A 53,168-nucleotide genomic window follows, 5' to 3' on the forward strand; every position below is an offset into this window, starting at 1 on the left:
GTTGGGGGCATCCTGTGCCCCCAACGCCGCTTTGGGGTAATGGTCCCGTCCTCGGCGTCCCGGCGTTGCCTGCCCGGTCCCGTCCTGGCTTTCCCGTGGCATTAATGGACCTTTCATCTCAAAAATCGAGATGAAAGGTCCATTAATGCCACTTTGGGGCCGGGGCGTGGGCGCCTTGGGCGGGCACAGCTCGCGATGGCTCGTCCGGCTCAGCCGTGCAATGAACGGACCGTTCCTTGTGTTTTTCGGTAGGAAGGGTCCGTTCATAGCGGTCGTGCGGGGTCTAGGAGAGGCGTTCCAGGACCAGTGCCATGCCTTGGCCGCCGCCGACGCACATGGTCTCGAGGCCGAACTGCTTGTCGTGGTGCTGCATCGAGTTGATCAGCGTCGAGGAGATGCGCGCGCCGGTCATGCCGAACGGGTGGCCGACGGCGATCGCGCCGCCGTTGACGTTCAGCCGGTCGAGGTCGACGCCGAGGTCCTGGTAGGACGGGATGACCTGCGCGGCGAACGCTTCGTTGATCTCGACGAGGTCGATGTCGCCGATGCTCATGCCTGCCCGCGCGAGTGCCTGCTTCGACGCCTCGACCGGGCCGTAGCCCATGATCTCCGGCGAAAGGCCGGTGACGCCGGTGGACACCACGCGCGCGAGCGGGGTGATGCCGAGTTCCTTGGCCTTGGTGTCGGACATGATGATCAGCGCGGCGGCGCCGTCGTTGAGCGCGCAGCAGTTACCGGCGGTGATGCGGCCGTCGGGGCGGAAAACCGGCTTCAGCCCGGAAACGCCTTCGATGGTGACGCCGGCGCGCGGGCCGTCGTCCTTCTCCACCACGGTGCCGTCGGGCAGGGTGACCGGGGTGATGTCCTTGGCCCAGAACCCGTCCGCGATCGCCTTCTCCGCGAGGTTCTGCGAGCGGACGCCGAATTCGTCCATCTCTTCCCGTGAGACGTTCTTGATGCGGGCGAGGTTTTCCGCGGTCTGGCCCATCGCGATGTAGACGTCCGGCACGTCGCCGGTCTCGCGCGGGTCGGTCCAGGTGTCGGTGCCCGAGCCCGCGGTGGCGACCGTGCGGGCTTCGGCGTCGGCGAAGAGCGGGTTGTGCGTGTCCGGCCAGGAGTCGGAGCTGCCCTTGGCGAAGCGCGACACGGTCTCGACACCGGCGGAGATGAACACGTCACCCTCGCCTGCCTTGATCGCGTGCAGCGCCATGCGGGTGGTCTGCAGGCTCGACGAGCAGTAGCGCGTGATCGTGCAACCGGGGAGGTGGTCATAGCCGAGTTCGACGGCGACGGCGCGTCCCATGTTGAAACCGGACTCGCCACCGGGCAGGCCGACCCCGAGCATCAGGTCTTCGATGTCGGCCGGGTTCAGCTCGGGCACCTTGTCCAGCGCCGCCCGGACCATCTGCACGGCGAGGTCGTCGGGGCGCATGCTCACCAGCGATCCCTTGCCGGCGCGGCCGATCGGGGAACGGGCGGTGGAGACGATCACGGCTTCGGGCATAGCGGACACTCCCTTGTATCTCACGCACTGTACTAAGCGGTCGTTCACCTCATCTTGCCGCTTCCGGCGCGCGCGGCAAACCCGAACGCGACCCGAAACACGCTGCGCGTTCGATTACCCTCCAAGTGTGGAATATGTCGAGCACATCTCCGACCTCGTGGGCAACACCCCGCTGGTCAAACTGAACGCGCTGGCCGAGGGGCTACAGCCGCTCGTGCTGGCCAAGGTCGAGTACGTCAACCCCGGCGGCAGCGTCAAGGACCGCATCGCGCTGCGCATGATCGAAGCGGCCGAGCGCTCCGGCGAGCTGCGGCCCGGCGGCACGATCGTCGAGCCGACCTCCGGCAACACCGGTGTCGGCCTCGCCATGATCGCCCAGCGCAAGGGCTACAAGTGCGTTTTCGTCTGCCCGGACAAGGTCAGCGAGGACAAGCGCAACGTGCTCAAGGCGTACGGCGCCCGCGTCGTCGTCTGCCCGACGGCGGTCGCACCGGAGCACCCGGACTCCTATTACAACGTCTCCGACCGCCTGGTCCGTGAGATCGAGGGTGCTTGGAAGCCGAACCAGTACTCGAACCCGGAGAACCCCGAGAGCCACTACCGCTCCACCGGCCCGGAGATCTGGAAGCAGACCGAAGGCCGCATCACGCATTTCGTCGCGGGCGTCGGCACCGGCGGCACCATCTCCGGCACCGGCCGCTACCTCAAGGAGGTCAGCGACGGACGGGTCCAGGTCGTCGGCGCGGACCCGGAGGGCTCGGTGTACTCCGGCGGCACCGGCAGGCCGTACCTGGTCGAGGGCGTCGGCGAGGACTTCTGGCCCGCCACCTACGACCGTGAGATCGCCAACGAGATCATCGCGATCTCCGACGCGCACTCGTTCGACATCACGCGCCGCCTCGCGCTCGAAGAGGGCCTGCTCGTCGGCGGCTCGTGCGGCATGGCCGTCGCCGCCGCGCTGAAGCTCGCCGAACGCTGCGGCCCCGAAGACGTCATCGTCGTGCTGCTGCCCGACGGCGGCCGCGGTTACCTCACCAAGGTTTTCAACGACGACTGGATGTCCTCCTACGGCTTCCTGCCGCCGGACTCCAGCGGCGCCACGGTCGGCGACGTGCTGCTCAAGAAGAGCGGCTCCCTGCCGAACCTCGTGCACACGCACCCGAACGAAACCGTCGCCGAGGCGGTCGCGATCCTCAGCGAGTTCGGCGTCAGCCAGATGCCTGTGGTCAGCGCCGAACCACCGGTGATGGCGGCCGAGGTCGTCGGCGCGGTGAACGAGCGCGATCTGCTGGACGCGTTATTCACCGGGAAGGCACAGCTGGCGGACCGGCTGGACAAGCACATGTCCCCGCCGCTGCCGACGATCGGCGCCGGTGAGCAGGTCAGTTCGGCGATGAAAGCGTTGTCGGAGGCCGATGGCGCGCTGGTTCTGTTCGACGGCAAGCCCGCGGGCGTCGTCACGCGGCACGACCTGCTGGGCTTCCTCGCCGGTCGTTAGTCCTCGATCCATCGTGTGACCGGTCGGGGCGTTCTGAGCGCCCTGACCGGCTATCCGATAGCGTGTGACGCGAGTCGTACTTTCATGTCCGCGTCAAGGGGGTTCAGTACCCAAATGAGTGCTCCGCAGCCACCGAACCAGCCGTGGGGTGGCGGGCAGCCACCGCAGGGCCCCCAAAGTGGTTCACAACCACAGGATGACAACCCGTTCGGTTCCCCGGAACCGACGCAGGTCGTTCAGCCGGGTCAGCCGCAGCCGCCGCAGTACGGGCAGCCCCCGTTCGGCGATTCGCAGTTCGGCGACACCCCCGAGCCGACCCAGGTCGTGCAGCCGGGCCGCCCGCAGAACGAGACCGACCCCAACGCCACGCAGATGGTGAACCACCCCGGTAGCGGCGAAACGCCTCCCGGCGAGTCGACGCAGCTGGTGCCCCCGGGTTCCCAGCCGCAGGGTGCCATTCCTTACGCCCCGCCGCCCAGCGCGGCGGACAACCCGGGCGCGTTCGGCGGGCCCGGATACGGCCAGCCGGGACAGTTCGGCCAGCCGCAGCAGGGTGGCTTCGGCCAGCCCGGGCAGTTCGGCCAGCCCGGCGGGTTCGACCCGTCGCAGGGCCAGCAGCCCGGTGGCTTCGGTCCGCCCCCGCAGGGCTTCGGCGGTCCGCCGCAGTTCGGCGGCCCTCCGGTCGGCGCTTCCGGTGGCAACGCGCTGTTCGGCTACCTCGCCGGCGGCCTGGTGGCGCTGCTCGGTCTCGTCGCCCTGATCTTCTCGTTCGTCGACATGGGCGACATCAGCACCTACTCGACTGCGCTGGACAAAGCACCTAATGCCGCGGCGCTGCAGGACTTCCTCGACCGGTCGGGCCTGGCTTCGCCGGGGTCGCTGTGGTTCTACATCATCCTGGTCGCACTGGGCGCCCTCGCCGGTCTCGCCGGTGGTGTCGCGCTCGCGCTGTCCGGCAAGCTCGGCGGCACGATCAAGAAGCTCGCTCCGATCGTGACCGCGGCCGGTGGCGTTTTGCTCTTGGTCGGCGCCATCCTGGTCATCTCCGGCACGACGGCCTCTGCGGAGTTCAAGGCCCAGGCCGCCGGTTCCAGCGAGACCAGCATCGGCACCGGCACGATCTACCTGATCTTCGGTGTTCTGATCCTCGTCGTGGGCGTGCTGGGCCTCATCCCGGCGACGGCGCAGTTCGTCGGCCTCGGTGGCGGCGGTTCCGCGCTCGGTGGCGGTCCTGGTGGCCCCGGTGGTTTCGGTGGCCCGCCGAGCGGCGGCTTCCCGCCTCCCGGCCAGCCCGGCCCGTACGGCCAGCCCCCGCAGGGCTTCGGCCAGCCGGGTCAGCCGGGTCAGCCTGGTCCGTACGGCCAGCCCGGTGGCCCGAACCCGTCGAGCGGTGGTTTCCCGCAGCCGGGTCAGCCGCAGCAGGGCTTCGGCCAGCCGGGTCAGCCCGGTCCGTACGGCCAGCCCCCGCAGGGCCAGCCGGGTCAGTTCGGCCAGCCCGGTGGGCAGGACCCGTCCAGTGGCGGATTCGCGCAGCCGGGTCAGCCACAGCCGGGTCAGCCACAGCCGGGTCAGTACGGCCAGCCCAACCCCTACGGCCAGCCGCCGCAGGGCCAGCCCGGCCAGCCGGGGCAACCCGGTCAGCCTGGTCAGTACGGCCAGCCGCCGCAGCAGGGATACGGTCAGCCGCCCCAGCAGCAGTGGTGAATTGATCACTTGAAGTGATGCCCCCGGCCTTTCCGGCCGGGGGCATCACTTTTTTCTGCCCGTCTGTTCCGAACACGCTCCATTGCACCGTTCAGCGGGATAAGGTGACCCGGGAATTCCGCATTCGGTTGATAGGGGCGTCGTGACAGGTCCTTACGGGTATCAGGCCCAGCAACCGGGTGCCGCCTACGGGTACGGCCAGCCGCACGAGCCGCGGCCCAGCGGCGTGACGGCCGTCCTCGCCGCGATCCTCGGTCTCGTCCTCGCGGCCATGACCGGTTACGTGCCGATCCACACCTTCATCAGCATCCCGTCGGGCTACAGCATCGGCGACCTCCCGGGCGAGGTCCTCGTCCTCCTCGGCGTCTACCTCGTGACGGCCCTGCTGCTCTTGATCGGTGCGCTGGCGACGTTTTTCCGGTCCTTCGCCGGGGGAATCCTGTTGCTGATCGGCTCGCTGCTGACCATCGCGGTGATCCTCGCCGAGCCGCTGGTCGCCCTCGACGGGAAATACGACGTCTACTTCAAATACCTCTTCGGGTTCGAAGACCTCGGCGCGATCATCGGGGTCGCATCGCTCGTGGTCAGCCCGGTGCTGTTCCTCCTCGCGGTCATCCCGCCGACCTTCCGCTACCTCCGGTATCGGCGGCCCATTCCGGAGGCTTACGGCGCACAAGCGCAGGTTTATCCGCCGCGCAGTTGGTGACGCGCAATTCTTCACGTGCTTTTTCACGATTCTTTCCCGTGCGTTTGTCGACGTCTCGGGTCTTTCCTTGGGGGAAAGTAGTCATGACATATCAGCAATTTCCGGGGGCGTCCCCGCGGCCTGGCGGCGGTACGGCGATCACGGCCGGGGTACTCGCGATCCTCGGCGGTCTTTGGTACCTGGTCAGCCTGGGCGCGGCGATCGTCGGCATGGCCGTCGGCGCTACCGGTATCTTCGTCATCATCTTCGCTGGATTGTGCGCGGCAGCCGCGACCTGCCTTGTCACCGGCGGGATCGGGCTGTTCCTGAAGAAGCCGGCCGGCCGGCTGTCGACGATCCTCGGCTGCGCGTTCGCGCTCTTACTGTGCGCCATGTCGGGCGCGCTGGTGCTGATCGCCGACGGGGTCACCTTCGTCGAAACCTCGGAGGTTGCCGGCATCAGCGGCTGGGCGGCGCTCGTGATCACAGCCATCCCGGCGATCGTGACGCCGGTGCTGGCGCTCGCGAAGTCGACAGCGCGCTGGGTCGGCCAAGCCGAGCCCGCTTCGCCGCTGCCGCAGCCGTAGTGGTGATCTCCATCCCACCTGGCGGGACGGCTGGGATGGGACCGTACGCTGGATGGCATGGTTGACGACTACTCCGCTCTGGGCTTCGAGACACGCGCTATCCATGCTGGTCAGGCGCCTGACCCGAGGACCGGCGCGGTGATCGTGCCGATCTACCAGACCTCGACGTACGCGCAGGACGGCGTCGGCGGGACGCGTGAAGGCGACTACGAATATTCCCGCACCGCGAACCCCACCCGCACCGCGCTCGAGCAGGCGCTCGCGGCGCTCGAAGGCGGACGGCACACGGTCGCGTTCTCGTCCGGCATGGCGGCCAGTGACGTCATCCTCCGCAGCCTGCTGAAGCCCGGCGACCACCTCGTGCTCGGCAACGACGCGTACGGCGGTACGTTCCGGCTGATCGACAAGGTCCTGAGCCTCTGGGGTGTCGAGCACACCGTCGCCGACCTGGCCAACGTCGACGAGGTCCGCGCCGCGATCCGGCCCGAGACGAAGCTGATCTGGTGCGAGTCACCGACCAACCCGATGCTGGGCATCGCCGACATCGCGGCTCTCGCCGGTGTCGCGCACGAAGCCGGCGCCCGGCTGGTCGTCGACAACACCTTCGCCACGCCGTACCTGCAGACCCCGCTCGCGCTGGGCGCGGACATCGTCGTGCACTCGACCACCAAGTACCTCGGCGGACACTCCGACGTGGTCGGCGGCGCGGTCGTCACCAACGAGGACGAGGTGCGGGACCAGCTCTTCTACCTGCGCAACGCCGCGGGCGCGGTCCCGGGCCCGTTCGACGCGTGGCTGACCCTGCGCGGCATCAAGACCCTCGCGCTGCGCATGGAACGGCACTCCGACAACGCCGAGCTCATTGTCCAGATGCTCAAGTCGCACCCGAAGGTCTCGAAGGTCTACTACCCGGGCCTGGCCGAGCACCCCGGCCACGAGATCGCCGCGAAGCAGATGCGCCGCTTCGGTGGAATGGTCTCCTTCAGCCACGTCGACGGCGAGCAGGCCGCACTGGACGTCGCCGCGCGCACCAAGCTGTTCATCCTCGCCGAGTCGCTGGGCGGCATCGAATCGCTCATCGAGCACCCCGGCCGGATGACCCACGCCAGCACCGCGGGCTCCACCCTGCAGGTCCCCGAGGACCTGCTGCGGCTCTCGGTCGGCATCGAGGACTCGACCGACCTGATCAACGACCTCCGCACCGCCCTGGGCTAGGTCCCGCGGCAGTCCCGAAGTGACATGAACGGACCGTTCCTCTCAAAAACTGAGAGGAACGGTCCGTTCATAGCGTTTTGCGGTGGTGAGCGAGTCCTACGGGCGGTAGTTGCCGTGCTGGACTTCGCCGGGCGCCGGGAACGAACGGAGCTCGTCGGGCGCGGTCACGGCGGGCAGGTCCGCGGTGTTCACGCAGCCGCCGACGAGTTCGACGTGGTTGTCGTGCCGGATGTACTGGGCCGGATCCCCGCAGCTCGCCCTGTCCACGGTGTACACGGCGGCGCCGGTGAGCGCGGCGGCGGACGTCAGAGCGGCGACCAGCGGCAGCAACCCGGCCGCGCGGGCGGCGCGAACCCGCCGCAAGACGCGCGTTTCGTGCCCCCGTGCCATGGTTTCTCCCTGAGCCTCGGACGTTGCCCGGTTCAAGCGTACCTGGCTTACCTGCGCGTTACATGGCTCGGTCGCGGGTGGCATCATCCGGGGCATGCGACTGGTCAACATCGAGCAGATCGAGCAGGCACGCAAGCTGCTCGAAGGAGTGGTCCGCAAGACCCCGATGGAGCACGCCAGGGACCTGGAGACGCTCCACGGCGGCGCGGTGTACCTCAAGTGCGAGAACCTCCAGCGGACCGGCTCGTTCAAGATCAGGGGCGCGTACACCCGCATCCACGGCCTGACCGACGAAGAGCGGTCGCGCGGGGTCGTCGCGGCGAGCGCCGGCAACCACGCGCAGGGCGTCGCGCTGGCTTCGTCGCTGCTCGGCACCAAGGCGACGGTGTTCATGCCACAGCGCGCGCCACTGCCGAAGCTGGCCGCGACCAGGGGCTACGGCGCCGAGGTCCACCTGCACGGCGCGCTGCTGGAGGAGACCCTCGCGGAGGCGATCGCGTTCAGCGAGCGCACCGGGGCGGTGTTCATCCACCCGTTCGACCACGCGGACATCATCGCCGGGCAGGGCACTGTCGGGCTGGAGATCCTCGAACAGGTGCCCGAGGTGGCCACGATCCTCGTCGCCACCGGCGGCGGAGGCCTGGTCAGCGGGGTCGCGGCGGCGGTCAAGGCGTGGCGGCCGGACGTCCGCGTGGTCGGCGTCCAGGCCGAGCAGGCGGCCGCGTTCCCGGCGTCGCTGGCGGCGGGCGAACCGGTGCGGCTGAGCGAAACCCCCACCATGGCCGACGGGATCGCCGTCGGCTCGCCCGGTCCGGTCAGCTACGCCCACGTCGCCGAACTGGTCGACGAAATCGTGACGGTCACCGAGGAATCGCTGTCGCAGGCCGTGCTGCTCTGCCTGGAACGCCGGAAACTCGTCGTCGAACCCGCCGGGGCGGCCGCCGTCGCCGCGATGATCGAACACCCGGGCGCGTTCCGGACCCCGATCGTCGCGATCCTGTCCGGCGGCAACGTCGACCCGCTGCTCCTGCTGCAGATCATCCAGCGCGGGATGTCCGCCGGCGGCCGCTACTTCAAGCTGCGGCTGCGCGTGCCCGACCGGCCGGGTTCGCTGGTGTCCGTGCTTTCGAACGTGAGCGCGCTCGGCGCGAACGTGCTCGACGTCCAGCACTCCCGCATCTCCGGCACGCTCGCCATCGGCGAAGTGGAAGTGGCGCTGGCACTGGAAACCCGCGGTCCCGAGCACTGCGCCAACGTCACCACCGCGCTCCAGAAAGCGGGCTTCGAAGTCGTTTAGGACGCAGTGTCACCGGTGATGGCGGCCAGTGCGAGTTCCCTGGCGGGCTCGTCCACCTCGGGCATGGTGAAGCGCAGCGCGCGGATATGCGTGAGCAGCTCCGGATCCGGGGCGACTTCGTGCTCGCGCAGGTAGTACGCCACAGCGCCGGGCCAGAGCCAGCTGCCGTCGGTGCGGAAGTTCAGCGGCACCACGTCGGTCCGCTCCGGGTCGAACGCGTCGGTGTCGTAGGTCCTGGAGGCGAGCACCACCGGCGCGCCGTCGAGGTACTCGAGCACACGCTCCTTTTCGGCCGCCTGCAACGGTTCCCGGTTGACGACCGGACGGCCGGACTCGTCGAGTCCGTCGTAGACCCGCGGCGTGCGCAGGTCCTCGGCGGCTTCGGCGGGCGGCGTGGCGGTCAGTACCGGGGCCGGCGCGGCTCGCTGCCGCAGCCACGGCGGGACGAACTGCTCGGCCCGGGGGAAGAACCGCAGCTCGTCCTGGAAACCGATCGGCGGTGGCGGCCGGCGCCAGCGCGGCTCGACGTCGGGCTGGTAGTCGGCGCTGAGCACGTTGGCCGGGCCGAACACCAGCACCGCGCCGAGCCAGGTACCGCGCCCGGGCTGGTACATCCCCGTCCGCAGGACGCCCAGCAGCCGCAGGACCTCCGGCGGAGGCGGCACCGGACGCGGAGTCCCGTCCGGGCCCGTGACGACGACGTCGGCCTCCACATGGCGGCCGACCGCGCGGTACTCGACCCGGATCTGACGCCAGCCCGGCGGCAGGGCGACGACGAGCGCCTGCCCCGCCTGCCCGACGAGCTGCCGCTGCTGATCGGCGTTCAGCGGTACAGGGGGCTGGCTCATCTCCTCGATCCTTTCAGAGTCCTGCGCGATTCCAGGTCCTAGCGATGCAGCGGGTCAGGAACCGCCGTCGCGCAACCAGTCCGGGATGTTCTCCGGCGTGCGCGGGAAGAGCCGCAGCTCCTCGGCGAAGGCGTCGGCGGGCACCGGGTTCCGGAAGTCGGGCCGCTCCACGCCGTTGAAGGTGGCCTTGAACGCCTCGGGATGCTTCATCTCGAAAACCGCGGTCAGCCAGGTGCCGGTGACGGGATTCGCCGAAACGGCGCGAAGCTCGCGGAACAGCTCGGAGATGACCTCGGGCGGCCGCCACGCCGACATCGCGCCCGTCACCGAATGCACCAGTCCCGCGATCTCCTCGTGGTTCCCCAGCGCGCTGTATTTGAGCTGGGCGTATTCCCAGCCGGGTGGCAGGAGATGCTTCAACTGACCGGCGATCTCGTTCAGGATCTTGTCCTGCCCCGCGTCACCGGAGCTCGACGGACTCGTCACGCGTTTTCAGCCCCTTCTTGCATCCGTGCCAGGTACCAGGCGGGCAGGTGTTCCGTGTCGCGCGGGAAGGCCTCGAGGTCCCGCTGGTAGACGACGGGTGGCACCGGCGGGTCCCACAGCGGGTCGTAGTCGAAGTTGTAGTGCGCGACGTAGGAACCCGGCGGGTCGAGGATGAGCCGCAGCGAAAGCCAGGTGCCGCGGCCGGGCTGGTACATGCCTTGGCGGAGCGCGACCAGCTCGGCCTTGATGTCCGGCGGCGGCTCGGGCGGCGGGCTGCTGCCGTCTTCCATGATCACGGTCAGCGCGATGTCGTCGACCATCGTGGCCATCGTGACCTTGACGTCGATCCGCCGCCAGCCCGGCGGCGCGCCCTGCAGCACCCGCGCGCCGATCTGCTGGATCAGCTGGTCTTCCTGCGCCGCGTCAAGGGGTGGCGGGGGCGGCGGGGGGTGGTGGGGTGACGGGGGCTGGGTTGGGGACATCTACGAAGCTCCTGTAACTGTGCGTGCGGGTGCCGTCCGGGGCGATTCTCTCCGACATGGAATGTTTCCGGTCCGGGGTCTCCGTATTCGGTGCCGACGGCGGGTCGTAGTAGATCCGCTCCTGCCCCAAGGTCGCGCCTTGGCGGTCGATCGTGTGACGGTTGGTCTCGTGCTGCGCCCAGTTGTCCGGGTTGCCCGAGTGATTGTTCTGGCTGAACGGCTCCGGCGCGACCGCGACCCGCCCACGGGCGGCCTGGGTCGCGTGATCGGCGCTGTGCCCGCCACGGTAGGTGCCGCCGTGTTCGAGCTGGCCGATCGCCCCGGTCCGCGTCTGCGCCCGCGTGTCACCCCGGGGTTCGGTGGGGCTGCTGTAGTCCGGCTCGTACGAAACGGCCGAGTTGCCGTGCGCGTCCGTGTGATAGGTGTGGTCACCGATCTTGTATTTCGCTCCCGGCAAGGGAAGTCCCTCGGGACGGCCGGCGTGGGTGTCGCGCATGGTGTGGATGTCGCCGGTCTCCGGGTTCACCACCCGGCCGTGCGAGTTGTCGGGCCAGGTCTCGATATGGGTGAACCGCGGCGGCGGGTCCTGGGCGGTGTAGAACGTGCCGTGCCAGACGTCGTTGCCTTGCGCGTCCGTGGAGTACACGTGGTAGACGCTGTTGGGCTCGAGGCTTTCCGGTGGCCTGTTGCTGAACGGGCCGTCGCCGTTGCGCGAGGGATCCCAGTCGCGCACGACCGGCTGCGGGGTCGGGTTCGGCGGCGGATCGAAACTGTCGATGTCCAGCACCGGCGAGCCGGCGTCGTCGGTGTGGAATTCGAAACGGCCATCGCCGGTGTCGACCCGGTAGTCGGTTTCGGGCAGCAGGTGGTTCGCGTCCGGGTTGCCGACCGGCGTGAAGGGATCGTTGCCGAGGTTGGTGTTGGGTGCCGTGGCGTCGACATGGGTGATCCGGGTGTCGGGCGGCGGTGTTCCGTCGGTGTAGAACGTCGACTTCCGGCCGGTGGAGTCGGTGATCTCGTACTTCGTGTCCGGCTCGAGCGGACGCGGGTTCGACGGGTCGTAGAACCGTTCGCCCGGCTCCAGATGCAGCGGGTTCGGTTCGTGCACCCGCGTGTGGGGCGGTTCCTGCCAGCCGCCCTCGATGTCGTGCGGTGACGGGAAGTCCTTGCCGCGGTCCCGCGCGCTGTCCACGTCGACGTCCTGCTTGTCGGCGTGGTGCGTGTCCGGCGTGAAGCCGTCGTCGCTCGCCCGGCGCGCGGTGCCGTCGGGGGAATGCACGTCCCATTCGCCGTTCGGCGGGATCTTGGGCCGCATCTTGCCGTCCGGGCCGACTTCGTAGTCCGACGAGAAGACCCGGCCGTTCGAGTCGGTCCACGCGGGCTTGCTCGGTGCCATGACTTCGGTGTCGAGCTCGCGTGAGAGCCGCTTCGCGAAGTCGTTGGACCCCGCGTCACAGCCGATCAACCGGATGGGACGGCCGTCGTAATCCCCGTTGCGCCGCAGGATGTCCGCGAACTCTTCGGGGGTGTAGTGCTGGTTCCCGATCCGTGCGTGGCCGTCCGGGGTGACGTGCACGTCGACGGTGTAGCGGCCGTCCGGGTCCGGCTGGACGCGGTGCGGCAGATCGCCCATGTCGGGGTCGGCGCGGTGGTACGAGCTGCCCGCCGGGGTGCCCTCCGAATGACGCTGGTTGACCTCGTCCGGCGTCAGTCGCTCGGGCTGGTGGTGGTGCGGGGAACCGTCTGGGTCACCGGGTGAGCCGCCGTCGGGGGTGTCGCGGTGCGGGCCGCCGGGGCCGTTCCCGTCGGGACCGGTGTGGCCAGGCCCGGTGTGGCCGGGTCCGGTACCGCCGGGGCGGTTGCCGGGGCCGTGCGTTCCTGAAGCGGTGTGGGCCGGGGCCTGCGGGCCGCGCGCGACGGGATCCGGGGTGCGCGGGGCGTGGGTGTCCGGGGTGCGTGGACCAGGTGTGTCCGGGGTGCGAGGCGTTGGCGCGCCAGGACTTCCGGGCGTGCCCGTCCAGCCGCTCGCGGGTGCGCGGCCGCCTGGTGTGCCACCGGGAGCGCCGCCTGGTGCGCCACCGGGTGGCATGCCACCGGCCATGGGCTGACCCTGAGGCGGGATACCGGACGGCGAACCGTCGCCGCCACCACCGCGCTGTGACGGCATCGGCGAGCCGGGATCACCGGTCCGCGGTGTCGGCGACGGGGCCAGGCCGCTGGCGGACGTCGTGCTGTCGGCGGGCCGGGAAGGTGCGCCGCTGTCGGACCTGGGAGCGGGTGAACCGTCGCCCGCGTGCGACGGCGAACCGCTGTGACTCGGCGCGTCGCCCGCTCGTGCCGGACCGGGTGAGCTGTCCCCGGCGTGGCTGGGCGAATCGGCGCCGCGGCTCGGTGAGTTGTCGCCCGCGTGGCTCGGTGAGCCGCCGCTGTCGCGAGCGGGACTCGGGGAGCTGTCGCCTGCGTGGCTTGGGGAATCCGCGCTGCGCGCCGGGCTGGGTGAGTTATCGCGCGCGTGGCTTGGAGAGCCATCGCCTGCGTGGCTTGGAGAATCCGCGCTGCGCGCCGGGCTTGGGGAACCACCGCCATCGCGGGCCGGGCTGGGTGAGCTGTCGCCCGCGTGACTGGGCGAGTCACTACCCGCGCGGGTCGGCGTCGGCGAACCGCTATCGCCTGCGTGGCTTGGAGAATCGCCGCGCGCCGGGCTCGGTGAGCTGTCGCCCGCCGGGCTCGGCGAACCGCCATCGCCTGCGGGAGAAGAGGAATCGCCGCCACGGGCCGGGGAACCGTTGCCGTCACGGACATTGCTGGGTGAGCCGTCACCGCTACGGGTGCCCGATGGGCTGTCTCCGCTGCCGGTATCCGTGCGAGTACTGGAAGGTGTGTCCGGACCGCCGCTGCCGGCGGACGAACCATCACCGGCGCCGTTCTGCCCGGAACCGTTGCCGCCACCGGAATCCCCGCCACCGGAACCGCTATCGCCCGTGCCGGAACCGCTGTCCCCGCTACCCGAACCACCGTCCCCAGTACCGGAACCGCCGTCGCCACTGCCGGAACCGCCGTCGCCGTCCGGCCCGTCGGTGCCGCCGCCATGACTGCCGCCGCCGCTGCCCCCACCGCCGCGCGTCGCGAAACCGCTGCCCTTGATGCTCTTCGTGCTGACCACGTCGAGCCCGGTGACCTTGCCCGCGATCTTGCCCAGGATCTTGATGATCTTCGCGAACACGTCGCCCAGCTTGCCGAGCAGCGGCGAAACCCGCCGGATCGTCTCCAGCAGGTCCTTCAGCTTGTCCGCGATCCGCACCGCCCACGCCGAGATCGCGGTGACAGCCTGCGCCACCACCACGGGCGTGCCGAAACCGAGGGAGAACACCGTCTCCATGACCCACGAGATCAGCTTGCCGATCAGATCCGCGATCAGCTGCCGGACGAACTCGCGGACGAACGCGACGACCTCGCCCATGATCATCACGACGGTGCTGATCGTGCTGGCGGCCGTTGCGGCGCCGGCGATCGCGTCGGCCTGTTCGGTGGCCTGCTTGCGATACGCGTCCGCCGCGGAGCCCGTCCAGCCCGCTGTCCCGTTCTTCACCGCGTTGGCATAGGTGACCTGCGATTCCTCCAGCGACTTGGCGACGTTCGCCCAGGTCTCGGAGTACGACTGGATCACCGGCGGGTCACCCGCGAGCGAGTCGAGCATGTCCTTCAGCGGCTGGATGTGCTCCATCAGGAACGACGCCACCGAGGACATCAGGTAGCCGAACGGGTCGATCGCCGCGCTCGCGGCTTCCCCGGCCAGGCTCAGCACGCCGAGGCCGCCGCCGACCCAGTCGCCGTCCTTGATGCCGTTGAACGAGTCCATCGCCGATTCGGCGATCCCGATCCCGCCCGCGTAGCCGTAGTCGCCGTTGCCCGCCGTCAGCGGGCCGGGGCCGTTTCCGTCCTGAGGTGCCGCCGCGACAAGGGGATTCCCGTCAGGCATCACTGACCACCCGACTTCAACGTGCCGGCGATGTCGTCCTCAACCGCCTGGTAGCCCTTCGCGGCCGTCCTGGCGCTTTCCGCGACCGACTCCATGGCTTCCACCGCTTTGGTCAGCGCGTCGACGCCGAACTGCTCGACCGGATCGAGCAGCATCCGGAACGGCTGGCAGAGGATGCCGTACGCGTCGGTGGGCATGCTGACCTGGTTGGCCGCGTCCACGGCCTGGCGCAGGGAGTCGGTGACCCCGTCGAGCTGGCTGGCGTGCGCGTTGAGGTCGGCGCCGATCTCGAAGCCGCCTGCGGTCATGGTGTCTCCCCCTCGGAAGGTGCGAAAGGTCAGGAAAGGATGGGTCCGCCGAAGTCGTCGTCATCGTCATCCCTCACGGGACGCCGTCGTGGCGGTGGCGCGTTCTGCGACTGGGGCCGGGGCGGGAACCCCGGCGGAGGCGTCGGCGGGACCGGCGGCCTCGGCGGCGGTGGTTCCTCGTCCTCGGGAACGAACCGCAGGTCACGCTGGAGTGCTGGCGGCTCGGTGTCCGGCGGTGGCGCGGGGAACGTGCTGGACGCTTCCGCGAGCATGGTGTTCGCCGTCTGGTCCTGGGTGCCGATGGTCTCCGCCATCGCCTGTTCGAGCAGCGCCGGGATCCGGGACTGGGCGAGCTGCACCAGTTTCATGATCTCACCGGAGACTTCGGCCATCCGTTTGCCGCCGGCGCCCTCGGCGATGGCGAGATTGGTCAACAGTCCCTTCGAGTTGACCGTCACCAGTACCGAGCCGTCCTTGGAACGCTCGGTGACGGATTGCCCCTGGACGCGTTCGGCCATGGCCTGGTAGCGAGCGGCGCTCTCCTGGATCTGTTTCGTCCAGTTGTCCACCAGCTGCTCGCTGGCGTCGACGCTGTCGGGCATCAGGACCCTTCCCCCATCTTGTCGCTGACTCTTCACAGTGACGGATCGGGCTCGCCACCGGTTCCAGGGCGACCGAAGTTTCCCCGATTGGCCCAAGATGGCACGAAGGGCCCGTCAGGACAATATTTGTCCGACGGGCCCTTCGGGTGGTGATCAGAGGTTGCCGCGGCGCTCCTGTTCGCGCTCGATCGCCTGGAAGAGGGCCTTGAAGTTGCCCTTGCCGAAACCGAGCGAGCCGTGCCGTTCGATGAGCTCGTAGAACACCGTCGGGCGGTCGCCGATGGGCTTGGTGAAGATCTGCAGCAGGTAACCGTCCTCGTCCCGGTCGACCAGGATCCGGTGCGCCTTGAGCGTCTCGATCGACACCCGGACCTCACCGATCCGCTCACGCAGCTCGGGGTCGTCGTAGTAGGAGTCCGGGGTGTCCAGGAACTCGACACCGGCCTCGCGCATCGCGGTTACCGTGCCGATGATGTCGTTGGTGGCCAGCGCGATGTGCTGGCAGCCCGCGCCGCCGTAGAACTCGAGGTACTCGTCGATCTGCGACTTCTTCTTGGCGATCGCCGGCTCGTTGAGGGGGAACTTCACCCGGTGGTTGCCGTTCGAGACGACCTTGCTCATCAGTGCCGAGTAGTCGGTCGCGATGTCGTCGCCGATGAACTCCGCCATGTTCACAAAGCCCATGACCCGGTGGTACCAGTCGACCCAGTAGTCCATCTTGCCGAGCTCGACGTTGCCGACGCAGTGGTCGACAGCCTGGAAAAGCCGCTTGGGCGCGCCTTCGGGCCGCTTGATCGTGCTTTCGCGTGCTTCGAAGCCGGGGAGATACGGGCCGGTGTACTTCGACCGGTCGACCAGCGAGTGGCGGGTCTCGCCGTAGGTCGCGATCGCGGCCCGGCGCACGGTGCCGTGCGCGTCGGAAACGTCGTGCGGCTCTTCGAGGATCGTCGCGCCCTGCGAACGCGCGTGCTCGACGCACTTGTCCACATCGGGCACTTCCAGCGCCAGGTCGATGACGCCGTCGCCGTGCCGGCGGTGGTGGTCGAGGAGCTCGGAGCCGGGACGCACACCGCCGGTGATGACGAACCGCGCCGACCCGGACTTGAGGACGAACGACTTACGGTCGAAGTCGCCGGTCTCGGGGCCGGAGTAGGCGACGAGCTGCATGCCGAACGCGACTTGGTAGAACCAAGCCGTCTGCGTGGCGTTGCCCGCGATGAAAACGACCGCGTCCATGGCCTTGACCGGGAACGGGTCCGTCGAAGCGTCGTGATCGACGAGCCCGACCAGCTGACGCAGCTGGTCATAGCTGACGTCGTCCAGGGCACCCTTGGGATCCAGTGTGTGCGTCATAGCCGAAGAATGCGCGCGTAGGGCAAGATGGGCAACAGGCCCTGATTTTGCTGGTCAAGTTGCGTAGCCCAACCCGGCTGCCGCCGGTCAAACTGGACATTCTGCGTAGGGAGTCGCATGGCTGACGAGACCTTCGACGAGCTGGACGCGCGATTGCTGCTCCTGCTGACGGACTCACCACGGCTCGGAGTGCTGGAGTGCGCGCGGCGATTGGGTGTGGCACGGGGAACCGTGCAGGCTCGGCTGGACAAGCTGAGCGCTCGTGGCGTGCTGGGCGGGTTTCCGCCGGAGTTGGATCTGGCGGCGATGGGGTACGGGTTGACGGCGTTCGCGGTGTTGGAGATCGCGCAGGGGCAGCGGGCCGGCGTTGCGGAGGCGCTGGCGGCGATCGATGAGGTCTGTGAGGTGCATGCGACTACCGGGCAAGGGGATTTGTTCGTGCGGATGGTGGCGCGGGACAACGACGATTTGCAGCGGGTTATCGATGACGTGGTTAGTGTGCCGAACGTTTTGAGGACTTCGACTTCTATCGCGTTGTCGACGCCGGTGCCGCCGCGGGTTCGGCCTTTGTTGGAGCGGACCGCTTTGGGTGGGTGATGGGGTTGGCTGGGCGCGTCGTGGGATGCCCTGAACGACGCGTGCTTTGGGTGGTTATGGCTGGTTATGGCTGGGTTAGCCGTGCAATGAACGGACCTTTCCTTGCGGTTTTTGGTAGGAACGGTCCGTTCATTGCGGTCTCGAGGTTGGCGCGGCATCACTGTGTTTCGGCGGCCCCGCGCGCTGACGGTTTCGCGTCGCCAGGGCGTGACCAGGTGCGGAACTCGCGGTTTTGTTGTATGCGCCCTGCCGCCGCGAAACCGTGGGCCTTCGGCCAAAAGAGGGCGCGCGCTATGGTTTTTTCGCCTGCCGCCCAACGGGATTACTGCGGTAGCCCGGGACTTAGCGTGCTCTCGTCTTATTTGAAAGCTGACTGGGTTTGTGGTTGGCCACGCAAGTCTCGACTCGAGGTGGCGTGACTGGGTTGGCTGTTGGGATTAAGGGGGTTAGGCCGGCAGCGGCAAGGTGTGGGAGAGGTAGCGGTGGGCGGAGCGTTGGACTGTTTCGTGACCGTCTGATTTGACAATGGCGTCCCACCAGGCGCCGTAGATGGCGTCGAATTGGTAGGGCTCCAGGAGTTCCGCGGCGCGCCGGACGATTTCCGGGCGTTCGGGGATGAGGTTCGGGTAGCTGTACATGAAACCCACGAAACGGCGGTCGGGGATCACCTGCAGGATGTCGCCGCTGAGCAGCGCGCCTTTGCCTTGTTCGCCGTCCCGCCAGTGGAGGACGGTGCCTCCGGCGAAGTGGACGCCGAGGTTGATGAGCGTCAGGTCCGGGGCGACTTCCTGGGTGAGGCCACTCCAGAGCTTGATCGACGGGTCCGGTCTGCCGATCCACTGCTCGTCGTTTTCGTGCAGGTAGACGGGGGCGTCGAAGGCGCGGGCCCACTCGACCATCGTCGTGTAGTAGTGCGGGTGGCTGATCGCGATGCCGGTGATGCCGCCCAGTGCCTCGACCTGCTTGACGAGCTCATCGTCCAGGTACGCGGCGCAGTCCCAGAGGAAGTTGCCGGATTCGGCCTTGACCAGCAGCGCTCGCTGGCCGATGGCGAAGCCCGGCTGGCTGCCGACGCCGATGATGCCGTCGCCCTGTTCTTCGATGCGCGGGGTGTAGTCGCCGGCGCGCAGGGTGTCGAGGTCGGTCCAGCGCTGGCCAGCTGCGGGTATGTACTGACGCTCGTCCTGGCAAACGGGACAGTTGTCCCGAGGCTCGGCGTACTGCATACCGCACGCGAGGCAGATCGGTTCGCTACTCATACGTCCTCCCAGGGTGTTCGTGCTCACCAGCAAACCAAAAGAGTGCTTGTCAAACCAAAAAGAGCGCCCGGCCGGAGTGTGGACCGGCCGGGCGCTCTTCAAGGGTGTGGAGGTCAGGTCGTGTAAGGCACTGCCTTCACGAGGGTGACCTTCTGGATGCTGCCGTTGGGCAGGGAGTACTCGCGGGTCTCGCCCTCTTTGGCGCCGAGCAGCGCCCGGCCGAGCGGCGAATCCGGTGAGTACACGTCCAGCTTTCCTTCGGCGCCCTCTTCGCGGGTCGCGAGCAGGAACTTCTCGTCCTGGTCGTCGCCCTCGTAACGGACCGTCAGGATCTTGCCCGGCTCTGCGAGACCGTCGTTCTTGGGCGCTTCGCCGACCTTGGCCGCGCGAAGCAGCTCCTGCAGGTGCCGGATCCGGGCTTCCTGCTGACCTTGCTCTTCGCGTGCCGCGTGGTAGCCACCGTTTTCCTTGAGGTCGCCCTCTTCGCGGCTGTCGTTGATCTTCGCAGCAATGACCGGACGATTCTCGATCATCTCGTCGAGCTCGTGCTTGAGCCTGTCGTAGGCATCCTGGGTCAGCCAGGTCACCTGTGTGTCGCTCACGGTCACCATCTCCTCGTTGGGCCTGCCAGGCTTGGGTATACAAGCCGGCTGCCACGCGGGCATGGCGCGCCAGCGCGGCTGAGATAAAGGAAAAACACGGCCCGTCTTGGGCCGTGCCGGTAGATCAGAGTAACACGACGCGACTAGTCGACGCCGCTCATTTCGCCGTCAGACAGGCGTTGAGCGCGCGGTTCACCCCGTTGGCCGCTATGGGCTTGACAGGTACCGTGGTACATCGTATGAGCAGCCGAAGACGTCTGCCGTCACGGGCTGGCCACTACTCCGGATGACGCTACTCACTCTCCTGGTGTCTCCGCCAGCTGGAATCAGAATCTCTTTGCGGCCGCTCTCGGCGCCCGTGACATCTCGCACACGCACGACACACACGGCGGGGCTGGCCGGATCGTCCCTGGTCACGTCCAGGGTGATCTGCATCGAGTCGCCGGGGCGCGGTTCGAAGCCGACCCGCTGCGCGTCGATGGGGGTGCTGCCGAGGTTGATGTAGGCGACGTACGCCAGGCCGGCACTGATGACCAGCGCGACGCCGGTGAACACCCAGCGTCGCCAGCGTGGGGCCCGTTCGGCGCGCACCGAGCCGTAGCGGCCTTCGGGCAGCGCCGGGGCGGCCTGCTGGGTGCTCAAACCGGCCTCCCGATCGTTCTTGTCGTACCTACGGGGACAATGGTGTCCGAGTCGACTTCCCGAGTATCCGCGCGGCCGTGTCGCGCCGGTTAACGGGGTCCGGAATATCGAGCAAGAGAGGGTCGTTAGCCGCATGGTGGGATCTGACGATCGAATGGAATCCGACCTGAGGCCGCGCCTGCGTTTGATGGCGGTGCACGCCCATCCCGACGACGAGTCGAGCAAGGGCGCCGCGACCATGGCCAAATACGTCGCCGAAGGGCACGAGGTCATGGTGGTGAGCTGCACCGGCGGCGAGGCCGGCAGCATCCTCAACCCGGCCATGGACCGGCCCGAGGTGCTGGAGAACATGACCGCGATCCGGCGCGAGGAGATGGCGCGCGCCGCGAAGATCCTGGGCGTGCAGCATCACTGGCTGGGCTTCATCGACTCGGGCCTGCCCGAGGGCGATCCGCTGCCCCCGGTCCCGGAGGGCTCCTTCGCGGTCGTCCCGCTCGAGGAGCCGACGGAAGCGCTGGTCAAGGTCATCCGCGAGTTCCGGCCGCACGTCATCCTGACCTATGACGAAAACGGCGGCTACCCGCATCCGGACCACATCCGCACCCACGAGGTGTCGATGGCCGCGTTCGACGCCGCGCCCGAGCCGGACGCGTTCCCCGAGGCCGGTGAGCCGTGGCAGCCGTTGAAGCTCTACTACATGCACGGCTTCTCCCGCGCTCGCATGGTCGCCTTCGACGAGCTGCTGACCGGTCTCGGCATGGAGTCGCCGTACAAGGAGTGGCTCGAAAAGTGGGACCCGAACAAGTCCGACGTGATGGACAGGGTCACCACCCGCGTCGAGTGCGCCGACTACTTCGAGCTGCGTGACGATGCCCTCAAGGCCCACGCCACGCAGATCGACCCGACGAGCCGCTGGTTCGTCGTCCCGCTGGACCTCCAGCGCAAGGCGTGGCCGACAGAGGAGTACGAGCTGGTCCGCTCACTTGTGGACAGCACTCTCCCGGAGGACGATCTGTTCGCCGGAATCAGGGAGAAGGTGGGCACATGAGTTTGCCGGTTTTCGCGGTACTGCCCTTGACGTCCGCAGCGCTGGTGCTGACGCAGCAGCCGGGCAACGGGGACAACGGCGGCCAGGGTGAGGACTTCGGCAAGTCCTCGCCGGTGGGCCTGCTGATCCTGCTGCTGTTCCTCATCGCGGTCGCGTTCCTGGTCCGCTCGATGACGAAGCACCTCAAGCGTGTCCCGGAGAGCTTCGACAAGCCCGACGAGACCGAAGCCCCCGCCGAAGAGCCTTCGGCAACTGCCAAGACCCCTTCGGCAACAACAACCAAGGCTCCGTCGGCAACAACAACCAAGGCTCCGTCGGAGAAATAACGTCCGCCATCTGTCGACAGGTGGCTGTCTCTTACTTACTAAGAGATCGCCATCTGTCGACAGATGGCAGCTTCAGAGCCTTGGGTCCACGGGTTCCGATTCCATCGCCAGCACGGCGAACACGCATTCGTGCACCCGCCAGAGTGCCTCACCCTGCGCCACGCGCTCCAACGCCTCGAGCCCGAGCGCGTACTCACGCAACGCCAGCGACCGCTTCCGTCCGAGGTTCCGACCCCGGAGCCGCGTGAGGTTCTCCTCCAGCGTGTAGTCGGGCCCGTAGATGATCCGCAGGTACTCACGCCCGCGCACCTTCACCCCCGGCTGGACCAGCCCGCGAGCCCCGAGCGTCAGGTTCCCGGCGGGTTTGACGACCATGCCCTCGCCCCCGGCACCGGTCATCTCCTCCCACCACCGCGTCGCCGCCTCCACCGAAGTGGCATCCGTGGTGTCGACGGTCCGCGTCTCGGTGACCTTGAACAGCGCCGGATCCGCGACGGCGAGCCGTTCCGCCAGCGCCAGGTGCCAGGAGTGCGGCCGCTCGTGGTGCGTCGCGCCCTCCGACGCCAGCAGCTGGAACGGCGCGAGCCGCACCCCGTCGAGCCCGTCGGTCGGCCAGCAGTACTGCCGGTACGCGGTGCGGTAGGCGTCCACCGCGGTTTCCCGCTGTCGCGTCCGTGCCAGCAGCGCCGACACGTCGATGCCGCGTTCACTCGCCGCGGTCAGCTCGGCCACCGCCGACGGCAGCGCGGCCTGAGCCGCCGCGCCGACAGCCGCGTACTGATCCATGATCAGCGCGCCCGCCTTGACGCTCCACGGCAGGAGTTCGGCGTCGAGCAGCAGCCAGTCGGATCTGAGCTCGTCCCACAATCCCGCTGTCGACACCGCCGCGCGCACCTTGTCGAGCAGCTCCCCGTTGCGCCCGGAGTCGAAGAACGCGCGGCCCGTTCGCGTGTAAACCGCACCCGATCCGGCGATGCCGAAGCGTTTCGGCGCGACCGTCTCGTCACGGCAGACGAGCACCACAGCCCGCGAACCCATGTGCTTTTCCTCGCACACCAACGATTCCACGCCCGCCGCGCGATAATCCTCGAACGCCTGCTCCGGGTGTTCCAGATAGCCGTCGCGCTGCGAAGTCGAACTCGGAGACATCGTCGGCGGCAGATAGAGGAGCCAGCGCGGGTCGAGCGCGAACCGGCTCATGACCTCCAGCGCCGCCGCCGACTGCTCGGCGGAAACCCCGATCCGGCCGTGGTGCTTCGTCTGCACGATCCGCTTGCCGGTGACGTCGGCGAGCTCCAGGATCGCGGGCTCGCGGCGCTGCGGAACCTCGGCGACCAACGGCCGCGTCGGCTCGTACCAGACCTGCTTCGCCTTGACCTCGACGACTTCCCGTTCCGGATACCGCAGCGCGGTCAGCTTCCCGCCGAACACACACCCGGTGTCGAGGCACAGCGTTCCGTTGACCCACTCGACCTCCGGCATCGGCGTGTGTCCATAGAGGACGGTCGCCGAACCGCGGTAGTCTCGCGCCCACGGATACCGCACGGGCAGGCCGTACTCGTCCGTCTCGCCGGTCGTGTCGCCGTAGAGCGCGACGCTGCGCACCCGTCCCGACGCGCGGCCGTGGTACTGCTGCGGCAACCCGGCGTGTGCGACGACGAGTTTGCCGCCGTCGAGTACGTAGTGCGCGATGAGGCCGTCGCAGAACGCCTCCACTTTGGCGCGGAACTCGTCGCTCTGCGCCGCCAGTTGCTCCAGCGACTCGGCCAAACCGTGCGACAGCTGGACTTTCTTGCCGCGCAGCGCGCGCACCAGCTTCTGTTCGTGGTTCCCGCAGACGACCAGCGCGTCGCCCTGCTCGGCCATCGCCATGACGAGCCGCAGCACCCCGGGCGTGTCCGGGCCGCGGTCGACGAGGTCGCCGACGAACACCGCCGTCCGTCCTTCCGGGTGCCGCAAACTCTCGCCCGCTGCGTGATAGCCCAGCTCGGCGAGCAGTTCTTCGAGTTCTTCGCGGCAGCCGTGCACGTCACCGATGACGTCGAACGGCCCGGTCAGCTCGCGCTTGTCGTTCATCAGCGGCTCGACGACGATCTCCGCCGCGGCCACCTCTTCCTCGCCGCGCAGCACGTGGACGCGCCGGAAACCTTCCTTCTGCAACGTCTTCAGCGAGCGGCGCAGGTCGTCACGCTGACGCCGGATCACGTGCGCGCCGAAGTCGCGATCGGTCCGGCTTTCGTTGCGTGCCAGGCAAACGCGCTCGGGCACGTCCAGCACGATGGCCGTCGCGAGCACGTTGTGGTCCTTGGCCAGGCGGATGAGCGCCGCCCGCGGGGCGCGCTGCACGTTGGTCGCGTCGATGACCGTCACCAGTCCGGCGGTGAGCCGTTTGGCCGCGATGTAGTGCAGCGCGTCGAAGGCTTCCGCGGACGCCGACTGGTCGTTCTCGTCGTCGGAGACGAGCCCGCGGAAGAAGTCGCTCGAAAGCACCTGCGTCGCGGGGAAGTGCTCACGGGCGAACGTCGATTTGCCTGAACCGGAAGCACCGATCAGCACGACGAGCGACATATCAGGGATGGTCAGTTTCATGCGGAGACCTCCTCTCGGCTGGTGAAGACGGCCATCTGGGTCGGCGCGCCCATGTCGTCGTCCACCGGCCCGACGGCCAGTTGACGCACCTGGTAGCCGTGCTCTCCGGCGACACGATCGGCCCACTCGCCGAACTGCGACCTGGTCCACTCGAACCGGTGGTCGCTGTGGCGATAGGTCCCCTCGGGCAGGAACTCGAAACGCACGTTGTACTCCGAGTTCGGTGTCGTCACGACGACCGTGTGCGGCCGCGCCACCGAGAACACGGCGTGCTCGAGCGCGGGAAGGCGCTCTTCGTCGACGTGCTCGATGACCTCCATGAGCACGGCGGCGTCGTACCCGGCCAGCGACGGATCCGCGTACGTCAGCGCCGACTGGCGCAGCGTGATGCGGGTCCGTGCCTGCTCAGGTAGCCGATCGAGCTTCAGCCGGCGCTCCGCGGTGTCCAACGCCCGCGCCGACACGTCGAGCCCGACGATCTCGGTGAACGACGGGTCTTTCAGGAGCACGCGAAGCAGCGCGCCGCCACCGCAGCCGAGGTCCAGCACCCGCCGCGCGTTCGCCGACCGCAACACCGCGAGCACGCCGTTCGCGCGCTGTACGGCCAGCGGTTCCGGCCGTTCGGGCACCTCGGTGACCAGCGGCTCGGACTCGTCAGGCAGCTCGCCCGATTCGGCCAGCTGTGCCAGCGCGTAGTTGACGTAGGACTTCTGGCGCGCCAGATAGCGCCTGGTGATCAGCTCGTGCTCCGGGTGCCCGGCGAGCCAGCCTTCGCCGGCGCGCAGCAGCTTGTCGGCTTCGTCCTGGCTGATCCAGTAGTGCTTCGCGCCGTCGAGCGCGGGAAGCAGGACGTACAGGTGGTTCAACGCGTCCGCCAGCCGAATTTCGCCGGTGAGCGTCAAGTCGACATACCGGGAATCACCCCAGTCAGGGAACTCCGGGTCCAGCTGCACGGCGACGGCGTCGACCGTCCACCCCAGCGGCTCGAACAACCGGCGCACCAGCTCGGGGCCGCCGCTCGCGGCGAGCGAAGGCACGTGGATCCGCAGCGGGATCGCCTGCGCGGCGAGCTCGGGCAGCGCGTCGCAGCGGCCGGTCATGGCCGTGCCGAAAACCGTCCGCAGCGCGACAGCCAGATGCGAGCCCGCGGCGTACGGCCGGTCGTTGACGTACTGCGTGAGCGCGGTCCCGCCGCCGCGCACGAGCGCGATCGGGTCGATCTCGACGAGCAGCGCCGCGGTGCATTCGCCGTCGTCCGCGCGCGGGTAGAACACGTGCGCGGTCCCGGCGGAGATGGGGAACGCCTGCGCCTTGCCGGGGTGTTTGAACAGCAGGAATCCGAGGTCGGTCGCCGGTCGGCGAGTGGTGGTGATCGTCAGTAGCACCGGCTCAGTGTGCAGGATCGATGCGCTCATTACGCGCGGTTTTCCCGCATGGCACCCTTGAGTCATGTCGAATCGACTCGCGTCCGCCACCAGCCCTTATCTCCAGCAGCACGCGGAGAACCCCGTCGACTGGTGGCAGTGGGGCGAGGAGGCGCTCGCGGAGGCCAAGCGCCGCAACGTCCCGATCCTGCTGTCCGTCGGTTACGCGGCCTGCCACTGGTGTCACGTGATGGCGCACGAGTCGTTCGAGGACAAGGGCACCGCGACCCTGATGAACGCGAATTTCGTGAACATCAAGGTGGACCGCGAGGAACGGCCGGACATCGACTCCGTCTACATGGCGGCGACGCAGGCGATGACCGGGCAGGGCGGCTGGCCGATGACGTGTTTCCTGACCCCGGAAGGCGAGCCGTTCCATTGCGGCACCTACTACCCGCCGACGCCGCGCCAGGGCATGCCGTCGTTCTCGCAGCTGCTGGTGGCGGTTTCCGAGGCCTGGACGTCCCGCCCGGACGAACTTCGTGAGGGTGCGGCCCAGATCATCGCGCACCTGAACGAGAAGACCGGACCGCTCGCCCAGTCCGTTGTGGACGACGAAGTGCTTGAGGATCTCGTCGTAAAGCTTCACGACGAATTCGACTCGGTGAACGGCGGTTTCGGCCGCGCGCCGAAGTTCCCGCCGTCCATGGTGCTGGAGTTCCTGCTCCGCCACCACGAGCGGACGTTCTCCACGGAGGCACTGTCCCTTGTGGAATCTTCGGCCGAGGCGATGGCCCGCGGCGGGATCGCGGATCAGCTCGCCGGGGGTTTCGCCCGGTACTCCGTCGACGCGCGCTGGGTGGTGCCGCATTTCGAGAAGATGTTGTACGACAACGCTTTGCTGCTTCGGTTGTACGCGCACCTCGCCCGTGTGACGAGCTCGTCGCTGGCGTTGGAGACGGCGATCCGTACCGGTGATTTCCTGCTCAGGGACCTGGGCACGGCCGAGGGTGGCTTCGCGGCGTCGCTCGACGCGGACACGGACGGCGTCGAAGGCCTGACCTACGTCTGGACGCCCGCCCAGCTCGTCGACGCGCTCGGCGAAGAGGACGGCGCTTGGGCGGCGCAGCTCTTCGAGGTGACCGAAAAGGGCACGTTCGAGGATGGCGCCTCGACGTTGCAGCTGCTCCACGATCCTGAGGATTTCGCGCGCTACCAAAGGGTTTGTGCGGCCCTGCTGGCCGTCCGCGACACGCGCCCGCAGCCCGCTCGTGACGACAAGGTGATCGTGGCCTGGAACGGCTTGGCCATCACCGCGCTGGCCGAAGCCGGAGTTGCGCTGAATCGTCCACAGTGGATCGACGCCGCTGCTGCCGCCGCTGATTTCCTGCTGCGCGAGCACATCGTGGACGGACGTCTTCGCCGCAGCTCACGCGACGGCGTCGTCGGGGCGGCCGCGGGCGTGCTGGAGGACTACGCGTGCCTCGCGGACGGCCTGCTCGCGCTGCACCAGGCGACCGGTGAGCCGCGGTGGCTGACCGAAGCCTCGGCACTGCTCGACGTCGCGCTGGCTCGGTTCGCCGTCGACGGCGCCATCGGCGCGTACCACGACACCGCCGACGACGCGGAAACGTTGGTACAGCGGCCTTCCGACCCGACCGACAACGCGAGCCCGTCGGGTGCGTCGGCGTTGGCGGGCGCACTGCTTACCGCGTCGGTGCTGGTCGGAGCGGACAAGGCGGCGCGCTACCGGGAGGCGGCCGAGCAGGCGCTGACCCGCGTCGGGCTGCTCGCCGCGAAGGCGCCGCGGTTCGCCGGGCACTGGCTGACCGTGGCGGAGGCGGCACAGATGGGGCCGATCCAGGCCGCCATCGTCGGACCGGAGGACCCCGCGCGGAACAAGCTGAAGGCGCTGGCTGTGTGGCACATGCACGGCGGCGGTGTTGTCGTCGCCGGTGAGCCCGACGCGGCAGGTGTCCCGCTGCTCGCGGACCGCCCGCTCGTCGACGGCATTTCGACGGCTTACGTGTGTCGCGGCTATGTCTGCGAGCGGCCCACCACCGTCCCCGAAGGCCTCATCGTGCAGCTCACGCCCCGCTGAGCCGGTTCCGCTGGGGGAGAACAGGCCACTGAAACGGTCGCTACCGGCGTAGCGTTCGTAGTGTTGTAATCAAGTAAGCAACACTCTTGGGCGGTGGGTCAAATGGGACGTGGATGGAAAGGCCGAGGCGGCTGGCAGCAGAGCGAGGCCCCCGCAGCGGACGACGCTCCGGCGTGGCTGGGCGGCAGGCTGCCCGACGAGTGGTTCGTCGGGGCGCCTGACGTCACGATCGACCGCGAAGAGATCGTGATCGTCGGCGAACTGCCGGCGCTCACCGACGAGTACGCCGACGACGCCGCGCGCGCCGCGGCCGAAACGGGCCGGATCAGCCGGTTCCGTGAGGACACCCGCGACGCGCGCATCGAAATCGCGCGCCAGGCGGAACACCGCTACCAGCGCAAAGTCGCCTGGGGCGCGAAAATCGGCGGCACCGAGGAGCTCTTCACGACGTTGTCGGCGCCGGTCATGACCAGGCTCCGCCAGCCGGAACGCCTGGTGCTCGACACCCTTGTCGACTCCGGCGTCGCGCGCTCACGCTCGGAAGCGCTCGCGTGGGCCGTACGCCTGGTCGGCGAGCACGCCGAGGAGTGGCTGGGTGAGCTGCGGGAGGCCATGAGCAAGGTCGACGACCTGCGCGCCAAGGGCCCCGACCTGGGTTAAAAACATCACTCGGGCTCACGCTGCAAGGTGTTTGGGCGTGGTGCAGGCTGGCTACTAACGAGTAGCCAGCCTGTTTGGAGGAGCCGTGGATCTGCCGTCGATGCCAGCCAAGGTGGACCCGGACGAGGTCACCGCCGTCCTCGACGGACGCTGGGCCGAGTTGCGCCGCGGCGTGCGCGAGCAGATGGCGACCGAAAAGTTCCGTGACCACACGGATTTGGATATCGAAGCGCATCGCGCGCAGGTCCTTGAGCAGCTCGGCGAGTTGGCCGCGACGGGCCGCCCGGCGCTGGGTTTCGCGAGCGAGTACGGCGGCTCGGACGACGTCGGCGGCTCGATCACGTCGTTCGAAATGCTCGGGTACGGCGATCTTTCGCTGATGGTCAAGGCCGGTGTCCAATGGGGACTGTTCGGCGGTGCCGTGCAACTGCTCGGCACGGAACGGCATCACACCAAGTACTTGCGCCGGATCATGGACCTCGATTTGCTCGGCTGCTTCGCGATGACCGAACACGGCCACGGCTCGGACGTGCAGCACTTGCACACCACCGCGACTTACGATCCGGCGACGCGGGAATTCGTCGTCGACACCCCGGATCCGGGCGCCACCAAGGAATACATCGGCAACGCGGCGCGTGACGGGCACATGGCCGTCGTGTTCGCCCAGCTCATCACCGACGGCGAAGGCCGCGGCGTCCACGCCTTCATGGTCCCGATCCGTTCCGCGGATGGCGCTCCTGCGCCGGGCGTCACCATTGAAGACTGCGGCCGGAAAGCAGGCCTGAACGGCGTCGACAACGGCCGCATCTCGTTCTCCCAGGTCCGCATCCCGCGCGAAGCGTTGTTGAACCGCTTCGGCGACGTCGCGCCCGACGGCTCGTACTCGAGCCCGATCGAAAGCGACGGCCGGCGGTTCTTCACCATGCTCGGCACCCTGATCCGCGGCCGCGTGAGTGTCGCCGGAAGCGCGGGCAGCGCCACGAAACGCGCGCTGGTCATCGCCGTCCGCTACGCCGAAGTCCGCCGCCAGTTCGCGAGGCCGGACGGCGACGAGGTCGTCCTGCTGGATTACCTGGCGCACCAACGCAAACTGCTCCCCGCGCTGGCGACGTCGTACGCGCTGCACTTCGCCCAAGAAGGCCTGGTCAGCACCCTGAACGACATCGGCGAAGGCCCAGAAGAAGCCCAGCGCGAACTCGAATCCCGGGCCGCGGGCATCAAAGCCGTCGCCACCTGGCACGCCACCGCGACAATCCAGACTGCTCGCGAAGCCTGCGGCGGCTCGGGCTACCTGTCGGAAAACATCCTGGCCGGGCTGAAGGCCGACACCGACGTCTTCACGACGTTCGAAGGCGACAACACGGTCTTGCTGCAACTGGTCGCGAAGAGCCTGCTGACCAGCTACAAGGAACACTTCGAAGACCTGAGCCCGCTCGCGACGGCCCGTTTCGTCGCGGAGCAGCTCGTCGGCAACGTCATCGAAAAGACCGCCGCCCGCAAGGTGATCGACCGCTTCAGCGACGACGAACGCGCCATCTACGACCGCGCGTGGCAGCTGAGCCTCTTCCAGGACCGCGAAGAACACCTGCTCGAAGGCGTCGCCAGCCGTCTACGTCGAGCCACCTCGCCGCACGTAGACGCCTTCGACGTGTTCAACGACGCCCAAGACCACGTCCTGCAAGCCGGCCGCGCCCACATCCACCGCGTTGTCCTGGAAGCCTTCGTCGAAGCCATCTCCCGCTGCGAGGACGCCGACGCCAAGGCCCTGCTTGAACGCGTCTGCGACCTCTACGTCCTCTCGAACGTCGAAGCCGAGCGCGCGTGGTTCCTGGAACACGGCCGCCTGACGTCGAATCGCTCCAAAGCCGTCATCGCCGCCGTCAACGACCTGTGCAAACTCCTGCGCCCCCACGCGCGAACCCTCGTCGACGCCTTCGCCATCCCCGACCAGTTCCTAGCCGCCCCCATGCTCCGTTGAGCGGCCTTTGGGCGCCTGGCGTCGTGAGGTGCGGTTGGGTGGGTGGCTCGTGAGTGGCTACGAGTGTTCTAACACGTGTTGCCACTCACGACCCCTGACCACCGGAAACGCCCGGCAGGATCGCCCCCGCACGCCGTGAAGGCCACCTTCGCAGCGTCAGACGCCGTGAAGGAGGCCTTCACTACCTCCACCACTAACCGAGGGGCACTTTCCCACCACAGTGCGACACGTCGCTCCCGAGCGACGACACCTTTTGACCTTCCCATTAATAACACTGTTACGAACTCGCGACTCCTCGACTGGCACGGGGTGCATGAGACGATGGCGACCATGACCGTTACGTCGGCAAGCGTTGTCGCCCAGCTTCCGGAAACGCTTGTCCTGTGGGATGTCGACCACACGCTCATTGAGAACGGCGGCGTGAGCAAGGCGATGTATGCGACCGCGTTCGAGCTGTTGATCGGGCGTCCGCCTGTTGTTCGCCCGGCTACGGACGGGCGTACGGACTTCCAGATCATGCGCGAACTGTTGGCGGCGAACTCGGTCAACGTCAATCGGTATGTCGATATTTCGCAGTTTCAGGACTTTCTTGTTCAAGCGATGCGACAGAACGCTCCTGACCTTCCTCGTCTCGGCTACGTGCTTCCGGGAATTCTCGACGCGCTTGCTGTTTTGTTCTCGGCTCCACAGGTCGTCCAGTCCGTCCTTACCGGGAACATCGCGCCGAATGCGAAGGCAAAATTGGCGCCTTTCGATCTGGATAAGTGGGTTGACCTGAACGTTGGCGGATTCGGTTCGGATGACGCGATACGGTCGAACCTTGTCGCGGCATCTCAGAAGAAGGTCGAGCGGAAGTACGGGAAGTCGTTCGACGCGCAGTCCACGGTACTGATCGGCGATACCTTGCTGGATGTCAAAGCTGCGCACGACGGTGGCGCGAAGATCATCGCTGTGGCCACAGGCGTCTATAGCACGGACCAGCTCGCCGAGGCTGGAGCGGACGTCGTCTTGGATGACGTGGCCGACCTCGACCACTTCCTCGATGTACTACTGAAGCTCCGTCTTGCTGGAGGAGTGGGCTAGTCGTCCTTGGTCCGACCCACTGTCTTGAATGTCATGGGACTCTTCTTTCCAGACGAGATCGAGACTTCGCATGTATGTGTCGAACAGGTCGCAGTTGGGCTGCTTTCGCAGATGCAAGATCGGTGCGATGTATCCGTACATGCCATAGATGTGCTGATTCACGAGCATCTGATTGTCGTAGCGGAATATCGAGTTGTACAGCGAGGTGCCATGTAGGCGGAATTCTATTCCGTCCAGGCCGACCAGGGGGCGGTAGTACGCCAAGGCCATCCGGATGCGTCCTGGGATTTGCTCGAATAGGCGCTCCTCGCGGCCTCGGAGGCTTATGGCGGGATCTTCGGGATCGCCCAGCAAAATCCGTATCTTCACGCCGTTGCGAGCTTTTTCCTTGAGGATTCGTATTGCCTCGGGGTTCTCTTCCGGTAGGAAAAGACTCGCGTTGGCGAATAGGTCAATGCGTTCCGTGGCTCCCGCCAGTAGATTCATCCATAGTTTTTTCGGTGTGTCTGCCCGATGGCTGTAGAGCGCGACCATCTCATGCGGCGTCACGCTTGAAGTCGCGACGGATGGGCTGGTGATACGCATTGCCGATTCTGGCGGGTCCGGTGCGACCTCGGTGCCACCGGTATGGAACTCGAATAGCTGCTCGACCTTCCAGTCCGGGAACATCGCTTCCAGGATGAGGCAGTGGTCGGAGTAGGGGAGTCCGACGAGTTCTCCGGACAGCCACCGGTAGTACTGGGCCTTGCTTGGGCCGTGCCCCTTGAACGCTTTGTCGACGCGCCCTGCGACTCGGTTGTACTCGCGTATGAACGAGCTGTAGCTCTGAAGGTGCCGCTGCCGCAGTAGCGCCTTCAAGACGATCTGTTTGGCGGCGCCGCTAGCGGGACCTTTGTCGATCATGGGACCAATCTAGCAATCGCGATGAGACAAGACGAGACAATCTGAGTGCTGGAAGTCGCAGACGAGACGATCATGGCGTCGTGGGGGGACAGTCATCTGGCCGATTCTCGTGGAGTGGTCGCCAAATGCGCTCGCACTACGAAGAGAGGCGAGAATGACATTCACCGCAACATGTGTGCCAGGCAGGAGCGCGGTCGCGGCCGTGCAGTTCCTGGGCCGTATCCAGCATCATCCGACCGTGGTGATCTACCTCGATCCTGACCGGGTGGAGATCGGCCCGCCGCACAACAGGGCGGAGTGGCCACACTTCCTGGGGTTTCTGCGCGAGCTGCGCGACTCGCTGGACAACATGGCCGACATCCTCGACCCGCAAGCCGAGTCTGAGTACTACCGGCACTTCGTTGTGGTCTCCGACCTCCCCGACCAAGAGCCATCACCGCAATGACCGGCATGGGGAGCGTGCAGACGTTGAGGCAGGCGCACAGCGATGTGTTGCGGCGACGGCCGCCGGTGGAGTCGACGTTGGTGGTGCAGCGCAAGTTCCATCAGGACAACAAGCGCCTGTACGAGAGCGTGGCGGACATCGACCGGGCGCACCATCACGAGATCTTGTACTGGGTCGAGTACGAGCGCCGCAAAGTCGAGGCCTTGACCGAACAGATCAGGTCGGGGCAAGCCAGCTAGGAGTACATGGCCAGCCAGATGGCGACGTAGTGGCTGGTCGCGGCTAGGATGGTGAAGGCGTGGAAGACCTCGTGGTAGCCGAAGGTGTCCGGCCAGAAGTTGGGCCAGCGCGTGGCGTAGAAAATGGCGCCGACGGTGTAGAAGAGGCCGCCGACGCCGAGGAGGACGACGGTGGCGATGCCCGCGTGGGCGGCCATCTCGGGCAGGACGAAGACGGCGACCCAGCCCAGTGCGATGTAGATCGGGACGCCGAGCCAGCGTGGGGCGTGCGGCCAGAGCATCTTCAGCGCGACCCCGGCGATGGCGCCGCCCCAGACGACGGCCAGCACGATGTAGCCGGTCGGCTGGGACATCGCGAGCAGCGTGAACGGGGTGTACGTGCCGGCGATGAACAGGAAGATCATCGAGTGGTCGGCGCGCTTCATCCACTTGTAGGCCTTGGGGCTCCAGATACGCCGGTGGTACAGCGCGCTGACGCCGAACAGCCCGAGCACGGTCAGGCCGTAGACCGACGTCGCGAGGGCGGCCGTGGCCGAAACCGTCGATGCGGCCAGGCTGATCAGAGCGGCCGCGCCGGCGAGTGCGCCGAAGAACGACCAGAAGTGCAGGTGGCCTCGGAGCCGGGGGCGTGTGTCCACCGCCGCGGGCGTGGGGCCGGAGGGGGGTTCGGTCTCTACGCTCACTTTTCCAGGTTACGGGACCGTAGGTTTTCCGCCACTGCTCGTGGCGAGTCACACGTCTCGGAGCGAGTGCGTACGCTCCCTGGACGTGAGTGTTCGCTCCTTCCTCTCCGACGTTGTCTACAGCGCCTATGGCCGGCGGTTGATCCAGCAGGCCAAGGGCCGACATCCGCGCCACATCGCGATCATGCTCGACGGCAATCGTCGTTGGGCGCGCGAAGTCGGCTTCATCGACGTAAGTGACGGGCACCGTGTGGGTGCCAAGAAGATCGCCGACTTCCTCAGCTGGTGCCGCGAGGCCGAGGTCGAGGTGGTCACTATGTGGCTTTTGTCCACTGACAACCTCAATCGCGCCAGCGAGGAGGTCGAAGCGCTCCTCGAAATCATCGTCGGCGTCGTCGACGAGCTGGCGCGGCCGGAGACCGGCTGGCAGCTGCGGATCGTCGGCGCGCTCGATCTCCTACCTGGTGAGATCGCCACCCAGCTGACGGCGGCCGAAAAACGGACAGAAGGCCGCATCGGGATGGAGGTCAACGTAGCTGTCGGCTACGGCGGCCGTCAGGAAATTGCCGACGCGGTGAAAAAACTGCTTCAGCAACAGGCCGATGAGGGAACTTCGATCCAGGAACTGGCGAAAATCCTGGACGTCGACCACATTTCAGAGCATTTGTACACCTCGGGCCAGCCGGATCCGGATCTGATTATCCGTACTTCGGGCGAGCAGCGGCTTTCCGGATTCCTGCTGTGGCAGTCCGCGCATTCGGAATTCTGGTTCACCGAGGCTTATTGGCCGGCTTTCCGCCGGGTCGACTTCCTGCGGGCCATGCGTGACTACGCCGTGCGGCATCGCCGCCTGGGACGCTGAGGAAAAGACGCTGACATGCCGAAGGGCCCGGAGCGGAAGCTCCGGGCCCTTCGGCGGTACTGCTCTAGTGGTGCAGCGAGTGAAGGATCAGCGCCGGGGTCGTGGCGATACCGGCGTAGGCACCGGAAACCAGCGATGCGGCACCATAGCCGAGCGCGCCGCCACCCTCGTTGAACTGGTTGAAAGCGTCGATGAACGAGAAGTCATCACCGCGCGGGGCGGGTGCACTCGTGGCCGCCGGGGCGGCGAAAGCGGTGCCGCCGACCATCATGAGGCCAACGGCGGTAGCGGCGACAAATCCAGCCTTCTTCAGCACTGTGTACTCTCCTTGTTCGAGCTTCGGGGGTCCCGGGCCACCGAGGTTCCGGTGGTGTGTCCCGCACCACGAAAATTACTCTCATTTGTGCTTCTGTGATCGTCCTGTGACCCCATTGTGTGAGTCGACAATGGCCTTCTTCACTCGGACAGGTTCATTGTCCCGGCGCTATCCTGCATACTCCAATAGCCCGTGGTACAACGCGTTTTTGGCGATCTTTGTCGCAATTAGTGGTCGGAAACAATGACGTGGATCGAACGGGTGTTCCCGGGTCGGGTGACCTCTCAGGGAAGGTCACTCTGAGTGATCACTCCCCTCAAAGTTATGTATGGCGACTAACCGTGAGGTGACGAATTGGGGAATCACCTGAGTGGCAGCAGGCACGATCGGCCATCCGCAGGTAACTTCCGAAGTGAGGGTGCGCGATCCCATGCGGGCCCTCACGGGAGGCCCTGGTCGTGGCTGCAGTTGAACGGACGTTGAATCGTCCACGAGACTCACGAGTGGGCCGGCACCCGGCCCTAATGGCCGCGTGAGTTGACGCACCAGCGTCAGCCAGAGCGGACCAGCCAGGGAGGATGCCCGGCCCAGCGAGTGCGGGCGTGTGGTGCCACGCCCACGAGGGAGATGCCGTCGTGACTGCGCAGCGTTCACCCCGTCAGGCCTCTGGCCACTCTTCGACCGGTGCCTCTGGCACTGAGAAAGCCTCGATCTCGCCCGAATCCCAGCGGCTCACCTATGTGCTCGACACATCGGTGTTGCTTTCGGACCCGTGGTCGGTGACTCGTTTCGCCGAACACGCCGTCATCCTTCCGCTGGTCGTGATCAGTGAACTGGAGGCGAAACGCCATCACCCCGAACTGGGCTGGTTTGCCCGTGAAGCCCTTCGTATGCTCGATGACCTGCGCCGGCAGCACGGCAGGCTCGACGCGCCGATCCCCATCGGCGACAGCGGCGGGACCATCCAGGTCGAGTTGAACCATTCGGACCCGACGGTGTTGCCAGCCGGGTTCCGGACGGATTCGAACGACCACCGGATCCTCGCCTGTGCGCTGAACCTCGCGGTGGAACGCCCCGGGGTCACGCTGGTCACGAAGGACATCCCGCTGCGGGTCAAGGCCGGTGCCGTCGGGTTGGACGCCGACGAATACCGCGCCCAGGAGGTCACGCCGTCCGGCTGGACCGGCATGGCCGACGTGGACGTTCCCCAGCCCGTCATCGACGCGCTGTTCCAGGCCAGTTCCATCGATCCGCTCGACTACGGGCTCGACCACGTCAGCGAGATGCCGTGCCACACCGGGCTGCGGCTGCTCGCGGGCAGTTCCAGCGCGTTGGGGCGGGTCACGGCCGACAAGCGCATCCGGCTGGTCCGGGGCGACAAGGAGGCCTTCGGGCTGCACGGGCGTTCGGCCGAACAGCGGGTCGCTCTCGACCTGCTGCTCGACTCCGACGTCGGCATCGTGTCGCTCGGCGGACGGGCGGGCACCGGGAAGTCGGCGCTGGCGCTGTGCGCGGGCCTCGAATCGGTGATGGAGAAGCGGGCGCACCGCAAGGTCGTCGTGTTCCGGCCGGTGTACGCGGTCGGCGGGCAGGACATCGGCTATCTCCCCGGCTCCGAGAGCGAGAAGATGGCGCCCTGGGCGCAGGCCGTGTTCGACACGCTCGGCGCGATGGTCAGCCAGGACGTGCTCGACGAGGTGTTCGACCGGGGCATGCTCGAGGTGCTGCCCCTGACGCACATCCGAGGACGCTCGCTCCACGACACCTTCGTGATCGTGGACGAGGCGCAGTCACTGGAACGCAACGTCCTGCTCACCGTGTTGTCGCGGCTCGGCACGGCGTCACGGGTGGTCCTCACCCACGACGTCGCGCAACGGGACAACCTGCGGGTCGGCAGGCATGACGGCGTTTCCGCCGTCATCGAGAAGTTGAAGGGGCATCCGCTCTTCGCACACGTCACGCTGACGCGTTCGGAGCGCTCCCCGATCGCCGCGCTGGTCACCGAGATGCTGGAGGACCACGGGGCGTAGGTACAAAGTGCTATGAACGGACCTTTCCTTGCGAGAAACGCAAGGAAAGGTCCGTTCATAGCGCGTTAGGGACTACCAGCCAGCGGGGAGCGGGCGGCCTTCGGCGAAGCCGGCGGCGGACTGGACGCCGAGCACAGCGCGCTCGTGGAACTCTTCGAGCGATCGCGCACCCGCGTAGGTGCAGGCCGAGCGGACGCCGGAGCCGATCGAGTCGAGCAGGTCCTCGACACCGGGCCGCGCCGGGTCGAGCGCCATCCGCGACGCGGAGATGCCCTCTTCGAACAGCGCCTTCCGGGCGCGGTCGTAGACGTTGTCGGTCCGTGTACGGGCGCCGACAGCGCGCTTCGACGCCATCCCGAACGACTCCTTGTACGGCCGTCCCTGCTCGTCGTAGCGCAGGTCACCGGGGGATTCGTGGGTCCCGGCGAACCAGGAGCCGACCATCGCGGCCGACGCGCCGGCGGCCAAAGCCAGCGCGACGTCGCGGGGGTGGCGGATACCGCCGTCGGCCCAGACGTGCTTGCCGAGTTCACGCGCGGCGGCGGCGCATTCGGCGACCGCGGAGAACTGCGGGCGGCCGACGCCGGTCATCATCCGGGTGGTGCACATCGCGCCGGGCCCGACGCCGACCTTGATCACGTCCGCGCCGGCGTGGATGAGGTCGCGCGTGCCTTCGGCGGTCACGACGTTCCCGGCGACGATCGGGACGAGCGGCGAGACCGAGCGGACCGCCTTCAGCGCGGCGAGCATCTTCTCCTGGTGGCCGTGCGCGGTGTCGACCACGAGCACATCGACGCCCGCCTTGAGCAGCGCGTCGGCCTTCGCGGCCACATCGCCGTTGACGCCGACGGCGCCCGCGACCCGGAGACTGCCGTTCGCGTCGACGGCCGGGGTGTAGATCTCGGCCCGCAGCGCGCCGACACTGGTCAGCACGCCGGCCAGCCTGCCGTTTTCGTCGACGCCGAGCGCGATCCGGCTGCCGTGGTCGTGCAGCAGCTCGAACACCTTGCGCGGCGGCGTGTCGATCGGGACCGTGACGAGCGAGGGCGCGGCTACGTCGCTAAGCCGCGCGAAGCGGTCGACACCGGCGCAGGCCGCTTCGTCGACGATGCCGACGGGCCTGCCCTCGGCGTCCACGACCACGACGGCGCCGTGCGCGCGCTTGCCGACGAGGTTGAGCGCGTCGGCGACGGCGTCACCGCCGGTCAGCACGAGCGGGGTGTCCCAGACGGTGTGACGGCTCTTCACCCAGCTGACGATCTCCGCGACCGCGGCCGTGTCGACGTCCTGGGGAAGCACGACGAGCCCGCCGCGCCTGGCGACTGTCTCCGCCATCCGCCGTCCGGCGACGGCTGTCATGTTGGCGACGACGATCGGGATCGTCGCACCGGTTCCATCCACGGTGGAGAGGTCGACGTCGAAGCGGGACTCCACGTCCGAACGGTTCGGTATCAGGAACACGTCGTCGTAGGTCAGGTCGTGAGCGGGTCGATGCCCATCAAGAAAGCGCACGAGTACTCAGGCTACCTGCATGGGACAATGAAGGCATGGCCGACCGAGACCGTGACGAGGTGGGACGGGCACGCAACTCGCGGCCCAGGGATGGGCTCGGCAGGCCCCTGCCCTATGGCGCGCCTGGTGTCGAGCGGCAGCCCGAGGGGATGCTGCGCGAGCCTGACGAGTCGCTGGCCGAGGCGCAGCGGCTGCTGGACTCGGGTATGCCGTTCCACGCCCACGAAGTGCTGGAAGACGCCTGGAAGTCCGCCGACGAGCCGGAGCGCGCGCTGTGGCGGGGGATGGCGCAGCTTGCCGTCGGCCTCACCCACGTGGCCAGGGGAAACGGCAACGGCGCGGTGTCCCTGCTGGAGCGCGGGGCGGAGAACATCGAGCCTTATCGCGACGATCCGCCGTACGAGATCGACGTCGCCGGGCTGATCCGCTGGGCGACCGAACTCGCGGAGGAAGCCAAGGTCAAAGTACGGGCGGAGCCGGTTCCGCCGAAGCTGCGGCGCTGATTCAAGCGGTACCCCGCGTCCGCAACTAACGCCATCTGTCGACAGATGGCGAAGGTTGAGCTGACCACCGCTTAGGGCTTTTCCCAGGCCGAGGAGCCGGTCTTCTCGGCGCCGATGGTGGTGCCTTCGCCGTGGCCGGTGCGGACCTGCGTGACGTCCGGGAGCACGAAAAGCTTCTCCTGGATGGACTTCAGGATGGTCGGATAGTCCGAGTAGGACCGTCCCGTCGCGCCGGGGCCGCCGTTGAACAGCGTGTCCCCGCTGAAGAGCACGCCGAGTTGCTTGGCGTACAGGCAAACCGCGCCCGGCGCGTGGCCCGGGGTGTGGATGACCTGGAACTCGGTGCCCGCGACGGTCAGGAGCTGGCCGTCCGCGAGGTCTTCGTCCGGTGCGCGGTCCGGGTGCGTCAGGTCCCACACCACGCGGTCCTCCGGGTGCAGGAAGATCGGCGCGCCGGTGAGCTTGGCCAGCTTCGGGGCGGCGTTGATGTGGTCGTTGTGGCCGTGGGTGCTCACGATCGCCTTGAGCTTCCGCCCGCCGATCGCGTCCGCGATGGCTTCGGCGTTGTGCGCCGCGTCGATCACGATCACTTCGGTGTCGTCGCCGACCAGCCACACGTTGTTGTCGACTTCCCAGCTACCGCCGTCGAGCTCGAACACGCCGGAGGTGACCACGTTCTGCACTATCGCCGTCATGAATGGGACCCTACTGCGTCTCCTACACGGAGGCCGTCCGGCGCTCAGGGAGTGTATGCACCCCTGTAGCCGCTGTGTAGGCGCTATGTAGGGCGCCCGAAATACCGTGACAACGATCGTCCAGCGGACAGTGCGTGGCTTGAGGGGGGCGCGCCATCCGCTGGACGGTCCTTTACCTCGGGGGGAGGAGGGAGCGGACGGCGTCGATGGTGTCGGCGTCGTCCGCTTCTTTGTCCGGCCGGTAGCGCAGCACCCGCGCGAACCGCAGCGCTATCCCGCCGGGATATCTCGTGCTGGTCTGAACGCCGTCGAGCTCGATCTCCACGACGAGCTCCGGCCGGACGTAGACCGTCCAATCGGTGCGGTGGGTCTCGATCTCCTGGAGCCGGGTCGTCTGCCAGGCGAGCAGCTCGTCCGTCATGCCTTTGAACGTCTTGCCGACCATGATCGGCGGGCCGCCGTCAGGGTCACGCGCGCCGAGATGCAGGTTCGACAACGTGCCCGTCCGCCTGCCGTGTCCCCATTCGGCGGCGATGACCACCAGATCGATCGTGTGCACCGGCTTGACCTTCAGCCACGCCCGTCCGCGCCGCCCGGCCGCGTACGGCGAATCCAGCGCCTTGACCATCACGCCTTCGTGCCCGGCCGCCATCGCGTCGGCGAGCACCTTTGCCGGGTCTTCCGGATCGACCTCGCCGGGGATGACATGGCCCGCCGCGACCTTCACCAGCGCGGCGTTGCGCTCGCTCAGCGGCGTGTCCAGCAGGTCGACGCCGTCGAGATGCAGGCAGTCGAAGAAATACGGCCGCAGCAGCAGCGCGCGGACCTGCTCCTCGCGGGTGCTGCCGAACCGGCTCATCGTCTCCTGGAACGGGCGGGGGCGGCCGTCGTCGGTGAGGGCGAGCGTCTCGCCGTCGAGCACCACCGATTCGCACGGCATCGCGCGGACGAGCTCGACCAGTTCGGCGACGCTGCCCGTGATCTCCCGCAACGTCCGCGTGTAGACGTGCACCTCGTCGCCGTCGCGGTGGACCTGGATGCGCGCGCCGTCCATCTTGTACTCGACGATGGCGGACTTGTGCTCGCCGATCGCCTCCTCCAGCGACTCCGCGGGCGAGGCGAGCATGGGCCGGACCGGGCGGCCGAGCTGGATCCGGAACGCGCCCAGCGCCTCGACCCCGCCGGTCATCGCGGCGACCGCCGTCACCGGCAGCTCGCCGGACAGCATGAAAGCCCGGCGCACAGCCTCCGCGGGGACTTCGGCCGCGGCCGCGATGGCGTCGACCATCACGCCCTCCAGCGCGCCTTGCCGCAGTTCACCGGTCAGCAGCCGGAGCAGGAATTGCTGCTCTTCCGCCGTGGCTTGCCCGAACAACGCCTGAAGCGTCTCCGTGCGCCGCTTCGCCGAGCCCGATCCCGACGTTGACGCCAGTTCACTGAGTGCGACATCGACCGCGCCGACCGGCAGCGACGGCTCCTCGGCAGGGGAAGCGCCGAGGTCTCCGAGGGTGCGCCAGCCCGCGCCGACGCGGCCCTGCAGCGGTTGCCCGGCGAGGAACGCCACGACCACGGGCAACTCCGGCTCGTCGGCGGCGCGCAGCACCCCGGCGATGACTTCGATCTTCGTCTTCCGCGATCGCGTGGCCGTGATCGCCGTCGACGCGGCTACCACGTCCGTCAGCAACATATCGACATCATGCGCCGCCGGACCGACAATTTCAGGGACCGGAGGTGCGCGATGAAGCGCTCGGCACTTACCCACCTAGTCACCGAACGGGTCCTCGGCGTCGCGGGACGGCTGTTCTACGAGAACGGGATCCACTCGGTCGGGGTGGATTTGATCGCGGGAGAAGCCGGTGTCACGAAGAAGACGTTGTACGCCCGTTTCGGCTCCAAAGACGCGCTCGTCGCGCAATGCCTCAAGCGTCGCGACGAAAGGTGGCGCGAGCACGTGCGGCGGACCGTCGAACGGCGAGTGCCGGCGACCCGGCGCCTGCTGCTGGTGTTCGACGCGCTCGACACCTGGATGCCGGCCGAGAACTACCGCGGCTGCGGGTTCGTCAACGCCCACGCGGAGCTGCCCGACGACGCCCATCCCGGGCGGCAGGTGATCGGCGAGGACAAGATCTGGCTGCTCGGCTGCCTGCGTTCGCTGGCCGAACAGGCCGGGGCGCAGGAGCCGCGCAAACTGGCGTATTCGCTGCTCATCCTGCTGGAAGGGGCGACGGTGTCATCGTCGCTCGGGGTGGTTCCGGGTGCGGTCGGGCACGCGAAGTCCGTCGCCAAGCTGCTCATCGAAGACGCTTGCGGCTGATCAGCGTCCCCGCATGGCGGCGACGGCGGCGCGAAGCCTGTCCGGTGTGAGCGCGGCGTACCCGAGGACCAGGCCGGGGTACGGGCGGCTCGCGGGCGAATGCGCGTAGGTCGCCAGCGCGGGTGCGTTGATACCGCGGGCGGCGAGGTCTGCGCTCAGCGTGACGTCGTCGGTGCCTTCGGGCAGGCGGACGACCACGTGCAGGCCCGCGGCGATGCCGACCGGGCGCCAGCCGGGGAACGTCGTGGCGAGCGCGTCGAGCAGGGCGTCGCGTCGCGGGCGGTACAGGCGGCGGGTCCGGCGAAGATGCCTGTCGTACCCGCCGGAGCGCAGCATGCGGGCGAGCGCGGCCTGGGGCAGTGGCGCGCAGCCGAGGTCGTGCAGGGTTTTCGCCGTGACGACCTGCGCACGCAGCTCCGGTGGCAGGACGAGCCAGCCGATCCGCAGCGCGGGCGCGAGCACCTTGCTGACGCTCCCGACATACGCGACACGCTCGGGCTCCAGTGCGCGGAGGGCGCCGAGCGCGGGGCGGTCGTAGCGGTGCTCGGCGTCGTAGTCGTCTTCGATGACCAGGCCGTCGGTTTCGCGGGCCCAGGCGAGCAGCGCACGACGTCGGGCCGCGTCGAGCGCGACCCCGAGCGGGAACTGGTGGGCCGCGGTCACCACGACCGCGCTGCAGTCCGAGTCCGGCAGCAGCCCGGCCTGGATACCGCTGTCGTCGACCGGGATCCCGATCGGCCGGAGCCCGTGCGCGGTGAAGAGCTCAGACTGGCCGCTGTGGCTCGGATCTTCGACCGCGATCCGCCGCTGGCCCTGGGCGTACAGCGTCCGCGCGAGCAGCGTGAGTGCCTCGGCGGCGCCACTGGTGATGACGATGTCCTCGGGCTTGGTGGGCAGTGCGCGGACGCGGCCGAGGTAGCTCGCGAGCTCGGCGCGCAGCTCGGGATGACCGGCCGGATCGGGATAGCCGAGCTCGGCGTCCGACATCGTCGCGAGGGTTTCGCGTTCGTAGGCCAGCCATTCGGCCCGGGGGAACGTCGACAGCGCGGGGACGCCGGGTTTGAGGTCGAAAGCCCAGGTCGCCTGGGCTTCGGTGGGTGACTTGGTTGCTTGCTGCGGTTGATCCAGCGGCGCGACGGTGGTGCCGGAGCCGTGCTTGCTCAGGAGGTAGCCCTCGGCGACCAGTTGCTCGTACAACGCCGTCACCGTGCCCCGGGAGAGTCCGAGTTGCCCGGCGAGGTCACGGCTCGACGGCAGGCGGGTGTTTTTCGGCAGGGTGCCCGAGCGGATCGCCTCGCGCAGCGCCGATTCGGCCGCTTTTCCGCGTCGCCCGCCGCCACTCGCCACCGCGGGCAGCAACAACTCCCGCAAGGTGGTCCATTCTGTCCCCGCATTGCCGCCGTTCCCACCTGATCCACTTTGCGCCCGAGGTGTCACCATGGCCACCTTAGTTACGTTCAACGCGACCAAGGTGGCCATGGTGGCACTTCAGCGTGGAGTGGTGACCCAGCTGGAGAGGAGTTGCAGGGCGCGTTCGGAGTCGGAGCCGGGGTCGGTGTCCCGCCCACAGTTTGCGGAATTCCGGGCTGTGCATGGAAAGTTCGCCGATCAGCTGCGCCAGTCGCGGATCGTCCGGATACTTCCCGGTTGCGGGTGGCCTGGTCTGTTCGCGGTGGCGCGCGAAGAGTCGGTGTCATGAAACGACGAATTCTGGGCGGTACAGGTATTTCGGTGAGCGAATACGCCTTCGGGGCGATGATGCTCGGCAAATGGGGCAATCCGGATCACGAGTCCGGGATCGCCATGGTGCGCACCGCGCTCGACGCCGGCATCAACTTCGTCGACACCGCGGACATGTACTCCGACGGCGAGAACGAGGAGATCATCGGCAAAGCGCTCAAGGGGCGTCGCGACGACGTCGTGCTCGCCACCAAGGGGCATTTCCCGATGGGACCGGACGAGAACGACCGCGGCAATTCGCGCCGCCGGCTGACCCGTGCGCTGGAAAACAGCCTGCGGCCCTTGGACTCCGACTACATCGACCTCTATCAGATCCACCGGCCCGATCACACGACCGATATCGAAGAAACGCTGTCCGCGCTGTCGGACTTCGTGCGCTCGGGCAAGGTCCGCGTGGTCGGCTCGTCGATGTTCCCGGCGGAGCAAATCGTTGAGGCGCAATGGGTTTCGGAGAGGCGCGGGCTCGTGCGGTTCCGCACCGAGCAGCCGCCGTACTCGATCTTCAACCGCTCCGTCGAAGGCGTGGTCCTGCCCACGGCCCAGCGCTACGGCATGGGCGTGCTCACCTGGAGCCCGCTGGCGAGCGGCTGGCTGTCCGGGCGCTACGACAAGGCGTCCGACGTCGACCTCAGCAAAGGACGGAAGTCCGTCCAGCGCCACAAGTTCGACCGCATCTCGCGGATCTGTTGGCAGGGGTCGATTTGGTGCTGAGCGACGACGTGCTCGACCGGATCGACGAGATCGTCCCGCCGGGGACCGATCTCAACAAGTTCGACGCCGATCACGCTCCGCGGGCGCCGCTGGACAAGACGCTCCGCCGTCGCTGAGTGGTCCAGTTTGTAGTAGCTTCAGTGGCTCTTCAGGATAAGCCACTGAAGCGGCGATGCTCGGTGCATGGAAGAAGTTCGACGAGGTGCGATGGCCGGGTTCGGCGCGGTGGTGATCGTCGGCGGCTCGGTCCCCGTGACCGGCATGCTCGTCGCCTATCCGCTGCTGACCGGCCAAGCGCTGCGGTACGGCCTGGGCGGACTGCTGCTGCTCGGGCTGGCGACGCTGATGCGCAAACCGTTGCCGCGCCCACGACTCGCGGACCTGCCGGTGCTGATCGGCCTGGCCGCCACGGGGATGGTCGGGTTCCAGGCGTGCCTGCTGCTCGCGCAGCGTTATGCCGAACCCGGGCTCGTCGCCGCGCTGCTGGGCGGAAGCCCGCTGGTGCTGGCCGTCGCGGCGCCGCTGCTGGCCGGACGACGTCCATCCGCCGGGCCGCTGCTGGGTGCGGCCCTTGCGGCGGCCGGTGTCGTTGTCCTATCCGGCGGAGGCGCCACGCACGGACCCGGGCTGGCGCTGGCCGTGCTCGCGATGCTGTGCGAGGCGTTGTTCACCCTGCTCGGCGTGGGTTTGGTGACCCGGCTCGGGCCGATGGCCACCGCGACCTGGAGCTGTTTCGTCGCGGCGATCGGCAGCGCGTTCGTCGGGACCGCCGTCGAACCGGCAGGCGCGTGGCAGCTGCCGACCGCGCGTGAACTCGTCGCGCTGCTGGTACTCGCTGTCGTGGTCACGGCTGTCGCGTTCGTGCTCTGGTACACCGCCGTCGGCGTGCTCGGCGCGGACCGGGCGGGCGTGCTGACCGGCGTCATGCCGGTGGCGGGACTCGCCGGCTCGCTGCTGCTGCACGCTCAGCCGTTCCGGCTCGCCCAACTCGCCGGGATCGCCCTCGTCTCGCTAGGCGTCGTCGCCGGCCTGCAGGCGCATCAAGGGAGCTTTACTACCGCCAAACGGCAGTAAAGCTCCCTTGATGCGCTCCTTTACGGGTGCTACCGGCCGCCGTGGGCCATGCGGAGGACGTCGAGGGCCTCGTCGAGCTGCTCGACGGTGAGCTTCCCGGCGTCGACGAGCCCGCGCTCCAGTACGACCTCACGGATCGTCTTGAACTCCTTGAGCGCCTGCTTAGCGACCGCGGCCGCAACTTCGTAGCCGATGTATTTGTTCAGCGGCGTCACGATCGACGGCGAACCCTCGGCGAACTCCCGCGCGCGCTCGACGTTGGCCGTCAGCCCGGCGAACACCTTGTCCGCCAGCAGCCGCGACACCGCGGCGATCAGGCGCGCCGACTCGAGCACGTTGCGCGCGATGACCGGCAGGTTCACGTTGAGCTGGAAGTTTCCAGCCGCGCCCGCGAAGGCGACGGCCGCGTCGTTGCCGATGACCTGGGCGACGACCTGCAGCGTGGCCTCCGGGATGACCGGGTTGACCTTGCCGGGCATGATCGACGAGCCCGGCTGCAGGTCCGGCAGCGCCAGCTCGCCGAGGCCGGTGCGCGGGCCGGAACCCAGCCAGCGCAGGTCGTTCGCGATCTTGTTCAGCGACACCGCGACAGTGCGCAGGTTACCGGAGGTCTCGACGACGCTGTCCTGCGTCGCCTGCGCCTCGAAATGGTTGCGCGCCTCCGTCAGCGGCAGGCCGGTCACCGAAGCGAGCTCGGCCGACACCGCCCCGCCGAAGCCGTCGGGCGCGTTCAGGCCGGAGCCGACCGCGGTCCCGCCGATCGGCAGCTCACCGAGCCTGCCGAGGCCCGACTGCAGCCGCTCGACGCCGAAGCGGACCTGCGCGGCCCACGCGCCGGCCTCCTGGCCGAGCGTGATCGGCACGGCGTCCATCAAGTGCGTGCGGCCGGACTTCACGACCTCGGCCCAGTCCGCGGCGCGCTCTTCGATGGCCGCGGCGAGGTAGTTCAGCGACGGGATTACGTCGGCGAGCACGGCCTCGGTCGCGGCCACGTGGATCGTCGTCGGGAAGGTGTCGTTCGACGACTGCGACGCGTTGACGTGGTCGTTCGGGTGCACCTCCTTGCCGAGCGCGCGGGTCGCGAGCGTCGCGATGACCTCGTTGGCGTTCATGTTCGACGACGTGCCGGACCCGGTCTGGAACACGTCGATCGGGAAGTGCGCGTCGTACTTGCCCGCGGCGACCTCGTCGGCGGCGGTCGCGATCGCCTCGGCGATATCCGCGTCCAGCACGCCGAGTTTCGCGTTCACCCTGGCGGCGGCGGCCTTCAGCAGGCCGAGCGCGCGGATCTGGGCGCGCTCCAGGCCACGGCCGGAAATGGGGAAGTTTTCGACGGCCCGCTGCGTCTGCGCGCGGTAGAGAGCGTCGACCGGCACCCGGACTTCGCCCATGGTGTCGTGTTCGATCCGGTATTCCTGTTCAGCCATAGGCCAAGTCTCGCGCAGGATCGGGTTCGTCGCTTCGTGGCCTTGCGCACGTATGGTCGACGATAGGATTGCGGTGTTCTCGATCACTGCCACCCACCATTGGCGGAAGGGCGAGCCCATGAGCGGGCCCACTGGGGAGTCAACGTTCGACATCGTGATCATCGGCGCCGGGCCGACAGGCCTGTTCGCGGCCTACTACGCGGGATTTCGCGGGCTTTCGACGGCCATCGTCGATTCCCTGCCCGAAGCCGGCGGCCAGATCACAGCCATGTACCCCGAAAAGATGATCTACGACGTCGGCGGGTTTCCCGCGGTACGTGGACGTGACCTGGTGAAAGGGCTCGTCGACCAGGCGGCGCCGTGGAAACCCACGTACCTGCTGGGGCGTAAGGCGGAAACGCTGAGCCAGGCCGAGGGCGGACTCGACGTCACGCTCGACGACGGCCAGGTCCTGCGCGCCGGATCGGTGCTGATCACCGCGGGCATCGGCGAGTTCACCCCGCGTCCGCTACCGGCGGGCGACGGCTGGCTGGGGCGCGGGATGGTCCACTTCGTGCCGTCTTTCGACGCCCACGCCGGACACCACGTCGTGGTCGTCGGCGGCGGGGATTCGGCGTTCGACTGGGTGCTCGCGCTGCGTCCGGTGGCGGCCAGCGTCACGCTGGTGCACCGGCGGGCGAAGTTCCGCGCGGCCGAGTCGATCGTGCGTGAGGCACGGGACCTGGGCGTCCGCATCATCACCGACGCCGAAGTCACGGAGTTCCGCGAAAACGGGGACGGGCTGGCGGAGATCGAAGTCGAGGTCAAGGGCGGTGAACGGGTCGTGCTGCCCGCGCAGTCCGTCGTCGCCGCGCTCGGGTTCACCGCGGACCTCGGGCCGATCGAGAGCTGGGGACTGGAGATCGACCACCGGTCCATCTCGGTCGACTCGACGATGGCGACAGCCCGCGAACGTGTCTACGCCGCCGGCGATGTCGCCGCGTACCCCGGCAAGGTCAAGCTGATCGCGACCGGTTTCGGCGAAGCCGCGACCGCCGTCAACAACATCGCCGTCATGCTCGACCCGGACGCCCACCTGTTCCCCGGCCACTCCTCCAACGTCGAGTAACCCAGCCGGACTCCCGAATATGTCGACAACTTATTCAGCTCTGAACTTCAGAACTTGTCGGCATATTCGGAAGTTTTGGGCCGGAATTCGCCTCACCAGTCCCACGCGTCACAGATCTCCCGAATATGTCGACATGTTCTGGAGCGCGGAGCTGGGGAAAGTGTCGACATATTCCCCGGGTCAGGGGGTGGGTGTGGGGGTCGGCGGGGGAGTTGGTTCGGGAGTGGGAGGCGCGGGTGGGGCGGGTGGGGTGATGGTGGCGGTGATCCACGCCGTGTAGGCGGGGACCGAGGTGTAGATCGACGGCGCGGTCGCGCAGGTCACGTCGCCGTTGCCCGGCCTGCTGGTGACACCCAGCAGCACCCACTTCTCGTCCACCTTGGCGAGCTGCGGGCCGCCCGAGTCGCCGTAGCAGGAACCCGCGTTGTTCGGGCTTTCCGTGCACAGCTCCAGCGCGCCGTCGAACGCCGCCGTGCACAGGCCGCCGTCGACGATCCGCGTGTCCAGCTGCTGCAGCATCGGCGAGATCGGGCCACAGCCCTGTCCCGGGCAGGTCTGGCCCCAGCCGAGCAGACGCGTGGCCGTGCCGGGGGTGGTCACCGTGCCGAGCGCGATCGGCGCTGCCGCGGCGGGGGCGGCCAGCTTCACCAGCGCGATGTCGCCACCGGCGCCGACCGGGTTGTAGTCCGGGCTCACCACGATCTCCGTGGGCTGCCCGGCTTCACCGCCCTCGGAGGTCTTGTTGGTGTCGAGCCGAGCGGTCATCACGGCCGCGTTCTTGCCCTTGACGCAGTGCGCGGCTGTCAGTACCCACTGCGGGTCGATCAGCGAACCGGCGCAGAACAGCTTCCCGGTGGCGCCGTGCAGCGAGACGATGAACGGATACGCCTGGTCGGCGTCACCACCGCCGACGATCGGCGGCATCGACGCGGACGCCGGTGCGGCCACCACCCCGAAGGCCGCGACAACCGCCACCAGCACCGACAGAACACGTTTCTTGAACAAGACTCTCCTCAAAACCGGTCCGGCGAACAGCCGCACTTTAAGGCAGCGGCGGGACGACGTCATCGGTCGGCTCGTCCAGGTTGCCGTCGAAATCGATGGACGCGTAGGCGCGCAGCTTCGTCAGCCGGTGGTAGCCGTCGATCATCCGCACGGTGCCGGACTTCGACCGCATGACGATGGACTGCGTGGTCGCGCCGCCCGCGCGGTAGTGGACGCCGCGCAGCAGGTCGCCGTCGGTGACGCCGGTGGCGCAGAAGAACACGTTGTCGCCCTGGACGAGGTCGTCGGTGCCGAGGATGCGGTCCAGGTCGTGTCCGGCGGCCAGCGCCTTCTCGCGCTCGGCTTCGTCCTTTGGCCACAGGCGGCCCTGCAGTTCGCCGCCGAGGCACTTCATCGCGGCGGCCGCGATGATGCCCTCGGGCGTGCCGCCGATGCCGATCAGCATGTCGACGCCGGTGCTCGGCCGGGCCGTGGCGATGGCGCCGGCCACGTCACCGTCGGAGATGAAGCGGACGCGGGCGCCGGCGTCGCGGATCTCCTGGATGATCTTTTCGTGCCGCGGCCTGTCCAGCACACACACGACGACGTCGGAAACGCCGCTGTGCTTGGCTTTCGCGACCCGGCGGATGTTCTCCGCGATCGGCGCGGACAGGTCGACGAGCCCGGCGGCTTCGGGGCCGACGGCGAGCTTTTCCATGTAGAACACCGCGGACGGGTCGAACATCGCGCCGCGTTCGGCGACGGCGAGCACCGCGAGCGCGTTCGGCATGCCCTTGGCCATCAGGGTGGTCCCGTCGACCGGGTCGACCGCGACATCGCAATCCGGCCCGTCGCCGTTGCCGACCTCTTCGCCGTTGAACAGCATGGGCGCTTCGTCCTTCTCGCCCTCGCCGATCACCACGACGCCGCGCATCGAGACGGTGGCCACGAGCTGCCTCATCGCGTCGACCGCGGCGCCGTCCCCGGCGAGCTTGTCGCCCTTGCCGACCCAGCGACCGGCGGCCATCGCGCCGGCTTCGGTGACGCGCACCAGTTCCATCGCGAGGTTGCGATCAGGCGCTTCGCGTCGGCGAGGGGTGGTGGCGGGCTCACTGGCGCTGGACATGCTGCCTCCGGGTCAACGGCGAACGGCGGGGACCCAGTGTCTCAGATGAGCTCGTCAGATGACGGGTGCGACGACCATGGCAAAAGTCACTGGGAGTTGTCGGTGGTGTCTTCCACCGATGCCAGCGCCGTCTCGATGCGTTCCCGGGCGCCCTCGAGGTGGTGCTCGCAGACCTTGGCGAGTTTCTCGCCCTTTTCCCACAGCGCCAGCGACTGCTCGAGCGACAGCCCGCCGGCTTCGAGCTCGCGCACGACCTCGACGAGCTGGTCGCGGGCCTGTTCGTAGCCGAGTTCGGGGGCGTTGTCAGTAGTGCTCACGGCGTCGAAGTCTCCACTCTGGTTGCCGCGCAGACTACCGCGCTGGCCATGGCGTGGTCATATCCGACGAACGCGCGCGCGAACTCCTGGCCGTCACCGTCGGCGATCGCCTCTTCGATATGCGACTGGGCGCGGGCTATCCGGCCGCGGTGGCAGGCGCCTTCGGTGGACCACCAACGTGTGCCGACCTGCTCCGAAGTCGCCTCCGACAGCTGCCGCAGCCGCGGCCCGAGGTTCCAGCGCCCGGCCGTGCCGCAGCCGGCGAGCAGCGACGTCCAGCATTCGCCCGCCGCGATCTCCGCCTCGATGGCCTTCCTCAGCACGCACTCGGCGTTCGCCTTCGTCGCCGCTTCCACCGTGAGCGGCAGGAACATCGACGTCTGCACCGTTACCGCCCTTCCGCCGGATCTCCGGGAGTGACGACCGCGTTGACCGCGCCGTCGGCCACCCGCACGCGCAAGGTGGCACCCTCCACAAGTTCAGAGACTGATCGGAGTACCTGAAGGTTGCCTTCGGCGTCGGAAAACTGCACGATCGCGTAGCCGCGGGTCATCGTCGCGGCGGGACCGAGCGCGGTCAGCCGCGCTTTCGACGACGCGATGGCGGCCTGCTCGCGCGCCAGAGCGGTGAGCACACAGCGACGGGCGCGCTCCCGGTGCAGGTTCACCTCGTCGAGCCGTCGGTCGATCGGGCCGAGCGGATCGGAGAGCACCGGGCGGCTGCGCAGCTGGTTGAGCAGGCGGGTCTGGGTGTCGACCCAGCCGTGCAGCGCGCGGCGGCCGCGGTCGCGCATCTGGTGGACGCGCTGGGTCTCTTCCCTGACGTCCGGCACGATCCGCTTGCTCGCGTCGGTCGGCGTCGAGCAGCGCAGGTCCGCGACATGGTCGAGCAACGGGGAGTCCGGCTCGTGGCCGATCGCGCTGACGATCGGCGTGCGCGCCAGCGACACCGCGCGGCACAACGCTTCGTCGGAGAACGGCAGGAGGTCTTCGACACTCCCGCCGCCACGGGCGAACACGATCACTTCGACTTCCGGGTCGGCGTCGAGGATCTTGAGCGCTTTGAGCATCTGCGGGACGGACGTCGGGCCCTGGACGGCGGTGTTGATCACCTTGAAGGCCACGTGCGGCCAGCGGGCCTGCGCGTTGACCAGCACGTCCCGCTCCGCCGCGGACGCGCGGCCGGTGATCAGGCCGATTCCCTTGGGCAGGAACGGAAGCTTGCGCTTGCGCTCGGATGCGAAGAGCCCCTCGGCGGCGAGCAGCTTGCGCAGCCGCTCGATCCTGGCGAGCAGCTCGCCCACGCCGACCGCGCGGATTTCGTTGGCACGCAAGCTCAATTGGCCACGGCCCATGAAGAACGTCGGCTTCGCGTGCACGATCACGCTCGCGCCTTCGCGCAGCGGCGGCTCGATGTCGCGGAACACCCGCATCGCGCAGGTGACCGACATCGAGACGTCCGCCGACGGATCGCGCAGCGTCAGGAACGCCGTCTGCGTGCCAGGCCTGGCCGAGACCTGGGTTATCTGGCCTTCGACCCAGACCGCGCCGAGGCGGTGGATCCAGTCCGAGATCTTGCGCGCGACGGTGCGCACCGGCCACGGGTGGTCGGCGCTGCTCGACTCACGAACGGGTGATTCTGTGGCCGGCTCGCTACTCACCGGCCGGTCGAGTCTTCGTCTGGCCCGGCCTGGTTCACGTTGCCGATCCGGCGCGCGAGCATGCCGACGAACGACGGCCTGTCAGCGTTGGCGCGCTCGTAGGTGAGGAGTTCTTCGAGTTCCTCCAGGGAGAACCGGCGCAGGCGTGCCCGCAGCTGGGGAAGGGTGAGCTCGTCGTAGTTCACGACGCCCGCCGGGCTGCTGGTCACCGGCGCGTCGAACTCACCCTCGGTGTGCGGCGTCGAGAGCGCGCGCTCCTCCTCGGCCCACGGATCCGTGGCGGCGTCGGCGTCGGTGAAAGCAGGCCGGTGGCCGTTGATTTCGTTGCGCTGCGCGGATTCCGCGGTCTTGATCGAGGTCACGTTGTCGAACGAGGCCTCGGTGGACAGATCCGGCTCGACGTCTTCGTCGAAGGTCGCCCAGCTCGGCGTGTCCTCGACCGGACGCAGCGAGGACAGCGCGCCGTCACCCTTGATCGCGAGCTCGGTGACGTGCTGCTGCACCCGCATCGAGAACTGGAGAACCTGGCTGACGACGGTCACCGGCAGCCCGGTGAGCTGCTTAGGCAGTTCGCGAACCCGCTCGGCGGTGGAGACGGCGAGGCCCGCGGCGACCCGGAGCGGGAGCGGGAGTGGCTTCATGCCTACAGCCTGCCGTATGTAGGCCATCCTGCCCAACCGAATGGGTGTGTCGGGTGCCGATAACGTGACTGCCCGCACACGACGGGCCCCCGGTCCCTCGAATGGCCCCCCGTACCCTGGGGGCATGAGTGCAGCGAGTCCCGGAATCGAGCCCGCAGGCACGCCGACCATCGAACGTGGTGGCGTGCCGTCGAACGGCAAGCGCGTGCTGCTCGCGAAGCCACGCGGTTACTGCGCCGGTGTCGACCGCGCCGTGATCGCCGTCGAAAAGGCCCTTGAGCTCTACGGCCCGCCGGTCTACGTGCGCAAGGAGATTGTGCACAACCGGCACGTCGTCGAGACGCTGCGTGACCGCGGGGTCATCTTCGTCGACGAGACCTCCGAGGTGCCCGAGGGCGAGCTGGTGGTCTTCTCGGCGCACGGGGTGTCCCCGGCCGTCCACGCCGAAGCCGCCGAGCGCAACCTCCGCACGATCGACGCGACCTGCCCGCTGGTGACCAAGGTCCACAAAGAGGTCAATCGGTTCGCCAAGGACGACTACGACATCCTCCTGATCGGCCACGAAGGCCATGAAGAGGTCGAAGGCACCGCCGGTGAGGCGCCCGACCACGTGCAGCTGGTGGACACCGCGGCCGACGTCGACAAGGCGATCGTGCGTGACCCGTCGAAGGTCATCTGGCTGTCCCAGACC

51 protein-coding genes and 2 pseudogenes are annotated in these 53,168 nt (G+C 68.0%); 24 read left to right on the top strand and 29 right to left on the bottom strand.

The window, feature by feature from the left end; all coding sequences use genetic code 11:
• Nucleotides 1-283: 283 nt before the first annotated feature.
• A complete protein-coding gene (locus VGP60_RS00235) occupies nt 284-1,504 on the bottom strand; it encodes an acetyl-CoA C-acetyltransferase (protein WP_327545742.1) in 1,221 nt (406 codons plus the stop codon).
• Nucleotides 1,505-1,631: 127 nt separating this feature from the next.
• Here VGP60_RS00235 and VGP60_RS00240 point away from each other — a divergent pair, with 127 nt between their 5' ends.
• From VGP60_RS00240 to VGP60_RS00260, 5 genes are all read left to right on the top strand, one after another.
• Nucleotides 1,632-3,002: a cystathionine beta-synthase gene (locus VGP60_RS00240; protein ID WP_327545743.1), complete on the top strand. Its 1,371-nt coding sequence runs from the start codon at nt 1,632-1,634 to the stop codon at nt 3,000-3,002.
• A 114-nt stretch (nt 3,003-3,116) separates the two neighbouring features.
• Nucleotides 3,117-4,706: a hypothetical protein gene (locus VGP60_RS00245; RefSeq protein ID WP_327545744.1), complete on the top strand. Its 1,590-nt coding sequence runs from the start codon at nt 3,117-3,119 to the stop codon at nt 4,704-4,706.
• A 142-nt stretch (nt 4,707-4,848) separates the two neighbouring features.
• Nucleotides 4,849-5,412, top strand: a complete 564-nt coding sequence (locus VGP60_RS00250; RefSeq protein ID WP_327545745.1) for a hypothetical protein — start codon at nt 4,849-4,851, stop codon at nt 5,410-5,412.
• A gap of 83 nt (nt 5,413-5,495) precedes the next feature.
• Nucleotides 5,496-5,978, top strand: a complete 483-nt coding sequence (locus VGP60_RS00255; protein WP_327545746.1) for a hypothetical protein — start codon at nt 5,496-5,498, stop codon at nt 5,976-5,978.
• Nucleotides 5,979-6,035: 57 nt separating this feature from the next.
• Nucleotides 6,036-7,193, top strand: coding sequence for a cystathionine gamma-synthase (locus tag VGP60_RS00260; RefSeq protein WP_327545747.1), 1,158 nt, complete (start codon nt 6,036-6,038; stop codon nt 7,191-7,193).
• Between the two features lie 96 nt (nt 7,194-7,289).
• Here VGP60_RS00260 and VGP60_RS00265 read toward each other — a convergent pair whose 3' ends face one another.
• Nucleotides 7,290-7,583 (bottom strand): hypothetical protein, encoded by a 294-nt coding sequence (locus VGP60_RS00265; protein WP_327545748.1) that lies wholly within the window; start codon nt 7,581-7,583, stop codon nt 7,290-7,292.
• Between the two features lie 94 nt (nt 7,584-7,677).
• Here VGP60_RS00265 and ilvA point away from each other — a divergent pair, with 94 nt between their 5' ends.
• Entirely contained in the window at nt 7,678-8,880 is a 1,203-nt protein-coding gene (ilvA, locus tag VGP60_RS00270; protein ID WP_327545749.1) for a threonine ammonia-lyase, read from the top strand.
• Here the strand turns inward: ilvA and VGP60_RS00275 are convergent.
• From VGP60_RS00275 to hppD, 7 genes are all read right to left on the bottom strand, one after another.
• Complete coding sequence (locus VGP60_RS00275) at nt 8,877-9,728, bottom strand: ferredoxin (RefSeq protein WP_327545750.1); 852 nt, start codon at nt 9,726-9,728, stop codon at nt 8,877-8,879. The genes ilvA and VGP60_RS00275 overlap by 4 nt on opposite strands.
• 54 nt (nt 9,729-9,782) lie before the next feature.
• The gene (locus VGP60_RS00280; protein WP_327545751.1) at nt 9,783-10,214 is read right to left on the bottom strand and encodes a hypothetical protein; all 432 of its coding nucleotides are present in this window, start codon (nt 10,212-10,214) and stop codon (nt 9,783-9,785) included.
• Nucleotides 10,211-10,696 (bottom strand): hypothetical protein, encoded by a 486-nt coding sequence (locus VGP60_RS00285; RefSeq protein WP_327545752.1) that lies wholly within the window; start codon nt 10,694-10,696, stop codon nt 10,211-10,213. Before VGP60_RS00285 ends, VGP60_RS00280 begins: the two co-directional genes overlap by 4 nt.
• Nucleotides 10,638-14,675 (bottom strand): hypothetical protein, encoded by a 4,038-nt coding sequence (locus VGP60_RS00290; RefSeq protein ID WP_327545753.1) that lies wholly within the window; start codon nt 14,673-14,675, stop codon nt 10,638-10,640. The genes VGP60_RS00285 and VGP60_RS00290 overlap by 59 nt, the downstream gene beginning before the upstream one ends.
• Nucleotides 14,675-14,983, bottom strand: a complete 309-nt coding sequence (locus VGP60_RS00295) for a type VII secretion target (protein ID WP_327545754.1) — start codon at nt 14,981-14,983, stop codon at nt 14,675-14,677. The genes VGP60_RS00290 and VGP60_RS00295 overlap by 1 nt, the downstream gene beginning before the upstream one ends.
• A 29-nt stretch (nt 14,984-15,012) precedes the next feature.
• Complete coding sequence (locus VGP60_RS00300) at nt 15,013-15,585, bottom strand: YbaB/EbfC family nucleoid-associated protein (protein ID WP_327545755.1); 573 nt, start codon at nt 15,583-15,585, stop codon at nt 15,013-15,015.
• 153 nt (nt 15,586-15,738) lie between these two features.
• A complete protein-coding gene (gene hppD, locus VGP60_RS00305; protein ID WP_327545756.1) occupies nt 15,739-16,938 on the bottom strand; it encodes a 4-hydroxyphenylpyruvate dioxygenase in 1,200 nt (399 codons plus the stop codon).
• Nucleotides 16,939-17,055: 117 nt separating this feature from the next.
• On the opposite strand from hppD, the gene VGP60_RS00310 reads away from it, so the two are divergent.
• Nucleotides 17,056-17,535: an Lrp/AsnC family transcriptional regulator gene (locus VGP60_RS00310; protein WP_327545757.1), complete on the top strand. Its 480-nt coding sequence runs from the start codon at nt 17,056-17,058 to the stop codon at nt 17,533-17,535.
• Between the two features lie 446 nt (nt 17,536-17,981).
• Here VGP60_RS00310 and VGP60_RS00315 read toward each other — a convergent pair whose 3' ends face one another.
• The 3 genes from VGP60_RS00315 to VGP60_RS00325 all read right to left on the bottom strand — a co-directional run bounded on the left by VGP60_RS00315 (nt 17,982) and on the right by VGP60_RS00325 (nt 20,038).
• Nucleotides 17,982-18,794, bottom strand: coding sequence for an MBL fold metallo-hydrolase (locus tag VGP60_RS00315; RefSeq protein WP_327545758.1), 813 nt, complete (start codon nt 18,792-18,794; stop codon nt 17,982-17,984).
• A gap of 113 nt (nt 18,795-18,907) precedes the next feature.
• Complete coding sequence (gene greA, locus VGP60_RS00320; protein WP_327545759.1) at nt 18,908-19,405, bottom strand: transcription elongation factor GreA; 498 nt, start codon at nt 19,403-19,405, stop codon at nt 18,908-18,910.
• Nucleotides 19,406-19,603: 198 nt separating this feature from the next.
• On the bottom strand, nt 19,604-20,038 hold the full coding sequence (locus VGP60_RS00325; protein WP_327545760.1) for a DUF4307 domain-containing protein: 435 nt from the start codon (nt 20,036-20,038) through the stop codon (nt 19,604-19,606).
• Between the two features lie 133 nt (nt 20,039-20,171).
• Here VGP60_RS00325 and mca point away from each other — a divergent pair, with 133 nt between their 5' ends.
• Both mca and VGP60_RS00335 read left to right on the top strand, forming a co-directional pair.
• Nucleotides 20,172-21,086, top strand: coding sequence for a mycothiol conjugate amidase Mca (gene mca, locus VGP60_RS00330; RefSeq protein ID WP_327545761.1), 915 nt, complete (start codon nt 20,172-20,174; stop codon nt 21,084-21,086).
• Entirely contained in the window at nt 21,083-21,412 is a 330-nt protein-coding gene (locus VGP60_RS00335) for a hypothetical protein (RefSeq protein WP_327545762.1), read from the top strand. Before mca ends, VGP60_RS00335 begins: the two co-directional genes overlap by 4 nt.
• A gap of 72 nt (nt 21,413-21,484) precedes the next feature.
• On the opposite strand, the gene VGP60_RS00340 is transcribed toward VGP60_RS00335, so the two are convergent.
• Both VGP60_RS00340 and VGP60_RS00345 read right to left on the bottom strand, forming a co-directional pair.
• The gene (locus VGP60_RS00340; RefSeq protein WP_327545763.1) at nt 21,485-24,001 is read right to left on the bottom strand and encodes a polynucleotide kinase-phosphatase; all 2,517 of its coding nucleotides are present in this window, start codon (nt 23,999-24,001) and stop codon (nt 21,485-21,487) included.
• Nucleotides 23,998-25,386, bottom strand: coding sequence for a 3' terminal RNA ribose 2'-O-methyltransferase Hen1 (locus tag VGP60_RS00345; protein ID WP_327545789.1), 1,389 nt, complete (start codon nt 25,384-25,386; stop codon nt 23,998-24,000). The genes VGP60_RS00340 and VGP60_RS00345 overlap by 4 nt, the downstream gene beginning before the upstream one ends.
• A gap of 64 nt (nt 25,387-25,450) precedes the next feature.
• On the opposite strand from VGP60_RS00345, the gene VGP60_RS00350 reads away from it, so the two are divergent.
• From VGP60_RS00350 to VGP60_RS00365, 4 genes are all read left to right on the top strand, one after another.
• Nucleotides 25,451-27,466 carry a thioredoxin domain-containing protein gene (locus VGP60_RS00350; RefSeq protein WP_327545764.1) on the top strand — a complete coding sequence of 672 codons (2,016 nt, stop codon included), beginning with the start codon at nt 25,451-25,453 and terminating at the stop codon, nt 27,464-27,466.
• 102 nt (nt 27,467-27,568) lie between these two features.
• Entirely contained in the window at nt 27,569-28,126 is a 558-nt protein-coding gene (locus tag VGP60_RS00355) for a hypothetical protein (protein WP_327545765.1), read from the top strand.
• A gap of 85 nt (nt 28,127-28,211) precedes the next feature.
• Entirely contained in the window at nt 28,212-30,104 is a 1,893-nt protein-coding gene (locus tag VGP60_RS00360; RefSeq protein WP_327545766.1) for an acyl-CoA dehydrogenase, read from the top strand.
• 321 nt (nt 30,105-30,425) lie between these two features.
• Complete coding sequence (locus tag VGP60_RS00365; protein ID WP_327545767.1) at nt 30,426-31,187, top strand: HAD family hydrolase; 762 nt, start codon at nt 30,426-30,428, stop codon at nt 31,185-31,187.
• On the opposite strand, the gene VGP60_RS00370 is transcribed toward VGP60_RS00365, so the two are convergent.
• A complete protein-coding gene (locus VGP60_RS00370; RefSeq protein WP_327545768.1) occupies nt 31,152-32,090 on the bottom strand; it encodes a hypothetical protein in 939 nt (312 codons plus the stop codon). The two genes, VGP60_RS00365 and VGP60_RS00370, sit on opposite strands and share 36 nt — an antisense overlap.
• Before the next feature lie 202 nt (nt 32,091-32,292).
• Here VGP60_RS00370 and VGP60_RS00375 point away from each other — a divergent pair, with 202 nt between their 5' ends.
• Complete coding sequence (locus tag VGP60_RS00375) at nt 32,293-32,535, top strand: hypothetical protein (protein ID WP_327545769.1); 243 nt, start codon at nt 32,293-32,295, stop codon at nt 32,533-32,535.
• Between the two features lie 5 nt (nt 32,536-32,540).
• Entirely contained in the window at nt 32,541-32,774 is a 234-nt protein-coding gene (locus VGP60_RS00380) for an AMED_5909 family protein (protein WP_327545770.1), read from the top strand.
• On the opposite strand, the gene trhA is transcribed toward VGP60_RS00380, so the two are convergent.
• Nucleotides 32,771-33,412, bottom strand: a complete 642-nt coding sequence (gene trhA, locus VGP60_RS00385) for a PAQR family membrane homeostasis protein TrhA (RefSeq protein ID WP_327545790.1) — start codon at nt 33,410-33,412, stop codon at nt 32,771-32,773. The two genes, VGP60_RS00380 and trhA, sit on opposite strands and share 4 nt — an antisense overlap.
• 130 nt (nt 33,413-33,542) lie before the next feature.
• Between trhA and VGP60_RS00390 the strand changes: the two genes are divergently transcribed.
• Entirely contained in the window at nt 33,543-34,319 is a 777-nt protein-coding gene (locus tag VGP60_RS00390) for an isoprenyl transferase (RefSeq protein WP_327545771.1), read from the top strand.
• A gap of 64 nt (nt 34,320-34,383) precedes the next feature.
• Here VGP60_RS00390 and VGP60_RS00395 read toward each other — a convergent pair whose 3' ends face one another.
• Nucleotides 34,384-34,635, bottom strand: coding sequence for a hypothetical protein (locus VGP60_RS00395; protein WP_327545772.1), 252 nt, complete (start codon nt 34,633-34,635; stop codon nt 34,384-34,386).
• A gap of 740 nt (nt 34,636-35,375) precedes the next feature.
• Between VGP60_RS00395 and VGP60_RS00400 the strand changes: the two genes are divergently transcribed.
• Complete coding sequence (locus tag VGP60_RS00400) at nt 35,376-36,665, top strand: PhoH family protein (protein ID WP_414640260.1); 1,290 nt, start codon at nt 35,376-35,378, stop codon at nt 36,663-36,665.
• A gap of 72 nt (nt 36,666-36,737) precedes the next feature.
• Here the strand turns inward: VGP60_RS00400 and VGP60_RS00405 are convergent, their stop codons facing one another.
• Nucleotides 36,738-38,177 (bottom strand): GuaB1 family IMP dehydrogenase-related protein, encoded by a 1,440-nt coding sequence (locus VGP60_RS00405; RefSeq protein ID WP_327545774.1) that lies wholly within the window; start codon nt 38,175-38,177, stop codon nt 36,738-36,740.
• Nucleotides 38,178-38,212: 35 nt separating this feature from the next.
• Here VGP60_RS00405 and VGP60_RS00410 point away from each other — a divergent pair, with 35 nt between their 5' ends.
• Nucleotides 38,213-38,680, top strand: coding sequence for a DUF309 domain-containing protein (locus tag VGP60_RS00410; RefSeq protein ID WP_327545775.1), 468 nt, complete (start codon nt 38,213-38,215; stop codon nt 38,678-38,680).
• 71 nt (nt 38,681-38,751) lie between these two features.
• On the opposite strand, the gene VGP60_RS00415 is transcribed toward VGP60_RS00410, so the two are convergent.
• Nucleotides 38,752-39,375, bottom strand: a complete 624-nt coding sequence (locus VGP60_RS00415; protein ID WP_327545776.1) for an MBL fold metallo-hydrolase — start codon at nt 39,373-39,375, stop codon at nt 38,752-38,754.
• A gap of 172 nt (nt 39,376-39,547) precedes the next feature.
• Complete coding sequence (locus VGP60_RS00420; protein WP_327545777.1) at nt 39,548-41,062, bottom strand: ATP-dependent DNA ligase; 1,515 nt, start codon at nt 41,060-41,062, stop codon at nt 39,548-39,550.
• Nucleotides 41,063-41,113: 51 nt separating this feature from the next.
• Between VGP60_RS00420 and VGP60_RS00425 the strand changes: the two genes are divergently transcribed.
• Nucleotides 41,114-41,689: a TetR/AcrR family transcriptional regulator gene (locus tag VGP60_RS00425; protein ID WP_327545778.1), complete on the top strand. Its 576-nt coding sequence runs from the start codon at nt 41,114-41,116 to the stop codon at nt 41,687-41,689.
• Here VGP60_RS00425 and VGP60_RS00430 read toward each other — a convergent pair whose 3' ends face one another.
• Together VGP60_RS00430 and VGP60_RS41635 are read right to left on the bottom strand one after the other, a co-directional pair.
• Nucleotides 41,690-43,060, bottom strand: coding sequence for a PLP-dependent aminotransferase family protein (locus VGP60_RS00430; RefSeq protein WP_327545779.1), 1,371 nt, complete (start codon nt 43,058-43,060; stop codon nt 41,690-41,692). It abuts the gene before it with no gap.
• 175 nt (nt 43,061-43,235) lie between these two features.
• Nucleotides 43,236-43,337, bottom strand: a pseudogene (locus tag VGP60_RS41635) (transcriptional regulator); the annotation flags it as partial.
• Between the two features lie 47 nt (nt 43,338-43,384).
• On the opposite strand from VGP60_RS41635, the gene VGP60_RS00435 reads away from it, so the two are divergent.
• The 3 genes from VGP60_RS00435 to VGP60_RS00445 all read left to right on the top strand — a co-directional run bounded on the left by VGP60_RS00435 (nt 43,385) and on the right by VGP60_RS00445 (nt 45,214).
• Complete coding sequence (locus tag VGP60_RS00435; protein ID WP_327545780.1) at nt 43,385-44,140, top strand: aldo/keto reductase; 756 nt, start codon at nt 43,385-43,387, stop codon at nt 44,138-44,140.
• On the top strand, nt 44,134-44,256 hold the full coding sequence (locus VGP60_RS00440; protein ID WP_327545781.1) for a hypothetical protein: 123 nt from the start codon (nt 44,134-44,136) through the stop codon (nt 44,254-44,256). Before VGP60_RS00435 ends, VGP60_RS00440 begins: the two co-directional genes overlap by 7 nt.
• A gap of 67 nt (nt 44,257-44,323) precedes the next feature.
• Entirely contained in the window at nt 44,324-45,214 is an 891-nt protein-coding gene (locus tag VGP60_RS00445; RefSeq protein ID WP_327545782.1) for a DMT family transporter, read from the top strand.
• Between the two features lie 29 nt (nt 45,215-45,243).
• Here VGP60_RS00445 and VGP60_RS00450 read toward each other — a convergent pair whose 3' ends face one another.
• The gene (locus VGP60_RS00450) at nt 45,244-46,641 is read right to left on the bottom strand and encodes a class II fumarate hydratase (RefSeq protein ID WP_327545783.1); all 1,398 of its coding nucleotides are present in this window, start codon (nt 46,639-46,641) and stop codon (nt 45,244-45,246) included.
• A gap of 118 nt (nt 46,642-46,759) precedes the next feature.
• On the opposite strand from VGP60_RS00450, the gene VGP60_RS00455 reads away from it, so the two are divergent.
• A complete protein-coding gene (locus tag VGP60_RS00455) occupies nt 46,760-47,749 on the top strand; it encodes an NAD(P)/FAD-dependent oxidoreductase (protein ID WP_327545784.1) in 990 nt (329 codons plus the stop codon).
• 180 nt (nt 47,750-47,929) lie between these two features.
• On the opposite strand, the gene VGP60_RS00460 is transcribed toward VGP60_RS00455, so the two are convergent.
• The 6 genes from VGP60_RS00460 to VGP60_RS00485 all read right to left on the bottom strand — a co-directional run bounded on the left by VGP60_RS00460 (nt 47,930) and on the right by VGP60_RS00485 (nt 52,477).
• On the bottom strand, nt 47,930-48,673 hold the full coding sequence (locus VGP60_RS00460) for a serine protease (RefSeq protein ID WP_327545791.1): 744 nt from the start codon (nt 48,671-48,673) through the stop codon (nt 47,930-47,932).
• Between the two features lie 118 nt (nt 48,674-48,791).
• The gene (glpX, locus tag VGP60_RS00465) at nt 48,792-49,859 is read right to left on the bottom strand and encodes a class II fructose-bisphosphatase (protein ID WP_327545785.1); all 1,068 of its coding nucleotides are present in this window, start codon (nt 49,857-49,859) and stop codon (nt 48,792-48,794) included.
• Between the two features lie 86 nt (nt 49,860-49,945).
• Nucleotides 49,946-50,176, bottom strand: a complete 231-nt coding sequence (locus VGP60_RS00470) for an exodeoxyribonuclease VII small subunit (protein WP_327545786.1) — start codon at nt 50,174-50,176, stop codon at nt 49,946-49,948.
• Nucleotides 50,173-50,550 (bottom strand): hypothetical protein, encoded by a 378-nt coding sequence (locus tag VGP60_RS00475; protein ID WP_327545792.1) that lies wholly within the window; start codon nt 50,548-50,550, stop codon nt 50,173-50,175. The genes VGP60_RS00470 and VGP60_RS00475 overlap by 4 nt, the downstream gene beginning before the upstream one ends.
• 14 nt (nt 50,551-50,564) lie before the next feature.
• A complete protein-coding gene (gene xseA, locus VGP60_RS00480) occupies nt 50,565-51,836 on the bottom strand; it encodes an exodeoxyribonuclease VII large subunit (RefSeq protein ID WP_327545787.1) in 1,272 nt (423 codons plus the stop codon).
• Nucleotides 51,833-52,477, bottom strand: coding sequence for a lipid droplet-associated protein (locus VGP60_RS00485; protein WP_327545788.1), 645 nt, complete (start codon nt 52,475-52,477; stop codon nt 51,833-51,835). Before VGP60_RS00485 ends, xseA begins: the two co-directional genes overlap by 4 nt.
• A gap of 124 nt (nt 52,478-52,601) precedes the next feature.
• On the opposite strand from VGP60_RS00485, the pseudogene VGP60_RS00490 reads away from it, so the two are divergent.
• A pseudogene (locus tag VGP60_RS00490) lies at nt 52,602-53,168 on the top strand (4-hydroxy-3-methylbut-2-enyl diphosphate reductase); the annotation flags it as partial.

The sequence above is a fragment of the Amycolatopsis sp. genome (assembly GCF_036008905.1).
Taxonomy (GTDB): Bacteria; Actinomycetota; Actinomycetes; order Mycobacteriales; family Pseudonocardiaceae; genus Amycolatopsis.

Coding starts and splice junctions, on each gene's coding strand:
- VGP60_RS00235 (WP_327545742.1), bottom strand. CDS start 1,504: ATGCCCGAAGCCGTGATCGTCTCCACCGCCCGTTCCCCGATCGGCCGC.
- VGP60_RS00245 (WP_327545744.1), top strand. CDS start 3,117: ATGAGTGCTCCGCAGCCACCGAACCAGCCGTGGGGTGGCGGGCAGCCA.
- VGP60_RS00255 (WP_327545746.1), top strand. CDS start 5,496: ATGACATATCAGCAATTTCCGGGGGCGTCCCCGCGGCCTGGCGGCGGT.
- VGP60_RS00260 (WP_327545747.1), top strand. CDS start 6,036: ATGGTTGACGACTACTCCGCTCTGGGCTTCGAGACACGCGCTATCCAT.
- VGP60_RS00265 (WP_327545748.1), bottom strand. CDS start 7,583: ATGGCACGGGGGCACGAAACGCGCGTCTTGCGGCGGGTTCGCGCCGCC.
- ilvA (WP_327545749.1), top strand. CDS start 7,678: ATGCGACTGGTCAACATCGAGCAGATCGAGCAGGCACGCAAGCTGCTC.
- VGP60_RS00275 (WP_327545750.1), bottom strand. CDS start 9,728: ATGAGCCAGCCCCCTGTACCGCTGAACGCCGATCAGCAGCGGCAGCTC.
- VGP60_RS00285 (WP_327545752.1), bottom strand. CDS start 10,696: ATGTCCCCAACCCAGCCCCCGTCACCCCACCACCCCCCGCCGCCCCCG.
- VGP60_RS00290 (WP_327545753.1), bottom strand. CDS start 14,675: ATGCCTGACGGGAATCCCCTTGTCGCGGCGGCACCTCAGGACGGAAAC.
- VGP60_RS00295 (WP_327545754.1), bottom strand. CDS start 14,983: ATGACCGCAGGCGGCTTCGAGATCGGCGCCGACCTCAACGCGCACGCC.
- VGP60_RS00300 (WP_327545755.1), bottom strand. CDS start 15,585: ATGCCCGACAGCGTCGACGCCAGCGAGCAGCTGGTGGACAACTGGACG.
- hppD (WP_327545756.1), bottom strand. CDS start 16,938: ATGACGCACACACTGGATCCCAAGGGTGCCCTGGACGACGTCAGCTAT.
- VGP60_RS00310 (WP_327545757.1), top strand. CDS start 17,056: ATGGCTGACGAGACCTTCGACGAGCTGGACGCGCGATTGCTGCTCCTG.
- VGP60_RS00315 (WP_327545758.1), bottom strand. CDS start 18,794: ATGAGTAGCGAACCGATCTGCCTCGCGTGCGGTATGCAGTACGCCGAG.
- greA (WP_327545759.1), bottom strand. CDS start 19,405: ATGGTGACCGTGAGCGACACACAGGTGACCTGGCTGACCCAGGATGCC.
- mca (WP_327545761.1), top strand. CDS start 20,172: ATGGTGGGATCTGACGATCGAATGGAATCCGACCTGAGGCCGCGCCTG.
- VGP60_RS00335 (WP_327545762.1), top strand. CDS start 21,083: ATGAGTTTGCCGGTTTTCGCGGTACTGCCCTTGACGTCCGCAGCGCTG.
- VGP60_RS00340 (WP_327545763.1), bottom strand. CDS start 24,001: ATGAAACTGACCATCCCTGATATGTCGCTCGTCGTGCTGATCGGTGCT.
- VGP60_RS00350 (WP_327545764.1), top strand. CDS start 25,451: ATGTCGAATCGACTCGCGTCCGCCACCAGCCCTTATCTCCAGCAGCAC.
- VGP60_RS00355 (WP_327545765.1), top strand. CDS start 27,569: ATGGGACGTGGATGGAAAGGCCGAGGCGGCTGGCAGCAGAGCGAGGCC.
- VGP60_RS00365 (WP_327545767.1), top strand. CDS start 30,426: ATGGCGACCATGACCGTTACGTCGGCAAGCGTTGTCGCCCAGCTTCCG.
- VGP60_RS00370 (WP_327545768.1), bottom strand. CDS start 32,090: ATGATCGACAAAGGTCCCGCTAGCGGCGCCGCCAAACAGATCGTCTTG.
- VGP60_RS00380 (WP_327545770.1), top strand. CDS start 32,541: ATGGGGAGCGTGCAGACGTTGAGGCAGGCGCACAGCGATGTGTTGCGG.
- VGP60_RS00410 (WP_327545775.1), top strand. CDS start 38,213: ATGGCCGACCGAGACCGTGACGAGGTGGGACGGGCACGCAACTCGCGG.
- VGP60_RS00415 (WP_327545776.1), bottom strand. CDS start 39,375: ATGACGGCGATAGTGCAGAACGTGGTCACCTCCGGCGTGTTCGAGCTC.
- VGP60_RS00420 (WP_327545777.1), bottom strand. CDS start 41,062: ATGTTGCTGACGGACGTGGTAGCCGCGTCGACGGCGATCACGGCCACG.
- VGP60_RS00425 (WP_327545778.1), top strand. CDS start 41,114: ATGAAGCGCTCGGCACTTACCCACCTAGTCACCGAACGGGTCCTCGGC.
- VGP60_RS00435 (WP_327545780.1), top strand. CDS start 43,385: ATGAAACGACGAATTCTGGGCGGTACAGGTATTTCGGTGAGCGAATAC.
- VGP60_RS00445 (WP_327545782.1), top strand. CDS start 44,324: ATGGAAGAAGTTCGACGAGGTGCGATGGCCGGGTTCGGCGCGGTGGTG.
- VGP60_RS00450 (WP_327545783.1), bottom strand. CDS start 46,641: ATGGCTGAACAGGAATACCGGATCGAACACGACACCATGGGCGAAGTC.
- VGP60_RS00455 (WP_327545784.1), top strand. CDS start 46,760: ATGAGCGGGCCCACTGGGGAGTCAACGTTCGACATCGTGATCATCGGC.
- VGP60_RS00460 (WP_327545791.1), bottom strand. CDS start 48,673: ATGCCGCCGATCGTCGGCGGTGGTGACGCCGACCAGGCGTATCCGTTC.
- glpX (WP_327545785.1), bottom strand. CDS start 49,859: ATGTCCAGCGCCAGTGAGCCCGCCACCACCCCTCGCCGACGCGAAGCG.
- VGP60_RS00475 (WP_327545792.1), bottom strand. CDS start 50,550: ATGTTCCTGCCGCTCACGGTGGAAGCGGCGACGAAGGCGAACGCCGAG.
- VGP60_RS00485 (WP_327545788.1), bottom strand. CDS start 52,477: ATGAAGCCACTCCCGCTCCCGCTCCGGGTCGCCGCGGGCCTCGCCGTC.